57 protein-coding genes and 4 pseudogenes (1 of these 61 running past the window's edge) are annotated in these 57671 nt (G+C 44.0%); 32 read left to right on the top strand and 29 right to left on the bottom strand.

Annotated features, from left to right (window positions below):
* Positions 1–328 carry the 5' portion of a YajQ family cyclic di-GMP-binding protein gene (locus tag L5M38_RS13960; RefSeq protein WP_006080274.1) on the bottom strand. The gene continues 158 nt to the left of window position 1, outside the view, so only the first 328 of its 486 coding nucleotides appear in the window; the start codon lies at positions 326–328; its stop codon lies beyond the left edge, outside the window.
* A gap of 155 nt (positions 329–483) precedes the next feature.
* Between L5M38_RS13960 and L5M38_RS13955 the strand changes: the two genes are divergently transcribed.
* The 4 genes from L5M38_RS13955 (at position 484) to L5M38_RS13940 (ending at position 3853) form a co-directional block, all read left to right on the top strand.
* Complete coding sequence (locus tag L5M38_RS13955; protein ID WP_105250138.1) at positions 484–846, top strand: VanZ family protein; 363 nt, start codon at positions 484–486, stop codon at positions 844–846.
* Positions 847–896: 50 nt separating this feature from the next.
* A complete protein-coding gene (locus L5M38_RS13950) occupies positions 897–1853 on the top strand; it encodes a ketopantoate reductase family protein (protein WP_263179473.1) in 957 nt (318 codons plus the stop codon).
* A 351-nt stretch (positions 1854–2204) separates the two neighbouring features.
* Positions 2205–2543, top strand: a complete 339-nt coding sequence (locus tag L5M38_RS13945) for a P-II family nitrogen regulator (RefSeq protein ID WP_006080270.1) — start codon at positions 2205–2207, stop codon at positions 2541–2543.
* The gene (locus L5M38_RS13940) at positions 2540–3853 is read left to right on the top strand and encodes an ammonium transporter (protein ID WP_263179471.1); all 1314 of its coding nucleotides are present in this window, start codon (positions 2540–2542) and stop codon (positions 3851–3853) included. Before L5M38_RS13945 ends, L5M38_RS13940 begins: the two co-directional genes overlap by 4 nt.
* Positions 3854–3944: 91 nt before the next feature.
* Here L5M38_RS13940 and L5M38_RS13935 read toward each other — a convergent pair whose 3' ends face one another.
* The 6 genes from L5M38_RS13935 to L5M38_RS13910 all read right to left on the bottom strand — a co-directional run bounded on the left by L5M38_RS13935 (position 3945) and on the right by L5M38_RS13910 (position 10181).
* The gene (locus L5M38_RS13935; protein ID WP_263179469.1) at positions 3945–5465 is read right to left on the bottom strand and encodes an EAL domain-containing protein; all 1521 of its coding nucleotides are present in this window, start codon (positions 5463–5465) and stop codon (positions 3945–3947) included.
* Between the two features lie 160 nt (positions 5466–5625).
* Positions 5626–6498 (bottom strand): DMT family transporter, encoded by an 873-nt coding sequence (locus L5M38_RS13930; RefSeq protein WP_219250387.1) that lies wholly within the window; start codon positions 6496–6498, stop codon positions 5626–5628.
* Between the two features lie 188 nt (positions 6499–6686).
* A complete protein-coding gene (gene kdsA, locus L5M38_RS13925) occupies positions 6687–7535 on the bottom strand; it encodes a 3-deoxy-8-phosphooctulonate synthase (RefSeq protein ID WP_105250144.1) in 849 nt (282 codons plus the stop codon).
* Positions 7536–7593: 58 nt separating this feature from the next.
* A complete protein-coding gene (locus L5M38_RS13920; RefSeq protein WP_105250145.1) occupies positions 7594–8841 on the bottom strand; it encodes a DUF819 domain-containing protein in 1248 nt (415 codons plus the stop codon).
* Between the two features lie 156 nt (positions 8842–8997).
* On the bottom strand, positions 8998–9786 hold the full coding sequence (locus L5M38_RS13915; RefSeq protein WP_105250146.1) for a SirB1 family protein: 789 nt from the start codon (positions 9784–9786) through the stop codon (positions 8998–9000).
* Positions 9786–10181 carry a SirB2 family protein gene (locus tag L5M38_RS13910; RefSeq protein ID WP_006080263.1) on the bottom strand — a complete coding sequence of 132 codons (396 nt, stop codon included), beginning with the start codon at positions 10179–10181 and terminating at the stop codon, positions 9786–9788. Before L5M38_RS13910 ends, L5M38_RS13915 begins: the two co-directional genes overlap by 1 nt.
* 119 nt (positions 10182–10300) lie before the next feature.
* Between L5M38_RS13910 and L5M38_RS13905 the strand changes: the two genes are divergently transcribed.
* Positions 10301–10714 carry a GNAT family N-acetyltransferase gene (locus L5M38_RS13905; protein WP_263179467.1) on the top strand — a complete coding sequence of 138 codons (414 nt, stop codon included), beginning with the start codon at positions 10301–10303 and terminating at the stop codon, positions 10712–10714.
* 135 nt (positions 10715–10849) lie between these two features.
* Here the strand turns inward: L5M38_RS13905 and prmC are convergent, their stop codons facing one another.
* Genes prmC through hemA form a run of 3 tightly spaced genes read right to left on the bottom strand, consistent with a single transcriptional unit; the run spans position 10850 to position 14057 of the window.
* Complete coding sequence (gene prmC / locus L5M38_RS13900) at positions 10850–11698, bottom strand: peptide chain release factor N(5)-glutamine methyltransferase (protein WP_263179466.1); 849 nt, start codon at positions 11696–11698, stop codon at positions 10850–10852.
* A 2-nt stretch (positions 11699–11700) separates the two neighbouring features.
* Entirely contained in the window at positions 11701–12792 is a 1092-nt protein-coding gene (gene prfA, locus L5M38_RS13895; protein ID WP_113939045.1) for a peptide chain release factor 1, read from the bottom strand.
* 14 nt (positions 12793–12806) lie between these two features.
* Positions 12807–14057, bottom strand: a complete 1251-nt coding sequence (hemA, locus tag L5M38_RS13890) for a glutamyl-tRNA reductase (RefSeq protein WP_028761678.1) — start codon at positions 14055–14057, stop codon at positions 12807–12809.
* 253 nt (positions 14058–14310) lie between these two features.
* Here hemA and lolB point away from each other — a divergent pair, with 253 nt between their 5' ends.
* The 3 genes from lolB (at position 14311) to L5M38_RS13875 (ending at position 16871) form a co-directional block, all read left to right on the top strand.
* Complete coding sequence (gene lolB / locus L5M38_RS13885) at positions 14311–14955, top strand: lipoprotein insertase outer membrane protein LolB (RefSeq protein WP_263167589.1); 645 nt, start codon at positions 14311–14313, stop codon at positions 14953–14955.
* 1 nt (position 14956) lies between these two features.
* Positions 14957–15811, top strand: coding sequence for a 4-(cytidine 5'-diphospho)-2-C-methyl-D-erythritol kinase (ispE, locus tag L5M38_RS13880; protein WP_263167590.1), 855 nt, complete (start codon positions 14957–14959; stop codon positions 15809–15811).
* A gap of 112 nt (positions 15812–15923) precedes the next feature.
* Positions 15924–16871 carry a ribose-phosphate pyrophosphokinase gene (locus L5M38_RS13875; RefSeq protein WP_006080255.1) on the top strand — a complete coding sequence of 316 codons (948 nt, stop codon included), beginning with the start codon at positions 15924–15926 and terminating at the stop codon, positions 16869–16871.
* Between the two features lie 200 nt (positions 16872–17071).
* Here the strand turns inward: L5M38_RS13875 and L5M38_RS13870 are convergent, their stop codons facing one another.
* The gene (locus tag L5M38_RS13870; RefSeq protein ID WP_263179465.1) at positions 17072–18934 is read right to left on the bottom strand and encodes a methyl-accepting chemotaxis protein; all 1863 of its coding nucleotides are present in this window, start codon (positions 18932–18934) and stop codon (positions 17072–17074) included.
* 439 nt (positions 18935–19373) lie between these two features.
* Between L5M38_RS13870 and L5M38_RS13865 the strand changes: the two genes are divergently transcribed.
* The 3 genes from L5M38_RS13865 to L5M38_RS13855 are packed head-to-tail and all read left to right on the top strand — an operon-like array spanning position 19374 to position 21444.
* Entirely contained in the window at positions 19374–19907 is a 534-nt protein-coding gene (locus L5M38_RS13865; RefSeq protein WP_105250152.1) for an RNA polymerase sigma factor, read from the top strand.
* Positions 19907–20491, top strand: a complete 585-nt coding sequence (locus tag L5M38_RS13860; RefSeq protein ID WP_131523738.1) for an anti-sigma factor — start codon at positions 19907–19909, stop codon at positions 20489–20491. The genes L5M38_RS13865 and L5M38_RS13860 overlap by 1 nt, the downstream gene beginning before the upstream one ends.
* A complete protein-coding gene (locus L5M38_RS13855) occupies positions 20488–21444 on the top strand; it encodes a DUF4097 family beta strand repeat-containing protein (protein ID WP_263179464.1) in 957 nt (318 codons plus the stop codon). Before L5M38_RS13860 ends, L5M38_RS13855 begins: the two co-directional genes overlap by 4 nt.
* A 71-nt stretch (positions 21445–21515) precedes the next feature.
* On the opposite strand, the gene rsuA is transcribed toward L5M38_RS13855, so the two are convergent.
* Entirely contained in the window at positions 21516–22268 is a 753-nt protein-coding gene (rsuA, locus tag L5M38_RS13850) for a 16S rRNA pseudouridine(516) synthase RsuA (RefSeq protein WP_263179463.1), read from the bottom strand.
* A 78-nt stretch (positions 22269–22346) separates the two neighbouring features.
* Between rsuA and L5M38_RS13845 the strand changes: the two genes are divergently transcribed.
* The 3 genes from L5M38_RS13845 to L5M38_RS13835 all read left to right on the top strand — a co-directional run bounded on the left by L5M38_RS13845 (position 22347) and on the right by L5M38_RS13835 (position 26238).
* On the top strand, positions 22347–22901 hold the full coding sequence (locus tag L5M38_RS13845) for a sugar O-acetyltransferase (protein WP_263179462.1): 555 nt from the start codon (positions 22347–22349) through the stop codon (positions 22899–22901).
* 261 nt (positions 22902–23162) lie between these two features.
* Entirely contained in the window at positions 23163–25247 is a 2085-nt protein-coding gene (locus L5M38_RS13840) for a M13 family metallopeptidase (protein WP_263179460.1), read from the top strand.
* A gap of 205 nt (positions 25248–25452) precedes the next feature.
* On the top strand, positions 25453–26238 hold the full coding sequence (locus L5M38_RS13835) for a RelA/SpoT domain-containing protein (RefSeq protein WP_131523742.1): 786 nt from the start codon (positions 25453–25455) through the stop codon (positions 26236–26238).
* Between the two features lie 265 nt (positions 26239–26503).
* Here L5M38_RS13835 and L5M38_RS13830 read toward each other — a convergent pair whose 3' ends face one another.
* The gene (locus L5M38_RS13830; protein ID WP_263167597.1) at positions 26504–27394 is read right to left on the bottom strand and encodes an IS982 family transposase; all 891 of its coding nucleotides are present in this window, start codon (positions 27392–27394) and stop codon (positions 26504–26506) included.
* Positions 27395–27619: 225 nt separating this feature from the next.
* Entirely contained in the window at positions 27620–28399 is a 780-nt protein-coding gene (locus L5M38_RS13825; RefSeq protein ID WP_263167599.1) for a TOBE domain-containing protein, read from the bottom strand.
* Between the two features lie 205 nt (positions 28400–28604).
* On the opposite strand from L5M38_RS13825, the gene modA reads away from it, so the two are divergent.
* The 4 genes from modA (at position 28605) to L5M38_RS13805 (ending at position 32752) form a co-directional block, all read left to right on the top strand.
* Complete coding sequence (gene modA / locus L5M38_RS13820) at positions 28605–29396, top strand: molybdate ABC transporter substrate-binding protein (protein WP_263167601.1); 792 nt, start codon at positions 28605–28607, stop codon at positions 29394–29396.
* 16 nt (positions 29397–29412) lie between these two features.
* A complete protein-coding gene (gene modB / locus L5M38_RS13815) occupies positions 29413–30150 on the top strand; it encodes a molybdate ABC transporter permease subunit (protein WP_263167630.1) in 738 nt (245 codons plus the stop codon).
* Positions 30144–31229, top strand: a complete 1086-nt coding sequence (gene modC / locus L5M38_RS13810; protein ID WP_263179459.1) for a molybdenum ABC transporter ATP-binding protein ModC — start codon at positions 30144–30146, stop codon at positions 31227–31229. Before modB ends, modC begins: the two co-directional genes overlap by 7 nt.
* A gap of 239 nt (positions 31230–31468) precedes the next feature.
* Complete coding sequence (locus L5M38_RS13805) at positions 31469–32752, top strand: tyrosine-type recombinase/integrase (protein ID WP_014609872.1); 1284 nt, start codon at positions 31469–31471, stop codon at positions 32750–32752.
* A 14-nt stretch (positions 32753–32766) separates the two neighbouring features.
* On the opposite strand, the gene L5M38_RS13800 is transcribed toward L5M38_RS13805, so the two are convergent.
* Positions 32767–32994 (bottom strand): helix-turn-helix domain-containing protein, encoded by a 228-nt coding sequence (locus L5M38_RS13800; protein ID WP_115335460.1) that lies wholly within the window; start codon positions 32992–32994, stop codon positions 32767–32769.
* Positions 32995–33161: 167 nt separating this feature from the next.
* On the opposite strand from L5M38_RS13800, the gene L5M38_RS13795 reads away from it, so the two are divergent.
* Together L5M38_RS13795 and L5M38_RS13790 are read left to right on the top strand one after the other, a co-directional pair.
* Positions 33162–34466: a DUF2628 domain-containing protein gene (locus tag L5M38_RS13795; protein ID WP_263174495.1), complete on the top strand. Its 1305-nt coding sequence runs from the start codon at positions 33162–33164 to the stop codon at positions 34464–34466.
* A 52-nt stretch (positions 34467–34518) separates the two neighbouring features.
* Positions 34519–35601, top strand: a complete 1083-nt coding sequence (locus tag L5M38_RS13790; protein WP_263174496.1) for a DUF1566 domain-containing protein — start codon at positions 34519–34521, stop codon at positions 35599–35601.
* 193 nt (positions 35602–35794) lie between these two features.
* Here L5M38_RS13790 and L5M38_RS13785 read toward each other — a convergent pair whose 3' ends face one another.
* Positions 35795–36181, bottom strand: a complete 387-nt coding sequence (locus L5M38_RS13785) for a winged helix-turn-helix transcriptional regulator (RefSeq protein WP_014609875.1) — start codon at positions 36179–36181, stop codon at positions 35795–35797.
* A 148-nt stretch (positions 36182–36329) separates the two neighbouring features.
* On the opposite strand from L5M38_RS13785, the gene L5M38_RS13780 reads away from it, so the two are divergent.
* Both L5M38_RS13780 and L5M38_RS13775 read left to right on the top strand, forming a co-directional pair.
* Entirely contained in the window at positions 36330–36950 is a 621-nt protein-coding gene (locus L5M38_RS13780; protein ID WP_014609876.1) for a glutathione S-transferase family protein, read from the top strand.
* Positions 36951–36986: 36 nt separating this feature from the next.
* Positions 36987–37100: pseudogene (locus tag L5M38_RS13775) on the top strand (IS5/IS1182 family transposase); the annotation flags it as partial.
* Positions 37101–37189: 89 nt separating this feature from the next.
* Here the strand turns inward: L5M38_RS13775 and L5M38_RS13770 are convergent.
* Positions 37190–37522, bottom strand: a pseudogene (locus tag L5M38_RS13770) (IS110 family transposase); the annotation flags it as partial.
* Between the two features lie 168 nt (positions 37523–37690).
* On the opposite strand from L5M38_RS13770, the gene L5M38_RS13765 reads away from it, so the two are divergent.
* From L5M38_RS13765 to L5M38_RS13720, 10 genes are all read left to right on the top strand, one after another.
* Entirely contained in the window at positions 37691–38209 is a 519-nt protein-coding gene (locus tag L5M38_RS13765) for an RNA polymerase sigma factor (RefSeq protein ID WP_014609877.1), read from the top strand.
* Between the two features lie 26 nt (positions 38210–38235).
* Positions 38236–38595 (top strand): hypothetical protein, encoded by a 360-nt coding sequence (locus L5M38_RS13760; RefSeq protein WP_263174504.1) that lies wholly within the window; start codon positions 38236–38238, stop codon positions 38593–38595.
* A gap of 272 nt (positions 38596–38867) precedes the next feature.
* Entirely contained in the window at positions 38868–39224 is a 357-nt protein-coding gene (locus tag L5M38_RS13755; protein ID WP_263174506.1) for a hypothetical protein, read from the top strand.
* A gap of 319 nt (positions 39225–39543) precedes the next feature.
* Entirely contained in the window at positions 39544–39765 is a 222-nt protein-coding gene (locus L5M38_RS13750) for a hypothetical protein (RefSeq protein WP_014609880.1), read from the top strand.
* Between the two features lie 262 nt (positions 39766–40027).
* Complete coding sequence (locus L5M38_RS13745; protein ID WP_014609881.1) at positions 40028–40420, top strand: SirB2 family protein; 393 nt, start codon at positions 40028–40030, stop codon at positions 40418–40420.
* Positions 40421–40448: 28 nt separating this feature from the next.
* Positions 40449–41240 (top strand): inner membrane protein YpjD, encoded by a 792-nt coding sequence (locus L5M38_RS13740; protein ID WP_263174508.1) that lies wholly within the window; start codon positions 40449–40451, stop codon positions 41238–41240.
* Positions 41241–41358: 118 nt separating this feature from the next.
* Entirely contained in the window at positions 41359–42105 is a 747-nt protein-coding gene (locus L5M38_RS13735) for a heme ABC transporter permease (RefSeq protein ID WP_263174511.1), read from the top strand.
* Positions 42105–42341 (top strand): heme exporter protein CcmD, encoded by a 237-nt coding sequence (ccmD, locus tag L5M38_RS13730; protein WP_014609884.1) that lies wholly within the window; start codon positions 42105–42107, stop codon positions 42339–42341. The genes L5M38_RS13735 and ccmD overlap by 1 nt, the downstream gene beginning before the upstream one ends.
* Before the next feature lie 614 nt (positions 42342–42955).
* Positions 42956–44511 (top strand): IS3 family transposase gene (locus tag L5M38_RS13725; RefSeq protein ID WP_263174817.1). Its coding sequence is split into 2 segments (ribosomal slippage): positions 42956–43409 and positions 43409–44511, totalling 1557 coding nucleotides; the frame shifts between segments, so codons are not numbered across the junction.
* Between the two features lie 481 nt (positions 44512–44992).
* Positions 44993–45232 (top strand): helix-turn-helix domain-containing protein, encoded by a 240-nt coding sequence (locus tag L5M38_RS13720; protein WP_263174812.1) that lies wholly within the window; start codon positions 44993–44995, stop codon positions 45230–45232.
* 428 nt (positions 45233–45660) lie between these two features.
* Here the strand turns inward: L5M38_RS13720 and L5M38_RS13715 are convergent.
* The 12 genes and pseudogenes from L5M38_RS13715 to L5M38_RS13660 all read right to left on the bottom strand — a co-directional run.
* Positions 45661–46005, bottom strand: a pseudogene (locus tag L5M38_RS13715) (alpha-amylase family glycosyl hydrolase); the annotation flags it as partial.
* A gap of 456 nt (positions 46006–46461) precedes the next feature.
* Positions 46462–48441: a nuclease-related domain-containing DEAD/DEAH box helicase gene (locus L5M38_RS13710; protein WP_263179457.1), complete on the bottom strand. Its 1980-nt coding sequence runs from the start codon at positions 48439–48441 to the stop codon at positions 46462–46464.
* A gap of 9 nt (positions 48442–48450) precedes the next feature.
* Positions 48451–49032 (bottom strand): cytochrome P450, encoded by a 582-nt coding sequence (locus tag L5M38_RS13705; protein WP_263174432.1) that lies wholly within the window; start codon positions 49030–49032, stop codon positions 48451–48453.
* A complete protein-coding gene (locus L5M38_RS13700; protein ID WP_263179456.1) occupies positions 49029–50255 on the bottom strand; it encodes an ankyrin repeat domain-containing protein in 1227 nt (408 codons plus the stop codon). The genes L5M38_RS13705 and L5M38_RS13700 overlap by 4 nt, the downstream gene beginning before the upstream one ends.
* 403 nt (positions 50256–50658) lie before the next feature.
* A complete protein-coding gene (locus L5M38_RS13695) occupies positions 50659–51915 on the bottom strand; it encodes a Y-family DNA polymerase (protein ID WP_263174427.1) in 1257 nt (418 codons plus the stop codon).
* Positions 51916–52323 carry a LexA family protein gene (locus L5M38_RS13690; protein WP_263174425.1) on the bottom strand — a complete coding sequence of 136 codons (408 nt, stop codon included), beginning with the start codon at positions 52321–52323 and terminating at the stop codon, positions 51916–51918.
* 61 nt (positions 52324–52384) lie between these two features.
* On the bottom strand, positions 52385–52615 hold the full coding sequence (locus L5M38_RS13685) for a hypothetical protein (protein ID WP_219250572.1): 231 nt from the start codon (positions 52613–52615) through the stop codon (positions 52385–52387).
* A gap of 134 nt (positions 52616–52749) precedes the next feature.
* Positions 52750–55176, bottom strand: a complete 2427-nt coding sequence (locus tag L5M38_RS13680) for an AAA family ATPase (RefSeq protein ID WP_263174420.1) — start codon at positions 55174–55176, stop codon at positions 52750–52752.
* A 335-nt stretch (positions 55177–55511) separates the two neighbouring features.
* A complete protein-coding gene (locus L5M38_RS13675; protein ID WP_263174419.1) occupies positions 55512–55655 on the bottom strand; it encodes a hypothetical protein in 144 nt (47 codons plus the stop codon).
* Positions 55656–55691: 36 nt separating this feature from the next.
* Positions 55692–56168, bottom strand: a complete 477-nt coding sequence (locus L5M38_RS13670; protein WP_263174418.1) for a hypothetical protein — start codon at positions 56166–56168, stop codon at positions 55692–55694.
* 358 nt (positions 56169–56526) lie between these two features.
* Complete coding sequence (locus L5M38_RS13665) at positions 56527–57102, bottom strand: hypothetical protein (protein ID WP_263174416.1); 576 nt, start codon at positions 57100–57102, stop codon at positions 56527–56529.
* Positions 57103–57403: 301 nt separating this feature from the next.
* Positions 57404–57671 (bottom strand): annotated as a pseudogene (locus L5M38_RS13660) (IS4 family transposase); the annotation flags it as partial.

Raw genomic sequence — 57671 nt, 5'->3', positions numbered from 1 at the left:
TGACCAGTTTTTTAGCAATTAAGGTTTCTATACCTTCTTTAAACTTCACTTTTAGGGAGAAGGTTTTACCGCTGTGGATGGCTTTCTCATCGACTTCCATCGAAGACGGATCCACATTACGTTTGCTCAGTTGCATACGTAAAATGTCCACTAATTGTTGGCATTGGAAGTCATCTTCAGCGGTTAACGTGACCACATGGTCCTTATATTCCACGTCAGCCGTTTTACCGCGAAAATCGAAACGTGTCGCCAGCTCACGCTTAGTATTATCAACCGCATTACGCAGTTCAACTTCATTCACTTCTGACACAATATCCATTGAAGGCATAGTTTTTATGTCCCATATCAAATTAATATGCAGCTAGTTTACCCACACACAGGCCTAAGTTGAAGGTAAAGCCTAGAATAAAAGCGTAATCATGGGTGACTTTAGCCACACATTTTCCTATCATTGCCCCACTCTAAGCTAATACAAACATATTTGTGATAACTAAAAATACCCTATTTAAGCTGGCTTTAGCCGTAGCCTTTGTCGTGATCAGTTATCTGGTATTTTCCAGACCAACCTATTCGCAAAGTATTCCGAATATCGACAAGGTAGGCCATCTTGGGAGCTTTTTTTGCCTCTCCTATCTCACCTATCTTGCTTTCAAACCTAAGTGGTATTGGTTATCTCTCACACTGGCAAGCTACGCCATTTTAATTGAGTTAGTGCAATCACGTTTGCCCTACCGTAGCGCTTCTGTGGGTGATGTTATTGCCGACTTTTCGGGTATTGCACTGTTTTACTTTTGCAATTGGGCCTATGGCAAATACTTCCGCGCAGCGCAATTACGAGAAGATTAACTCAGGCGCTTCAAGCTGGTACTGATGACCGATACCTTAAGGCTACACATATGACTCATGCTGTGAACATAAATCGCGTGGTGGATATTGCGATTTTAGGTGCTGGTGCCGTTGGGCAGCTTATTTGCCACCAACTGACTACAGCGGGCATGGGTGTTGCTCTTATCGGCCGCGATTCAATTGTATCTATACAGCAGACACTTAGCGTCACTCCATTAGCGCCGGCCAATGATAATCAACAGAAAACACACGCACTCCAGTATTCTGTACCTATCTTAGCGGCCAATGCGCTCGATAATATCCGCCTCGTGATTGTCTGCGTCAAAGCCTATCAAGTGCTCGATGCACTTTTGCCCTTACTTAACCAACTGCCCAGACAATGCCACATTTTGTTGTTACACAATGGAATGGGACCTCATTTAGCCCTAGCGCCGCTAATTGACGCGCAAGCTGATGACAGAGGGCTAAGCTTAGGGACAACATCCCAAGGGGTGTTACGCCAAGCCGCTTGGCAGATTAAGCAAACCGGACAAGGGCTAACTCAGCTGGGGCATTTCACAGGCGCAGAGCTGACAGAGCATTATCGCAACGCTTTGCTGGCGGCCATTCCGAACAGTGAATGGGTCGATGCGATTGTGCCTTGCCTGTGGCAAAAACTTGCGGTCAATGCCGCCATTAATCCGCTTACGGCGTTATATCAATGCCCCAATGGCAAACTGGCTGAGCCAGATTTTAGTGGCATGATAAATAGTATTCTCGATGAGTTAGTCATGGTTGCCGCACATGATGGTGTGTCGCTTGATCAATCCTTTTTGCACGATAGGGTCTACCAAGTGATCCGTCTCACTGCGGGGAACTTCTCGTCGATGCACCAAGATATTGCGCATCAAAGGCGAACCGAGATTGACCAAATTAACGGCTATATCTGTGAGCGCGCACAAGCGCACGGTTTAAGTGCGCCAGTCAATGCCGAGCTTTGGGCGCGAGTCAAACAGTTAGCCGTTTAAGCGATGAAAACTTGCCTAGTCAACCTAAGCTTAATCTGCTGTTTAATAAAAGTAATCTGTAAATCACGCGTTAATTTCTCACATTCATACAGCGCATTAAAACGCTGACTCCCCTCGCTTTATATCCACTCGACACTATCTGCACTGATACTTGTCAGCAACACTTAGCTTGCACCAATAAAACGCACCAATTCAGGGCGATTAAACTCTGTCTTGCACCGTTTTGCATCAACCTTTCATGCAGTTTCGGTGCGACTGAATGTTAACACAATGATAATAAATGCTTTGTTTATATGGCCTGATTCCTGCTTTATTCCAATAAATTGAGCCTGAAGTTTGTTGGAGAGAAAATTGAAACTGGTCACTGCAATCATTAAACCGTTCAAATTAGACGATGTACGTGAAGCCTTAACTCAGCTGAACGTCCATGGCATGACTGTTACTGAAGTGCGCGGCTTTGGCCGCCAAAAGGGCCATACAGAATTGTATCGTGGCGCCGAATACGCAGTGGACTTTTTGCCTAAGATGAAGCTCGAAGTCGCCATTCACTCAGATCAAGAAGAAGCCGTCATCGAAGCCATTATTGCCGCTGCCCATACGGGCAAAGTCGGCGATGGCAAAATTTTTGTGACCGAACTCCAACAAGTCGTGCGCATTCGCACTTCGGAAGAAGGAGTGGACGCCCTATGATGCTAGCGAACTTCAGACTCAGTTTTAAATATCTATTGATATTATTCAGTATGTTGGCGACCAATGCTGTCGCCGATGAGGGTCAGTTCAGCGCCGCAAATACTGCGTGGATCTTAAGCTCATCCGCGCTGGTATTGTTGATGACCTTACCCGGATTAGCCTTGTTTTATGGCGGCTTAGTGCGCAGCAAGAACGTGCTCTCGATCTTGATGCAATGCTTCTCGATCGCCGCCCTTGCCTCCGTTTTATGGTTTTCTATAGGTTATTCACTCGCCTTCGATACAGGTAATGGATTTATCGGTGGCTTAGGTAAAGCATTACTGTCTGGCATTGGTCGCGATAGTCTTAGCGGAGATATTCCAGAGCCGCTGTTTATGCTATTTCAAATGACCTTTGCCATCATAACGCCAGCTTTAATCATCGGTGGTTTTGCCGAGCGAATGAAGTTTTCAGCTGTGCTTATCTTTTCAGGTGCTTGGTTATTACTGGTTTATGCGCCGATCACCCACTGGGTTTGGGGCGGTGGCTGGTTAGCACAGCTAGGACTGTATGATTTCGCGGGCGGAACCGTGGTGCATATCACCGCAGGGGTTGCTGCGCTCGTGGCCGCTAAAGTGCTAGGTCCACGTAAAGGATTTTTAAACTCGGCCATTATGCCGCACAACCTGACGATGACTGTCACAGGTGCGGGCATGCTGTGGGTGGGTTGGTTCGGTTTTAACGGTGGTAGTGCGCTCGGCGCTAATGGCACCGCAGCCATGGCGATTCTAGCCACTCATCTCGCCGCTTCTATGGGCGCGATGACATGGGCGGCAATTGAGTGGATTAAGTTTGGTAAACCCAGCGCCCTTGGCATAGTCACAGGTATGGTAGCCGGCTTAGGCACTATCACTCCCGCCTCAGGTTATGTTGGCCCAGCAGGCGCCTTAGTCATAGGTTTACTCGGTGGAATCGTGTGTTTTTACTCAACGGTTTATATCAAACAGAAACTTAAAATCGATGACTCCTTAGACGTTTTCCCCGTGCACGGTGTCGGCGGTATTCTTGGTACCCTTTTGGCAGGAGTATTTAGTTCGACCCAATTAGGCGTCTTTAGCGGCTACGGTTTTGCGACTATGAACAACACTATGATAGACCAACTTGGGGTACAGATTATCGGGGTTGCGGCGACATTCACTTATACTGCGGTGGTCACTTGGTTGCTGTTTATGATCATCCGTAAGCTACTTGGCGGCCTTCGCGTCAGCACAGAACAAGAAGTTAACGGCTTAGATTTATCGGAACACGAAGAAACGGGTTATAGCCTTTAATCAGAACCTCGAGCCAGAACCTTTAGTTTTAAGACAGTTGAATAGCCATAAGGGCACCAAGGCGCCCTGATGGCTGACTTACGTCATGATGCTACTTTTTGAAATGTTCGACTAACCATAACTTTAAATCCGCCAACTTCATCGGCTTAGCAAAGAGATAACCTTGTAAAAAATGGACTTGGCGACTGGTCAAATAGTCTGCCTGCTCCTGCGTTTCAACCCCTTCAGCCACCACCACATAATTCATCTTATGGGAGAGCTCAATAATGGTATCGAGCACGTGGGAAGTCACGGAATCCTGCCCTATGGTATCGATGAAGCATTTATCGATTTTCAAGTAATCTAATGGCATGGTTTGTAACAAAGATAAGGTTGTTTGCCCAGTACCAAAGTCATCGATAGCCACTAAAATCCCCAACTGGCGTAAGCTTTCAATGCGCTGGCAAATATCCGGCGTTAATAATTGCCGTTCGGTGATTTCGATTAAAGGCTTAACGCCAATACGATCCAAAGAATCCCGCAGATGAATAAATTTCGACTCGATATCATCTTGGGTAAAATGCTCTGGCGCCACGTTGAACGCGACTCTAAAGCCCGATTCAACCTTCATATTAGCAAAATCTTTTAATGCCTTTTCGAAGATATAATTGGTCAATGGAACAATCAACTTGCTCTCTTCGGCGATAGGAATAAACAAATCAGGCCGTACTAAGCCCATTTGTGGGTGCTGCCAACGCACTAATGCCTCGACTCCTTTGGCCTTGCCGTCCTCAGCACAGATCACAGGTTGATAAACCAAAAAGAACTCTTCGTTCTCTATCCCGCTACGAATATCATCAGCAAGGGAGTGACGAGATAACCGTGAATAGAGCACAAACAAGATAGAACCCGTAATCAAAATAATGCTAAAGGGTAATGAGATGGCAAAAAATATCCAAAAAAAATGCCTAAAAAAAGCAGGTGACATTTCTAGTAACACTGAAAAATTGTGCTCATCAGAATCTAAAGTCATTACCTCATTTTTGATAAATCCGAGTGACTCTGGAATCGTTTTTCCATTGATGGATAAAGCGACATTGATAACTGCGCTGGGAAACACATCGGGCTGTACAAAGGAATCTACTAAATATTTCCCTTCAATGATCACAGCGGCGCCGTGTTTAGATTTAGGGTCCCATTTAGATGACACTATCGCGGGCACCTCAGGCATAAAAGGCGTGCCCGCAGTAATAAACTGATTAGATATTTCAAGATTTTCGGTAACACTAACAATGCTCAAGGGAATATCAATATCACCGGTTTTAGATGAGCAATAAACGCGTTGTGAATCAAATATTAAAGCTGAACGAAAGTAAGGTTGGAACAACATATAGTTGTATAACTCTTGACACTCAGAATCCTTCAATGCCAATGCATAATGGCTGATTTCATCGGCATGAGAGATCAAAGTATCTATGTGATCTACATAAATAGCCCCCACACCTTTGACTTTATCTTCAACAAAATACTGTGCAGAGAGATAACTTGCAACAGCAGCAATTCCAATTGGAAACAATATGACTGCCAGCCATTGCCATAATGGCAGATTTAATTTTGCTAACTTTTTTCGCATATATCCTTAACTCACACAGCGCTCGGTTAAAAATAGTATCAAAATCTATGGAGTAAGACGTGTGTATATTTGTATCTCAGCGAATGTTTGCTTGATATAAATACACTGAATCGAGTTCTATTTTAGTCTAAAAAACCAGCATACCTTCTATTAATTTAGTCTATTCCCACATCACCAAAATAGCGGCGATAGCGATCAAGACTAACCCTAGCATATCTTTTATCTTTACTTTTTCCTTCAGCCAAAAGGTGGCAATCAAGATCATAAAGAAAACTTCAACTTGGCCTAAGGTTTTAACATAGGGCACAGCCTGCAACGACATAGCACTAAACCAACCGATAGAACCTAAACAACTGGCGGTACTGGTGAGTAAGGTTAGCTTAGGTCGCTGCCATAACGCGGCCAGTGTGGATTTATCCTTAAGTAACAGATAACTGACTAACACTAAGGTCTGTAGACTAATCACGAATAACAGCACCCAAGCAGCGCTATGGGGGAAACCCACATTCAAACATAAACTCGCTTCTCGTACCCAAAGCGATGTCAGCGCAAACGAAGTACCGCAAGCCAAACCAATCAATACTGTATTGAGCGACAGACTTCGCAGGCCTTGTTTGGCACTCATGAGAAAAATTGCCACACCACCCAACAACACTCCCGACCAACCTAAAAGGGATAAATGCGTCCCAAAAAACACTGTGCCTAACACAGCCGCGACCACGGCTTCACTCTTGGCTAGCCCAGCACCAACGGCAAAGTTCTGTTGCTTGAACAATTTCACCATCAAGCCCGTCGCGAGGATTTGCATCGCCGATGCTCCGAGAATAAAACCGATAAAACGATCGCTAAAATCGGGGATTCCGACATCCTGCCAAAGATATAAGCTCGCCAGATACACGGCGGCAATCGGCCCAGCCCAAATAAAACGCGCTAAGGTCACGCCCGCAACACTCACTTCTTTACTCAGCTGGCTTTGAAACGCATTACGCCAAGCCTGCATAAATGCCGCCAGCAAAGTGAGTAAGATCCACATAAAGGTATTCCGTAAAGAATCTGGTCGGCTATAAAAACAAGATTGTTAGGCAAAGCCCATCATAAAACATTAATGTTTCAGATAGCTACGGGGCTATACCAATCACATTCCTCAACTGAAAAACAAAAGCCCCGAACGAGTCGAGGCTTTGGGATTAAGTCACTAATTCATTAAGTCTTAGCTTGCGATTACTTACTGGTATCGATTGGCTCGAAGGATTTCACCAAATCGTCGATCGCTTTCATTTGCTTCAGATAATTTTCTAACTGATGTAAAGGCAGCGCACATGGGCCATCACACTTAGCGTTATCAGGATCGGGGTGCGCCTCAATAAATAGACCCGCTAAACCCAGCGCCATACCACTGCGCGCTAACTCGGTTGCCTGTGCGCGACGTCCACCCGCTGAATCTGCACGACCACCAGGGCGTTGCAGCGCATGGGTCGCATCGAAAATCACCGGATAGCCAGATTGCTTCATCTCGTCCATACCCAACATATCAACGACTAAGTTGTTATATCCAAAGCTTGAACCACGTTCACACAGGATGATCTCGTCATTACCCGCTTCGTTAAACTTAGTGATGATATGGCGCATTTCATGTGGTGCTAAAAACTGTGGCTTTTTCACATTGATGATAGCGCCAGTTTTTGCCATCGCGACAACCAAATCTGTCTGGCGGGCTAGAAATGCAGGTAACTGAATAATATCAACTACTTCTGCCACTGGCGCACACTGATGCACTTCATGCACGTCGGTGATCAAAGGTAAATTAAAGGTCTTTTTAATCTCTTCAAAAATCTTTAAACCTTCCTCCATACCTGGACCGCGGTAAGAGTTAATCGAAGAACGATTCGCCTTATCAAAAGACGCCTTAAATATATAAGGGATCCCCAGCTTTTGAGTCACTTCGGCGTAGGTTTCAGCAATCGACATAGCGAGATCGCGAGACTCAAGCACGTTCATGCCACCAAACAACACGAAAGGTTTATCGTTGGCAATCTCGATTGAACCTAGGTTTATGATTTTATTACTCATCGCAACTTCTCTCTAAAATGCTGGAACCTTTCCCAGCGGTGAATAGGAGCTAAGGCGGTTATACCGCAACTAACTGTAAAATTTGACCACAAATCCATGCCATATAGGTTCCTAACGCATAACCTAATACGGCTAACAGTACGCCCACGGGTGCTAAAGCGGGGTGAAATGCCGCCGCAACTACAGGGGCTGACGCAGCGCCACCCACATTCGCTTGGCTGCCTACGGCCATATAAAATAACGGGGCTTTAATCAGCTTAGCCACCAGTAACATAAAGCTTGCGTGAACGATCATCCACACAATACCAATTAAAAAGTACAATGGCGTATCGAGCACCTTACTCACATCCATATGTAGACCAATGGTCGCAACTAAGATGTAAAGGAAGGCTGAAGCCACTTTTGATGCCCCCGCCGCCTCTAAATGACGCACTGGGCTGAATGACATCGCCAAACCAATCGTTGTGACTATCACCACTAGCCAGAAGAATTTAGAGGTTAAACTGTAATCTGCGGTCCAAGGATAGTTCACTTCAAAAAATGGCCCCAGAAAATCAGCGGCGATATGAGCAATACCTGTGATACCAAAGCCTACAGCGACAATCAGCATAAGATCGCGCAGATTAGGAATGCGTGCATTTTCAGCGTGATACTTTTCAACTTTATCTTTTAACGCTTCAATAGCAGAAGTATCCGCACCGGTTTTAGCATCGATCTCTTTCGCTTTTGAGGCCAGAAACAGCAGCACTGCCATCCAAATATTGGCGACTATCACATCGACTGTCACCATCACAGAGAAAATATTACCGCCCACGTCATAAATCTCTTTCATTGCAGCTTGGTTTGCGCCGCCACCAATCCAGCTCCCCGCTAAGGTCGTCATACCACGCCATACCGCATCGGGGCCATCGACCCCAATTAAAGAAGGTTCAATAACCGACACCAGCAACAAGGCGATAGGGCCGCCGATAACGATACCGACAGTGCCAGTTAAAAACATGATCAAAGCTTTCGGCCCTAAACTTAAAATAGCTTTTAAATCAACGCTTAAAATCAATAAGACTAAACAAGCTGGCAGCAAATAACGGGATGCTACAAAATACAGTTGTGAGGTATTACCATCGATTACCCCAAAGGTATTCAATAACGATGGCAAGAAATAGCACAATAAAAGGGCGGGAATAAAACGATAAAACTTCTGCCAAAAAGGATGACTACTGCTACTGGTATAAAATACAAAACCTAGAATTGTCGCGAGTATTCCTAACGCCGTGGCATCGTTCGTCACTAAAGCCGTGCTTGTCATGCTAATTTCTCCCTGTTGATACAGTTATTATTTTTATTAGAGACTTAACTTTTAAGTCCCTGGGTCAAACTTCCATCTGCCCAGTGTTATTATTTTTGCGGATTGAATTCGTTAATAAAAGTTGAATAAATAAGAAGAGCCCCGAAAGGCTCTGCTTTAGTGATAAACCTCGGCGTGTTCGTTTAATTCTTTGAGCTGCATCTTCACTATCTCGATCACGGGATCGTGAGGACTATTATCAACAAAATGCTGCAGATCGGCGGCGGCCACATTAATACAACCCAACTGCTGTGCAATAAACGCCCGCTCACGATTCAAATGCACATCGTCAACATGCCATTGCAATAGCAGACTGCAACACTCCATCGCTGCCTCAAATTGATGCGACACTATGCAACCCGCCTTGAGCTCATGCAGCATACGCGTCAGCAGTTTTTTCACCGTTGCAGGCTTTAAGTAACTCGCCTTAAGCTCAGCAGCATTACCTAACTCGCCGCGCACTAACACGTGCAACTGGTGACGGGTGAGTTCCTTGCCCGTTAAAGGATCCAAATAACTCACTTCACCGCCAATCTTACAACGCAGCACCGTATTGCCAGGTAGCAATATGGGTTCGAGTTCAAGATCTAACTGCTTCGCCAGCAACATCAATACCGTCGCCAGCGTTGTACTATTACCTTGGCGACTAATTAAGCAAGTACCTAAATCTGCCGCCTCTGTACTGAAGTAGTTCTCACGAACACAAAAACCTAAATCCTCGTAAAACCAATGCAACAGCGCATTAAAACGCTGTTGTTGATCAACCAAGTAATGACTTAATACGGCTCCCGCCATTTCAAACCAAGCCCATTTAGCGGCTTCAAGTTTAGAAAATCCAAGGTGCGCACCTACATCCAATGCCGACTCGGGCAATGAAATGCCATCTTGCAGAGTGTAGTTACCCATTAACCCAATAATACCGCTTGTTTAAAATGAGCCAATTTAGCAGCATAAACCAACCAACCTATCGCGCCTAAGTAAGCAAACACTTTGAACAATTTGTTTCTATTCGCTTTTATGGCAATGGCGCCTAGGACAATGTAAGCAACTACAGCACCGATTTTTTCGGTCATCCAAGGATCCACAAAAGGAAATTGCTGGATCATAAAACACAAAGTTAAGCCCGACAGCAATAGGAAAGTGTCGATAACATGGGGCGCTATCTTGAGCAGCTTCTTCTCCATCAGAGCCGATTGGCGCAGATGCAGGACAAAGCGAACGGTAAGCAGTAACACGCTCAACGCGATAAAGGTAAAATGCAGATGTTTAACCGCAGGATATAGACTGTAAAAAGTTTCCATTACGATACTTATGGCCAGTGACAAAGGCGCTAGTTTACCCTAATCCTTGACGGCATACCAATGCCTATCAGCCTAGATATTCAGAGCTAACATCATAAAAAATCAAACGAGAAGTGACGATGAATTTAAGCTTAATTAACGATGAATCAACCGAGTTCGCCGACGCTGTAAAACAAAAAATTGTCGAGTTCAACCAAGTCCAATGGCAGGGGCTTAGCCGTAAAAATCTCGGACTCAAACTACAGGACTCCGAAGGTAAACTGTTAGCAGGGATCAGCGGTAAAACCTTCGGCAATTGGTTGTTAATCGATTATCTGTGGGTCGATGATTCTTTAAGACACCAAAGTATCGGCACGCACTTATTGTTAGCCGCAGAAAGCCAAGCAAAAGAACGCGGCTGCCAATTTGCCCTACTCGATACCTTAGATTTTCAAGCTAAGCCCTTTTATGAGCGCCACAACTATCGCGTGCAGTGGATACAACCAGCCTACCCAGAAACCGGCAGTAAATTCTTTATGGTAAAAGTCTTGTGATATTTAAGGTTTGGGATCTTCACCTTACACCAACTTAAGGTCGCCCTATAGAAGACAAAAACGCCATTGGCAATAACCAATGGCGTTCGATAAATCGGCATAACTAGGTAAATATCTTCACTTAAAGCAGAGTTATTACTCCGCCCATTTACCCATAGTGCATCTGTCATTACTGCCAAAGTCTCGCACTGTGGCGACATTCTCATAGCCCAGTTCAATAAGCTTAGCTCTGAGTTTCACAGCCTGCTCAAAACCATGTTCGAGCAGGATATAGCCGTTAGGCTTTAAGTAATCTCGGGCTGTGTTGGCAATATAATAAAGATCGGCAAAGCCATCCTCGGCGGCGGTTAACGCGCTTTGGGGCTCGAAACGCACGTCACCTTGGTGCAAGTGTTCGTCAGCTTCATCAATATAGGGCGGATTTGAGACGATTAAATCAAAATCCCGCGACTTTACGGCACTGAACCAGTCACTCTGGAGAATTTCGACCTGTGGCAGCTTTAAGTTCTCGCGGTTCGCGATAGCCAAAGCCACGGCATCATCGACTTTATCGACCGCGGTGATTTGCCATGACTCACGCTCAGAGGCCAATGCCAGCGCAATTGCCCCAGTGCCTGTGCCTAAATCGAGCACTTTGGCGTAGGTGGAAAGCGGCATGTTCAAGGCGGTTTCAACCAGAATTTCCGTATCAGGACGCGGGATCAAAGTGGTGTCGTTCACGATAAAAGGCAACGACCAAAATTCGCGCTCACCGACAATATGTGCCACAGGCACGCCCTTTTGGCGTTTCTGTACCATTTGCTGGAAGCGTTTCCACTGTTCAACCGTTAGGGATTTTTCAGGCCAAGTATACAAATAGCTGCGGCTTTTATTGAGGCAATATAACAACAAAACCTCTGCATCCAGATGAGCGGATTCAGAGGTTGATGCTAACTGCACATAAGCCCATTGCAGGGCTTCGGCTATGCTAGATTGATCTGACAAAATTACCCCTGCTCGTCAGCCAGTGCGGCTAACTGATCGGCTTGATGCTCTTGCATCAGAGGCAATAAAATAGCATCGAGATCGCCTTCCATTACTTCGTTCAAGCGATATAAGGTCAAGTTGATGCGGTGTTCGCTCACGCGGCCTTGCGGGAAGTTGTAAGTACGTACACGTTCGGAGCGATCGCCACTGGCAACCAGACTACGACGGGTCGATTCTTCGGCGCTGCGGCGTTTTTCGTCTTCAACAGCTTGAATACGTGCGGCCAGTACACTCATGGCTTGGGCACGGTTCTTGTGTTGCGAACGTTGATCTTGGCATTCCACCACGATCCCAGTAGGAATATGGGTGATTCGAATAGCTGAGTCAGTTTTGTTAACGTGCTGACCACCCGCGCCCGATGAACGATAAGTATCGACTTTCAGATCGGCTGGATTGATTGAAATCGCTTCCGCTTCAGGCACTTCGTGAAGTACCACAACAGTAACCGCTGAAGTATGCACACGTCCTTGGGATTCGGTTTCTGGCACACGCTGTACACGGTGGCCGCCGGATTCAAACTTAAGTTTGCCGTATACGCCTTCACCGCTGACCTTCATGATCACTTCTTTAAAGCCACCATGTTCGCCTTCGTTACAGCTCATGATTTCGATCTGCCAGCGATTTGCTTCAGCATAACGGCTGTACATGCGGAATAAGTCACCTGCAAAAATAGCCGCTTCATCGCCACCTGCACCAGCGCGGATCTCAACGAAGGCGTTTTTATCGTCGTCAGGATCTTTTGGCAATAATAGAATTTGCAATTCGTCTTCGAGTTGCTCGAGTTTGGCCTTAGCGGCTTTCATCTCTTCCTGCGCCATTTCACGCATTTCAGCATCGTCTTCTTCCAGCATTTCTTTGGCAGAATCGAGATCGGCCTGCGCTTGCTGATAGGCTTTAAAGCCAGCAACAACGTCTTCTAACTGGGCATATTCTTTCGATAACGCACGAAACCTGTCTTGATCAGAAATGACGCTAGCATCACCCAGCAAAGCCATGACTTCTTCATTGCGCTCGAGCAAGCCTTCCAGCTTGCGGATAACGGATTCCTTCATTTAACTCGCTAACCTTAGTTTTTATCTAATCCAAGCGCTGATCTTAACTGACCGAGAGTATTCAAATCGCCCTGACGACTCGCTGCCGTGAGGGCCTGTGTCGGTGCGTGGATAAGTTTATTGGTCAGGCGATTGGCTAGTTCAATCAATACCTGCTCAGTGTCTGAGCCCTGGGCTAATTTATTCAAGGCGCGTTCCACTAACTCATCTTTTACCGCCATGCTCTGGCTGCGATACTCGCGAATACTGTCGACCGACTCTAAAGAACGGATCCAATCCATAAATAGGAAAGATTGTTCTTCAGTAATTACTTCAGCTTGCTCGGCGGCTTCTTTTCGAGAAGCCATATTCTGTTCAATAATGCTATGCAGGTCGTCCACTGTATACAGAAACGCGTCATCCAAATCGGCGACTTCCGGCTCAATATCCCGGGGAACTGCTATATCAACCAATAACATAGGTTGATGGCGACGCTGCTTTAGCGCTTTTTCGACCATGCCTTTACCTAGGATAGGCAGAGGGCTGGCGGTAGAGGATATCACGATATCGGCTTTTGGGAGATAATCTGGTATCTGCGCCAGTGTAATTGCTGTTGCGCCAAACTCCTCGCACATGCCTTGGGCACGTTCTAACGTCCGATTTGCTACGACCATTGAAGCCACACCGTTATCTTTAAGATGCTTCGCAACCAATTCTATGGTTTCACCTGCGCCAATCAACAGTACTTTAGTGGTCGATATTGATGAGAAAATATGTTTCGCCATGCTTACCGCGGCAAATGCCACAGAAACTGCGGCGGCGCCAATTTCAGTGTCAGTGCGGACTTTCTTAGCGACTGAAAAAGTATTCTGAAAAAGTCTATCTATGGTTAGTGCAACCGTACCAGCCTCTTTAGCCTTAACGAACGCTTGCTTTACTTGACCGAGAATCTGCGGCTCACCAAGGATCAAAGAATCGAGCCCAGAGGCTACGCGCATCAAATGCCTGACGGCATCTTGACCGTGATAGTTATAGAGGCAAGGTGCTACATCCTCATGATCTAGGCCGTGATATTCTTCAAGCCACGCAATAATATCGGCCTCATCGCCGTTGTTGCAATACAACTCAGTGCGATTACAGGTCGAGACAATAACGGCTTCACCCGAGCGTGTACGACTGGCCAGACTCTTCATAGCGTCATGAATTTTGTCCGGAGAGAAGGCGACTTTCTCACGCAGGTCTACCGTGGCTGTTTTATGGTTAATACCGATTGCTACAAGGCTCATCTGACTCTTTCTAGATTCTTGGCGACTCTCTTAATAAGGGCATTCTACTGAATTGGCCCAACTAAAAACAGAATACGCTTAACAAAACCGAATAAAGGTCTAACTTCTTACCTAAATTTTCTATCAATAATAGGTAAGGCAAAATTTGTCCCAAGGGAGCAAATCTAAGTGACCGCCGATGGAAATTTTACGTTTGGCATTGGTATTCTTTCCAAGCCCTCGTATCATAAGGACTTTGGTATATCAGTCATAGATGAATAATTTGAAGCGCCTCACAAAAACCATTTTCTCTTGTTTTACCTTAAGCGCCCTACTCTTACTGGCGGGGTGTGAAACTTTGCCGCCGATGACTGACTTAAGCCCAATCACAGTCAATGATGCGCGCCAAGCCAAAGCTTGGGAATTACAGGGAAAACTAGCGATAAAAACTCCCGACGATAAACTCAGTGCCAATATCTACTGGCGCCACAGTGAAGATCGCGATGAACTCACACTCACGACTATGCTAGGTACAACGGTGTTGACGCTTAATTCAACCTCAAACTCTGCCCATTTACATATCGATGGCAAAGATTTTCGCGACGATAATGCCCAGCGTTTACTCGAGCGCGTCAGCGGTTGGTCCATCCCCTTGGCCGATTTACCTTTATGGATCACCGGCCAAGTTGGCCCGAATGACCAAGTACTGGAAAGCGATAGCCAAGGCAAACCCAAACAGCTCACGAACACTCAAACCCCACCGCCTTGGCAGGTCACATTTTTAAGTTGGCAATCCCAGAGCGGCGCCAACGTGCCCCATCAATTAAAGCTTGAGCGTGGTGACTTACAACTCAAACTACAACTGAATCAATGGCAAGCTCTTGGCAAGCCCGCGATCTTAGTCGGAGAACAACCTTAACATGCCCGCTGCAATTTCCCGCAATTGGCCTGCGCCTGCCAAGCTCAACTTGTTTTTACACATTAATGGCCGCCGCGCCGACGGTTACCACGAACTGCAAACCTTGTTTCAGTTTATCGATTGCTGCGACATGCTCGATTTTAAGGTCACTGAAACCGCAGAACTGATTTTGCACTCCAATATCTCTAATGTTGTCGCCGATAGCGATAACTTAATTCTGCGAGCCGCAAAATCATTACAACAAACCACAGGCTTTACTGGCGGCGCCGAAATCTGGTTGGATAAACGTCTACCCATGGGCGGAGGTTTAGGTGGCGGCTCGTCAGATGCTGCCACCACCTTAGTGGCACTGAACACATTATGGAACACCCAATTATCGACCGAAGAACTGGCTAAAATCGGCCTTAAACTTGGTGCCGATATTCCTGTTTTTATTCATGGTTTCGCCGCTTTTGCCGAAGGTGTAGGTGAACGCTTACAAGCGGTAAATCCGAGTGAGCTTTGGTACTTAATCATCGCACCCGATGCCCATGTATCCACCGCTGAAGTATTCCAAGATCCACTTTTACCACGTGATACCCCGAAACTGGCCATAGATACCTTAATGAACCAACCTTGGGCAAATGATTGTCAAAAACTAGTCGTTTCTAAATACCCTCAAGTTGCCAAGGCATTAGGCTGGCTGCTAGAATATGCGCCGTCGAGAATGACAGGAACAGGCGCATGCGTGTTCGGGGAATTCACACAAAAGCAACAAGCTCTCGCAGCCTTGGCGAAATTACCGTCTGAAATGCAAGGATTTGTTGCACAAGGGATGAATCTTTCGCCGCTCATCACGCGACTCAGTCACCCTTAAACTACTTTCTTCTAGAGTAACCACTTAACGATAACGCCTCGGGTTCCTCCCGTCCCTACATCGTCGTTACTCTAGCCACTAAAATATAAAGCAAACGCCTGAGGTTCATACAGTGCCCGACATCAAGCTCTTTGCTGGGAACGCCACCCCCAGTCTCGCTAAAAAGATAGCCGATCGTCTATTTTGCAAACTCGGAGACGCAGTGGTTGGTCGTTTCAGCGATGGTGAAATCAGTGTCCAAATTAACGAAAATGTACGTGGGGCCGATGTGTTCATCATCCAATCCACTTGTGCGCCGACAAACGACAACCTGATGGAACTCATCGTGATGGTTGACGCGCTACGCCGTGCATCTGCTGGCCGTATCACAGCTGTTATTCCTTACTTTGGTTATGCACGTCAAGACCGTCGCGTTCGTAGCGCCCGTGTACCTATTACTGCAAAAGTGGTTGCCGATTTCCTGTCTAGCGTGGGTGTTGACCGCGTTCTGACCTGTGACCTGCACGCTGAGCAAATCCAAGGTTTCTTCGACGTTCCCGTTGATAACGTATTCGGTAGCCCAGTGCTGCTAGAAGATATGTTAGCGAAGAACTTAGATAATCCAGTCGTTGTTTCTCCAGACATCGGTGGTGTTGTTCGCGCTCGCGCAGTAGCAAAACTGTTGGATGATTCTGATTTAGCGATCATTGATAAACGTCGCCCACAAGCGAACGTTGCGCAAGTTATGCACATCATTGGTGATGTTCAAGGTCGTGACTGCATTATCGTTGACGATATGATCGACACAGGCGGCACTCTGTGTAAAGCGGCTGAAGCCTTAAAAGAACATGGTGCGAACCGCGTATTTGCTTACGCAACTCACCCAGTGTTCTCTGGCAAAGCGGCTGAAAATATCGCTAACTCAGTGATTGATGAAGTGATTGTGACTGACACTGTTCCTTTAAGCCCAGAAATGTTGAAAGTGGCTAAAGTAACTCAGTTAACTATGTCTGCGGTACTGGCTGAGGCAATTCGTCGCGTAAGCAACGAAGAGTCTATTTCTGCCATGTTCCGTCACTAATAGTTCCGTCGCTAACAGTTCGGTCACTGAACGTTCTGACTAATCTGAGCGGTTCCAATGCACAGCTTGCTGTTTTAACGAATCACTAAGCTTGCAGAGCTAATTACTCAGACATAAAAACGCACTCATCGGAGTGCGTTTTTGTTAGTGTATTTTTTAAGCCAGCTTCTGATCATCAGATGTAAACTGGCTTCTACGCATTAGATTTTAAAATTACTCACCGCACGGAATAAGAACTCAGCCTGCGCCTTAAGCTCATCCGATGCGGACGCATTTGCATCTGCCGCATGGGATGACTCCTCAGCGATATCGCGGATCACCACCACGTTCTTGTTCACTTCGGCCGCCACCATACTTTGTTCTTCAATAGCCGCCGCAATTTGAGTACTCATGTCCATAATATTACGCACGTCGTTATTGATAAGCTTCAATAAAGCGCCAGCACTTGCCGCTTGTTCAGCGCTTTCAACGCCTTGTTTTTGGCTAGATTCCATCAATTGCACAATCGATCGGGTACGCGTCTGCAGGGTTTGAATGATGTTAGCAATCTCTTGGGTTGACGATTGCGTCCGCATCGCTAAGTTACGCACTTCATCGGCAACCACAGCAAAACCACGGCCCTGCTCACCCGCACGCGCCGCTTCAATCGCGGCATTCAAGGCTAAAAGGTTAGTCTGCTCAGCAATGCCGCGGATCACATCTAACACGCTACCGATAGTCTCGCTGTCACGTTCCAATTCGTTAACGACCGCTGCTGAGCTATTCAACTGCTCAGCAAGTGACTGGATTTTATGTATCGTTTGCTCAACCTCTAATTGACCACTTTGGGCATTATCGTGGGTCTGACCCGCTTTTGATGCCGCTAATTCGGTTGTTTTAGCAATTTCCTCAATCGTTGCGCCCATCTCAGTGATTGCTGTTGCGACCATGTCGGTCTCATTAAGTTGTTGGCCCACACCTTCGGAGGCGAGCATGGCATTTTCTGAAACACGTTTACAGGAAGTGTTAATCGTTGCGACCGACTCAATCACTTGCTCAATCAGCTGTTGGAAGCTACTCACCATGCTATTGAAATGCTGTGCAATTTCACCAAGTTCATCTTGGGTGGAGGCATCGCACCTCAATGTCAGATCTTTACTCACTTCGATGCGAGAAATGATCTGCGTGATACGCTCAACCGGCGCGATAATACTGCGGAGAATCAAGTAGGTAATGATTGATAGTAGTAACGCAATAAAGATAAACACAGTAATACCGACATTAACACTACTACTCTCAGCATCATCAATGGCCTTAAGTGCTAAGTTATGTAAGTCATTCGCACTACTTTCAGTTTGTAGGTTAGCAGCGATAAGACGCGCCATAGTGCCATCCTTCTCTGTCAAACCAAGTTGCTGCTCCTTATTAATTAAGCTTTTGAAATCTTTCTGATACTGAGTAATAAGCTCTTCAATTTTCCGTTGAGTATCAATATCGATACTCGAGGCATGAAGCTTGTCATTAAACTTACCAATATTGGTATCGAAGGTTTCAACATAACTTAACTCACGACGCAGCATAAAATCCTTTTCGTTACGCCTAAGTTGTAGCATAGCCACTTCGAGTGCGGGCTGATCAAATTCCTTGAGTAGCGTTTCAACATTATGTACCGCAGTGCGCAATGTGCCGTACAAACCTGTTTTAGGTGTTAAGCCAATTTCCTGCTGTAGTAACACCACTTCAGAGAAAGCGGCTTGATACTGATTTAAATTACTGTCGAAACTTTCAAGCGATGCCGTCGACATACCGTAGTCTTTAAACACTCTCTCTAACTCGGGGACAATACTGTCGATTGCCATGTGGCTTTGCTTATGCCGCTCGACATATTTTAAATCCTTACGAGCGAAGAAATCCTTTTCGTTTTTACGCAGCATCAAAACATCGCGCTCTAACTCAAGCACACTTTGAGCCGCGTTAGAAAGTTCCGATTTCACCGAATTTGAATAGAGTTGTAATCCAAACATGGCAATTAGTGCCGAAATAGACACTGCAGCACTGAGTAACAACTTTGAGCGGATTAACATAGAAAGTCCCCGAATATATAATCTATCTTAAAAAGATAGCTGGAAATTAAGCCTTTAACAGCGCAAACATAGCAATACATTAAAAGTTCACATCAAATACTTTGATAGCTTGTCGATTTAAGCTCCCATACTGTGAGTACCGCATTATTTTTAACTTAGTTCTTCAGGGTGATACCCTACCGTTACTACAAAGTATTTCGTTTTAATTACGTTAAATATACCGTCTCAAAGCAGATGTAAGTGTCATAATATCAATTGATATAAAATGAATTACTTCATTAGCTTAGCAGTACTTTTTCGGGAGAATTCTACTACAAATTACAAAAATGTTACGCTGGATAATTGATCTAAATAAAATATATTTTTTAAGGTTCCAAACCTTTTGTAGCGCCCACAGCGTCAAAACTACAACACTCAATCATTATGGCAGGAAATTACAGTGACAGCAGGGATCCTCCCACTCAATGGCTCAATGTCTGACTTTGAACTGGTCACCTTAGCGAGCCAAGGAGACAAAACTGCCTTCAAGTTGCTGTATCAAAGCCATTACCAACGTATTTACGCCCTATCACTGCGCCTTTGCGGCCATAGCGCTATGGCCGAAGAAATTACCCAAGAGTGTTTTATTTTAGTGTGGCAGAAGTTGCCACAATTTCGAGGTGAGAGTCAGTTTTCCACTTGGTTACACAGTATTTGTGTCAATCAAGCATTGAGCAGCATTCGTAAACAAAAGTCCTTTTGGTCACGATTTATTCCGCTGGAACATGAAACTGAGCCCTTAAGCTCTGATAGCAGCTATAGCGGATTAGATAAGTTAATTTTCAAACTGCCAGAACGCGCTCGCATGGTTTTCGTACTCTGTGCAATCGAAGGTTATCAACATGATGAAATCGCTGACTTACTTGGCATTGCCGTCGGCACTAGCAAGACCCAATACCATAGAGCTAAGCAACTACTACAGGAGATGCTGTAATGACGTTAACGCCGCTTTCCCGTGAACAACAGCTTGAGCAATTGATCAATAGCGCGCCCAAAGAGATGTCGCCTACACATGATCTGTGGCAAGGCATTGAAAAACGCATGGATAAAACGCTGATAGCCCAAACGTACAAACCCCAGAAGAGTCACGCTTGGGCGATAGCGGCTTCGTTTATTATTCTAGCGGCATTGGGATATACCCAATTGCCCTATTTCAACTCATTCATAATGCAGCAGACAGAGCTTGCCCAGAACCAAGCTATGCCAGAGCAACCAGGAGATGCGGCCTTACATTTATTACTCACCCAAATTGCAACATCGCACCAAACGCAAGTGGACAACCTAGAACAGGCGCCAAATGCGCTAATGTGGCAAACGAGCAGTTTCAGCGCACCCGTTGAGCAAGGTTTAACTGAGCTAAGGCTCGCGGCAACACAGATTTACCAAGCTTTACAAGCAAATCCAACCGATAAACAACTTTGGCAACTCTGGCTTTGGGTGCAGCAGCGTGAGCTCGACCTATTACAACAGGGCCAAAAATTACCCATTAGAAACTCGACACAAGGAAACACCCTATGAGCAACCGCAATCTCACTAAAGCTAGCCTATTGGTTTCGACACTCTGTTTAGGCTTAATGGGCAATGTGTTAGCAGCACAAAGCGTTGATAAACAGTTAAGTGTCAGCAGCGACACTCAACTGCAGATCAAAGTCCAACGCGGTGATGTGACCATTCAAACATGGGACAAGAGTGAAGTGAGTGTCACTGGTACATTAGATAAATTGAGCGAAGGCTTTGTGTTTGAGCAACAGGGAAATAGTCTCAATATCGAAGACAAAATGCCTCGCCACTATAATGGCAATAATGACAAAGGATCACAGCTCACCATTAAAGTCCCAAAAACGGTTAAACTCAGTGCAGATACCATCTCTGCCAATCTGCAAGTTGCCGAAACTCAAGGTGAACTGGATTTGAATACGGTAAGCGGCAATATCAACGCCAACAACTTAAGTGGTAAACCTGAGTTACATACAGTCTCTGGCGATATCACAACCAAAGCACTTGATGGAAAAATCAAATTAGAAACCGTATCCGGCACGATTCAGGACACTGACAGTAAAGGAGAAATGAATTATCGCCTCGTTAGCGGTGACTTAAAAAGCCACACTCAGGCAGAAAAAGTCACGATTGAACAAGTCTCAGGTGAAGTGAATGCTAACTTTAGTGTCACCAAGGAAATCGAGCTCAGAACCGTCAGCGGAGATTCACAAGTGTCACTCGCTAAAAACTTCAACAAAGCGAATTTAGAAAGTGTGAGTGGCGATATTACCGTGATCTTTAATGATGTTCCCGATGCAAGCTTCAACTTAGATGGTGGTCCTGGTGGAAAAATCAACAACGGTTTAACCCAAGATGTACCGCAAAAACAAAAATATGTACCAAGCACAGAGTTATCATTCCAAACAGGCTCTGGTGCAGCCAACGTGAAGATGAATACCATCAGCGGTCATCTGATTTTAAAGAAACAGTAATAAAAGCTATTTAGCACAAATAAAAATGCCGCCAAAGTAAAACTCGGGCGGCATTTTTTATATCAAACTCATCAGACTGAAGCTATCTCTTCAGCCGTCAAATATCGCCATTCACCCAGTGCTAAGGTGGGGTCTAATTCAATTTGCCCTACACTTTCACGATGCAACCCTTGTACATGATTGCCCACAGCGGCAAACATACGCTTCACTTGATGATACTTACCTTCGGTGATGGTTAATCGCACTAATTGTGGATCAATAATCTCCAGTAACGCTGGCTTAGTTAGACCATCTTCACTGCGCAATTCAACGCCAGCAGCAAATACCGCAATCAAACTAGCATCCACAGGCTCAGCGAGTTGCACTAAATAGCGTTTGCCACATTCTTTCTTCGGTGAGGTGATCTTATGCGACCATTGGCCATCACTGGTAATCAACACGAGCCCTGTAGTATCGGCATCTAAACGACCAGCAATGTGAAGAGTTTCTGGCTTAGGCACATCCATTAAGCTCAATACCGAAGGGTAGGTTTCATCTATCGTCGAGCAAATAGTGTCTACCGGTTTGTTAAGCATTAAATAACGCTCGCCCACTAAGACAATCGGCTCGCCTTCAAGGCAAACACACATACCTTCAGTCACTTTAAAACCCGAGTCTTTAACGACTAAACCATCACAAGTAATATCACCGCGATGCAGGGCTTTTTTCGCTAATGAGCGAGTCAGTGAGGTACTCTCACAGATAAATTTGTCTAAACGCACGTTAATACTCAACTTCAATAAAGAAAACTGCCGTATTATGAAGCCGACCAGTTCAAAGGGCAAAGAATTGCTGCTCAACGCGAGCTGTGTTTCTATATTAGCCCTTACGCATTGACAGCAATCACCATAGGGAAAGATGCTATGACTGAATTCCAAAAGATGATCACAGGCCAAGAATATGATTGTCTTGACAGCGAACTCTTAAGTTTAAGAACACAACAGCAGCGACTGAATCGACAATTAAATCAAACGATTGCTCAAAATAGCACTGAGTACACCCAACTCTGCCAACAACTTCTGCCCCTTAAATCGCCAGTCGCAACTATCTCCACGCCGATTTTTATCAGTTATGGCATCAATCTCACTCTTGCTGACAGAGTGTTCATCAATGTCAATGTCACCTTGCAGGATAATGCCCCCATTTTTATTGATGAACAGACTATGATTGGCCCCAATGTACAGTTTTATACCTCAAGTCACCCACTTGATGCCGAGCTACGTTGCTCAGGTTTAGAAACCGCTAAAGCGATTCACATCGGCAAACGGGTATGGATTGGCGGCGGCGCAATCATAATGCCAGGAATCACTATTGGTGATGATGCCGTCATCGGTGCTGGCGCCGTAGTAACTAAAAATGTCGCAGCCAAAACAGTGGTTGCAGGCAACCCTGCAAAACGAATTAGGCAACTGAATTAACCCTATTTTAAAATGAGAAATCGAAGTGCTCGCTTACCTGAAAAGGCCTGCATACGGTAACTTTGCAGCTACTGACTTAAATATGCTAACTGGTAACCTTTAGTTACATATCACTCAAGATAAATCCACGATAAACACTGTAATGACCTTGTTTCGATTCCTAGTAAGGCATTAACATAGTTCATTGCGCCTGAAGCAATCCCATTTTGCCAAAATAACAGCCCCAATAATGGGCACAATAATAAACTCGAAGGAAACAACATGAGAAAAGTACTCATTGGGGGACTGTGTGCCTCACTTATCGCAGGCCTGACTGCCTGTAATGACAAGGCTGCCGAAGTTAAAGCACCTGAAACTGCTAAAACAGCCACCGCAGCGGCAGTGACTCAAGCACTAGGTTCTGGAATTGAATTTGCTAATTTTGATAAAGCGATTCGTCCACAAGACGATTTCTATAAATACGTTAACGGCACTTGGCTAAAAAACACTGAGATCCCAGCCGATCGCACTAGCATTGGCGCTTTCTACGATTTACGTGAAAAATCACGTGACGACGTAAAAGCCATTATCGAAGAAGTGGCTGCAACACCCAACCTCGCAGTTGGTACAGATGAGCAAAAAGTGGCCGATTTATATCGTTCATTTATGGATACTGAGACACTCAATAAACTGGGAGTCGCACCAATCCAAGGCGAATTTGATGCTATTAATGCCTTAAAAGATAAGAATGAATTAGTGAAGTACTTCGCCCACAGCCAAATCGCTGGCGCGGGTACCCCAATAGCATTTTATATCGATATCGATGCGAAAAACTCTAGCCGTTACGCAACACATCTCTATCAATATGGCCTAAGCCTGCCAGAGAAAGACTACTACTTTAACGAATCAGAACGCTTCGTTAATATCCGTAAGGCATATGTCGCCCATATCGAAAAAATGTTTACCCTTGCGGGTCTCGCTAATCCTAAAGCCAGTGCTGAAGCTATTTTAGCCTTAGAAACGGCGATTGCTGCTAAGCATTGGGATGTGGTTGAAAACCGCGACAGCACTAAAACCTACAATCTATATCAAGTTAAAGATCTGCCAACACTGGCACCAGATATCGATTGGGCAGGCTACTTAGCCGCTCTTGGCGCTGACAAGCAAACCGATATCATAGTTAACCAACCTAGCTATATCCAAGGGTTAAACGAAGTTTTAAAAACGACTGAGTTAGCCACTTGGAAAACCTATATGCAATGGCAAGTGCTGACGCACGCGGCGAGCAATCTAAGTGAAGCGTTAGACAATGAAAACTTCGCTTTCTTCTCTAAAACCTTAAATGGTCAAGAAGAACAAGAACCTCGTTGGAAGCGTGGCGTTGCAGCCGTCAATGGCGTTCTTGGTGAAGTTGTGGGTAAAGTGTATGTCAAACGTCACTTCACTCCAGAAGCCAAAGACCGTATGCAAGCACTGGTTGAAAACCTGCGTGGTGCTTACGGCGACAGCATCAAAGAATTAACTTGGATGAGCGACAGCACTAAAGTGGCTGCGGCGGATAAATTAGCAAAATTCAACCCGAAAATCGGTTACCCGAACAAATGGGAAGATTACAGTAAGCTGACCATCAAGGCAGACGACTTAGTCGGTAACGCTATGCGTGCCAGCGAAGTTGAACATGCTAAATCACTAGCCAAACTGGGCGCGCCAATCGATAAAGACGAATGGCACATGACGCCACAAACGGTTAACGCTTACTACAACCCAACCATGAATGAAATCGTGTTCCCTGCTGCCATTCTGCAACCACCCTTCTTCAATTTGGCGGCTGACGATGCAGTCAACTACGGTGGTATTGGTGCGGTAATCGGCCATGAAATGGGCCACGGTTTTGACGACCAAGGCGCTAAATTCGATGGCGAAGGCAACATGCGTGATTGGTGGACAGAGCAAGACTTGAAAGAGTTCTCTGCTCGCGGCAAAGCGCTAATCGCACAGTACGATGGTTACGCAGTGTTTGATGATCTGCATGTCAATGGCAGCTTAACCTTAGGCGAGAACATTGGTGACTTGTCAGGTGTGACTATCGCTTATCGTGCTTATAAGAAATCGCTTAACGGTAAAGATGCACCCGTTATCGATGGCTTAACGGGCGATCAACGTTTCTTCATCGGCTTCACGCAAATTTGGCGCGCAAAAGCTAAAGAAGAAGCCATGCGTAACCGCGTAGCGACCGATCCACACTCACCAGCGGAATTCCGCGCACTGGGTGCACTATCTAACATGCCTGAGTTCTACACTACGTATGATGTAAAACCTGGCGATGCCATGTATATCGCACCAGAGAAACGCGTAAAAATTTGGTAAGCCAAATTTAAATCACTGTTCAGCGGTATAAGCTGGCCAACAATGGCGCTCACTGTTACAGGTGGCGCCATTTTTATTTCCTTAAACCACTGAGCCCCATGCGCAAGATGAACAAGTCTTCATGGTTGGTTCAGCTTTAATTAAGCAATAGAAGCCTATGGTGGATGCGTGACCTGAATAACTCACCCATAAGGAAGTAGGCCGCATGACTAAGTTATTTCGTACCTTTTTTATTTTTCTACTCTTATTATCGAGCCGCGCTGGTGTAGCAAATCCTCTCGACATCAGTGACAGTAAAGCAGAACGTGGTAATTACAGTGCAAGACAGGCATCAAGCCATGACCTACAAGGTCTATATGCACTCAGCAGTCAGACCTTCGATGCGCCTCATCAATCCTCGAATGACTTATCCGTGCTCCATCACCAAGCCTATGATGCACAAGCTGAGCTCGCCCAATTACTCACCAAAATTGCCCATTATTCACAGGCACAAGTGATTGTTCCGCCAGTAAAGAGTTACCAAAGAGCAGCCGATAAAGTGGCCACAAAATTTAACGGTGATGCCAGCCAAATTACCGACCTTGCAAGGGCAAGTATTGTGACCGACAGCATTCAAGATCTGATGCAGGCCTACCAAACTTTGAATGAGCACACCCAAGTTGTGAAACAAAAAAACCGCTTTGCCGAACCTAAAGCCTCCGGCTATCGCGATCTCAATCTACTGGTACGCTTACCCCAATCAGGCATGATTGCTGAAGTGCAATTACACCTACAGGATATCGCTGATATCAAAAATGGTCCTGAACATAAGGTATATGAAAAAGTACAGAGGATTGAGGCCAATGCTCGTAAACAACAACGTTCACTAAGTGAGTTTGAACTCGCGCAGATTGCCCAATTACGTCAAGAATCACATAAGTTGTACCACAAGGCATGGCTTAACTATAAACGGGTTGATGAAGCCAGTTTATTAAGAGCATCAGTCGCTTAACTAAAAAGCTTCCACTCTTGCGCTGGTTATCTGTAAAGGTACCAGCGCCTTTTTTTATATTTTACAGTGCCTGAAAAACCATATTAAAAATAAGCTTAAAAAAGCACTCTCTCACATCAAAGCGCCATTTAAGTCGATACGCAAAGAACCTAAAGATAATTAGTTTCAGTAAATAGCCACTATCGCCATGGACGTCCATATGGCTTGCTTCTGTGGTACAAGAATATTGCATTCCAACGCGATTGCTATATAACCTGAGAGCGGTTTAACGAGCCATAACTGCAATCGCATTAAACTCCCCGTTAGTGAGGTTCAGTTGTGGCTTATTGTCTTTCAATTGATAGGCAATGAGTCCCGCAATCATATTCAGCATAAAACCATGCGCGTTGCAGTGTCTTGAGTGCTCTACTTGAGAGATATTTTTTAACTGGTCGTTGATGGTTTCTATGATGAAACGTCTCGACAGCATCGCTCTATCCCACAACAACATTGCCTTCGCTTTCATATTCTTACGCACGTTCGTCACCAACTTCACGCCTTTATCCAGCAATTCACTGGACAGCGCTTTACTGATATACCCTTTATCTGCATAGAGTTTATTCATGTCACTGTGCACCATCTCATTCACCGGTTTTGTGTCATGTACATTTGCAGGCGTCACTTTGGCCGCCACGATTCCGCCTTGATGATTCACAATCAAATGCAGCTTAAAGCCATAAAACCACCCCATGGTGCCTTTACCTCTGCACGCCAGTCCCGCCAAGGTTTTATGGCGATGAATACGTAGGTTATGACACACTTTGATGCTGGTTGAATCTATAAATTCAATGCCAGTGGGGTCACTCTTGAGGCTGGCAAAGTAGCTGCAAAGCGGCACTAAAGTAGTGGGCATCACCTCAAGAAAGCGGGTATAGCTGAGTAAATTAGGAAAAGCAGATTTGTAGAAATGAGCCAGATAGCCGATGTAGAAGTTCTTGAAATCACGGTGGTGGGACATCTGAAAAAGTATGATGATGGTCATCACTTCGCTCATCGTCATACGGCCAGGGCGTTGACGCTTGCGTGTACCATCGGTTAACAGCGTTTTTTCCCATTCTGGAATGAAAACAGCGCAAAAATCATCGACATCGCAAAACACTTCCACTAATTTATGCATAGGCCCTCCGGTGTGATGGGGTTTCTCTTGGTCGAAAGATCCGATCACTTGGAGGGCTATTAGTTCAACATTTCTTATCCCGAGTTCAGGTTATTTATCCATAAGTCCAAGACTTACTTTATAAATAGAGAGCCCCACCAACTCACTTTGACAACAATAACGCCAAGTTACGGGCCATCCCCAGTGAATAACCCAATGATTAATCGAATTAATTATTCAATTCGACTAATTCATGCTGGCAAGAATCACCTGCGTGGCATCAAAACAGGCGAAACATGGCTCGCCGACAGCCAACGCCTGCATTTGAGTCAGTGGCATCACTGAATAGATGATGTCTTTGCCATCAATATCTATGGCTAATTCGGCCTTATCGCCAAGTTCAGTCACGCTCAGCAAACGACCGCTTAGGCAATTTTGCCCATCCACTTCACAGACATGAGTCGTCGCCAGTACAGCGGGGGCTTTAAACAGTAACAACACAGATTTATCCAGGGCTAACTGCAAGCGTTCGCAGCTCGAATGGGTCACTGAAATCTGAATCTGTTGTCCGCCCGCTAAAGTCACGCTGATGTTATCATTTAATCCAAATGAATCAATGCTATTGATACGCCCCGTTAACTGATTGCGGGCGCTGGTGTTGAGGGAGAAATGCGCCATCACATCCAATAAACTGTGCATATCGACGGACTCATCGAGCAAGGCAGCCAAAGCCATTTCTTGTACTTGGGAGGTGATGGAATACACCTTAAGCAACCGTTCGCCAAATTCGGTGAGTTTAGCGCCGCCACCGCCTTTGCCGCCCTTTTCGCTACACACTACGGGTTCGGGCATGGCGGTGTTCATCTCATTAATCGCGTCCCACGCCGCTTTATAACTGATCCCCGCAAGCTTGGCGCCTTGGCTGATCGAGCCTGTGTTGGCGACCTGCTCAAGCAGTCTTATCCGCCTAGGATTGGCGAAGGGCTTATCCCCGAGGTAAAGCGTAAGTAATGCATGTAAATCCATCGTTTATCCCGCACCCAAGTCTGACTTGAGTCCTATTGTCCTTCATCACCTTGAGGATACCAATAAGATTGCCGAGATATTTCAGCAGATCAATACCATTAATCAGCAAGAAACCGCACACAGATCACTAATTGATTGCTTAGGGCTTGAATAATCGATGTATATATTGGTATATAACGATCACTTTTTATCACGGAGGAACACAATGAAATCCATTCACCTTAAGCAATTACTGCGTTTTACCACGGCTTCGTTATTCACAATCGTACTGACATCTAGCCCTATTTTTGCGGCAGACAATGAGCAAGTGACTGTTTTTGCAGCGGCATCGCTCACCAATGCACTTAACGAAATCGGCCAGCAATATGAAAAAGAACACAATACTAAGGTGATATTCTCCTTCGCCTCTTCCTCAACACTGGCAAAACAAGTCGCCAATGGTGCGCCAGCCGATCTGTTTGTCTCGGCGAATCAAAAGTGGATGGATTATCTGGTCGATGCTAAAGCGGTCGATGTTAACAGCCGAAAAACCTTGTTAAAAAATACCTTAGTCTTGATTGCCGAGAAAAATAGTCCCATTACAGAAGTCGTGCTCAATGGCGATTGGGATATTAAAGCCGCATTAAAAGGCAGTCGTATGGCTGTTGGCGATCCAGATCATGTGCCTGCTGGACAATATGCCAAGCAAGCCCTCGAAAACCTCAAGCTATGGCAAGCCGCTGAGCCCTTACTCGCCCGTGCTAACAATGTCCGTGCCGCCCTCGCTTTGGTTGAACAGGGTGAAGCGCCGCTTGGCATAGTGTATTCAACCGATGCGAAAGTCGCTCAAAAGATCAAAATCGTTGGCACCTTCCCAGAAACGAGTTACAGCCCAATTGAATACCCTGTCGCCTTAGTCAAACAAGAATCGACCGCAAGCGCCAAAGCGTTCAATGAGTATCTGCAGGGCCCAAGCGCAAAAAATGTGTTTGAGAAATATGGCTTTGGAGTGAATTAGGGTGCTGAGTGGTTCTTTGTTAAGCGGCTCATTTTTAAGCGGCTCTCTGCTAAGTGGCTCTCTTTTGAGCGACTATGAAATTGCCGCACTGCTGCTCAGCTTAAAGGTGTCATCCGTTGCCGTTATCGCCAGTTTACCCTTGGGTATTTTGTGCGCTTGGTTACTGGCAAGGGTCGAGTTTCCTGGCAAGGCTATATTTGACAGTGTGCTCCATCTACCACTGGTGTTACCGCCCGTGGTAGTGGGTTACCTCTTGCTGATCAGCATGGGCCGCCAAGGTTTTATCGGCCAGTGGTTATTTAATTGGTTTGGTATCAGTTTTAGCTTTAGTTGGCGCGGTGCGGCCCTCGCGGCGGCGATAGTGTCATTCCCGCTGATGGTCAGATCCATACGCCAATCCTTTGAAACCGTTGATATTCGACTCGAGCAGGCCGCACGCACTTTAGGTAGCAGTCGATGGCGAGTATTTCTCACCATCACACTGCCACTCACCTCTCCAGGGATAGTGTCAGGCATGATTATCGCCTTTGCCCGCAGCCTAGGGGAATTTGGCTCGACTATTACCTTCGTTTCTAATATCCCAGGTGAAACCCGTACGATTCCGCTCGCCATGTACTCTTTTATTGAAACTCCGGGAGCCGAATATCAGGCCATGCGTCTGTGCATTATATCGATCGTTATCGCACTCGCGTCTTTACTTGCCTCCCAATGGCTGAGTAAAAAAGCCCTGCAGAGGACGGCAAGCGTATGTTAACAATCAATATTGAAAAACGACTCGGACAACTGCAACTGAAAGTCGATACCCAATTGCCATTGCAAGGCGTGACAGCCGTTTTTGGCCGTTCGGGTGCGGGTAAGACCTCACTAGTGAACCTACTCGGTGGGCTTTCAACCCCAGATAGCGGTGAAATCCGCCTCGGCGACAAACTGCTTTATCAACAAGGCAAAGTGAACCTTCCCCCAGAGAAGCGCCAAATTGGCTATGTATTTCAAGAAGCACGACTGTTCCCGCACTATAGCGTGAAGGGCAATCTCAACTATGGTATGCGTACAGCTAACCCAGTCTTGTTCGATAGAATTGTGCAACTACTAGGGATTGAAAAACTCCTCAGTCGTTATCCCAGCACGCTATCGGGCGGTGAAAAACAACGGGTTGCCATTGGCCGTGCCCTGCTGACATCGCCCGATATGCTGTTGATGGATGAGCCGCTGGCATCACTCGATTTACCCCGTAAACGCGAGTTACTGCCCTACTTGCAAACCTTATCGCAGGAACTAAAACTGCCGATAGTGTATGTGAGCCACAGCTTAGATGAGATCTTACAACTGGCGGATTATATGCTGGTGCTGCATCAGGGGAAATTGATCGCCCAAGGGGCCTTAAGTGAAGTGTGGAATAGCGAGCAAATGCGCCCTTGGGTGCCATTGCAGGAACTCAGCTCACTCCTCAGTGCTAAGGTCGCCGACAGACATCCCGACTACCCCATGACTCGACTCGTGATGGATGATGGAAACTATTTGTGGGTAAATGGCTACCTGGCTGAAACGGCAAAGAAACTCAAAGTGCGTATTCAGGCAAATCATGTCTCGGTTTGCACTGAGCTCCCCAAAGGCTCAAGTATCCGCAACCTGCTAAAGGGAGAAATTAAAGAGTTATACCCCAGTGATAACGGCGAGCAAATCCAATTAAAAATCGCCCTAGGCCGTGATGAACTTTGGGCCAACATCACCCCTTGGGCCTGCGACGAACTGCAACTCACTCATGGCAAAGCGATTTATGCACAAATCAAAGGCGTGACTATGACGCAAATGGATATCGCCGAATCCCACTAGCTCAACCTAGAGCACAGTTCGAAAACCAAATTTCAGGCACAAAAAAAACCGACTCTAGGTCGGTTTTAGTTCCTTCATCAGAAGGATTTGGTACCAGTGGCCAGACTCGAACTGGCACGCTTTTAAGGGCGGGGGATTTTGAAAAGATAGTGCTTAAAACCACTATTATTTTTCAGTAAGTTACGGCATCATTATCGTACTTTGCAAATTCTTTGCAAAACCCACATCAGACTCTGACCATGAGCAAACAACTCGAACGACACGATATCTCAGACGAATTATACGTCTACCTGCAAGACAATAGCGAACGTTGGTACGCGCGGATTAAAGTTGCTGGCAAGTGGATTGCCAAAGCGACTAAACAAAAGGAAAAAGAGAAAGCCATAGCCATGGCTCACCGCCTACAAATGGAATTCGAGTTCATGGCTGAACGTGGCCTTTTTGTTAGCTCCAAACGTTTTCGTGATGTGGCAGATAAAGCCATTAAGGCTATGCAACAGTCTATCGACAATGGTAAGGATATCGAGAAGTACACGACTTATATGCAGGTACTTCGCAAGTATCACATCCCCTTTTTCGAACGCATTTACATCACCTCTATCGACAGCGATAAGCTACGTGAATTTGATAAATGGCGAATAGAGCAATTCGGCCGTGAGCCAGCAAAGTCGACGCTACTGAACCACAATGCCGCTATGCAGCTAGTGTTCAAAGAAGCCGTTGACCAAAAATGGATGTTAGCGGCTCAAGTGCCATCATTGTCGACTAAAGGGGCGGGCTCACAACGGCGAGCGCATTTTTCACATGAAGAATATGAAAAGGCATTCGATGCCGTATTAGCACTTGAGCAAAATAGCCGTAAGGAGAAAACCCGCCAAATTCGTGAGCTGCTCATCGATTACATGGAGTTTGCGGTCTATACAGGTATTCGACCTGGGACTGAGATGGAACATCTTACGTGGGGTGATATTCAAATGGAGTCCAAGGAACACGATGTTGTTTTTTCTATTACGGTTACCAAAGGTAAAACGGTTAAGCACACAGGCACAAGGGAAGTGATATGTCGCGATGAAATCTTTTCCAGTGTTAATGCATTACGTGACCGATTCCCGAACAGAAAGCCTTCTGACAAGCTGTTTCGCTTAGCTGATGGTTCAACCACCAATGAACTGGGTAAAGCTTTTGAAAAAGCCATATCCGAAGCAGGTTTAAAGTCATCTCCGCATGGCGTTAGAACACTTTACTCATTACGCCATACCTACATTACGTGGCAACTGATGTCAGGCAACGTCAGCATGGAAGTGTTGGCTAAACAATGCGGCACCAGCATTGCCATGATTGAACAGCACTACAGCCATGTGACACCAAAGATGTACAGCAAAGAGCTGTCAGGTGTTGACCTTGGTAAGGTTGGCCCCGTAGCAAAAGAGAAAAGCATCACTCGGAAGAGAATAATTGACACCAAGCGTTCGGCACTCTTTAAAGAGTGGCACCTCAACTACAAACAGCGAGGCTGTATTTAAGCCTTAGACAATGCCTAACCTTTTAGTGATGTTCGACTCGGTAGCAACTCATGTGGCTCACAGTCGAGCACCTCTGCAATCTTGTACAACATATCGAGCGTGATGTTCGCCTCCGCTCGTTCTATACGGCCGATATAACTGCGGTCAATCTCTGCACGTAACGCCAATTCATCTTGAGATAAGCCTCTGAGCTTTCTCATTTTGCGCATCGCATGACCAAATTCAGTCGCTAATGTTTTCATAGTGTCTCCTTCGTCACAAGGCAACCACTATGGGAATTTGCTTACCAACTAACCACGGATTATAATCCGCATTTAGTGCATATAGTCCTCATTTAAGTCCTTGAGCAAACCTGAGTTCTGCATGTCTAGCAAAGCCGATTGCTCTTCACGTATCACAAGGAAAGGTAATGAACTCCTACAACGTCATTTTTAAAGGTGAGATAGCAGAAGGAAAAGACCGCCATAAGCTGAGTCAGGCACTGGCAAAGTTTTTGAAAGTCCCCGAGGAAAAAGCACATCTACTGTTCTCGGGTAATCCGATATGCATTAAGAAAGCTCTGAGCGAAAGTGAGGCTCACGCGCTAAAAGCCAAGTTGAACGCTGTGGGTATCATCACCCACATCAAGCCCGTAGCAACTCAAGCCGTAACGTCAGCCCCTGTAGCCACCGCACCAGTTACACCAAAACAAGTAGCGAAGCCATCGATTGAAGCTAAGCCTGTTACAGCAGCCACTAAACCGACAGTGAAATCCTATGATGATTTAAGTAAAGGCTGGCAAAAGGTGTTTGCTGAATTTGACCTAAGACAAGCTGACAAGTTGGGCTATTTTGCTTCAGCAAAAAGTCCTGCACATACCTCAAGGCCTAAAAAGGAACAATTAAAGGGGCAGAATGTGGTTAACATGAATGCACTCGCATTCGTGTTTGGCACGGGGTACTACTTCGCTAAGGGCATGTGGAAGAAAGGCATTTATTTGTTTCTCATGCTAATGCTGCTGAATCTGATAATCATAGCAGTTGCATCACTCATTACTGACAAGAACCTGAGCAAGCTTCCTTTTATCATCAATTCTCTTGTCTTCGGGCTTACGGCTAATTATGACTATTACCGCTATTACAAGCTCGGTGAAACTATATGGCCTTGGATGCCAAAGTGGATGACGGGTTGGTTAGGTATCATATCCTCTGCGGTTGTTACGTTTGTTGCGTTCCTTATCGTCTTAATCATTCTCGGCATTCGTTTCGGTGAACCATTAAATATTATCTATGTAAAAGAGGGGTACCTCGAAGACTACAAGCAAACCAACATAGGTCAGGCGTTTGATAAATGGACGCCTTGCGCCAGCACGGCTTGGGTAGAGCAAGAAGCCAGCAATGGCATTACCACTGTTGTATATACCTGCAATATGAAGCTGAAACACTTCAAGCAAGTGGGTCAAAAAGCCTCTGAAGCGGTAACTGGAAAAGTCGATGAAGCCTTTATCTCTCAGGTCACACACGCATCATTGACGATTCAGTTTCTCATCAATCTCGACGATACCTTTGAAGTGAATACAGCAAAGTGGCAACTGTCATTGGGAGAAGGTAAAGAGTACACCCCGTATATCACCGCCAACAATGCCCTAGATGACATCTACAGTAACTCACTCAACAAGGCTATCGGCGAAATATTCACACCAGAAAACATCCTCCTCAATCAAGTAACGAAGTAATCATCACAACCAACCGCCTGCTTTAATCAGGACCACATAACAGGGAACACCTATGAATAAGTGCATTCACGCAAGCATCAAACTCGCCATAACGTCGATAAAGACACCGCCATCAAAGGCAAATACACTGCTTTTGAGCATAGTCGCAGCAACATTACTCGCTGGCTGTGGCGGCTCGGAAGGTGACAGCAGCGATGACAACGGACAAGTCACCCCAACGGTCTACAGCATTCCAGCAACGGCAAGCCTTGGCGGAAAAATCAGCCCAGCAATAAACTTGGTTGAATCCGGTCATGCAACGACTTTCACTGTGACACCCGATACCGGCTATCAAATCGATGATATCAGTGGTTGCGGCGGCGCATTAACCCAAAACAGCTATAAAACAGCGATCATAAATGCCCAGTGTGCAGTCACCGTATCTTTCAAACTCAGCACGTACAAAATCACCACGCAAGCAACAACCGGAGGCAAAATCAGTCCCGAGAGTATTGATGTCAGTTACAACACCAATACCAGCTTTACTATCTCAACGAACATCGGCTATCAAATTGAATCCGTCACAGGCTGTAACGGTACGCTCAATAACAATGAGTACACCACAGGCACAGTGACATCAGATTGCCAAATCAATGCCACGTTTACCAAAATTGGCGATGGTACACTTGCAGAGCGGTATATTGATAACGGCAATGGCACCATCACCGACACGCAAACCAAGCTGATGTGGATGCGCTGTAGCGTAGGACAGACATGGCAAGACGGTAGCTGTAAAGGCAGTCCTACTACTTTTATCTGGCCATATGCCATGGGAATGTCTATCTCTGATGGTAACCACACCGACTGGCGCTTACCCACAAAAGAGGAATTAAGTTCACTGATTTATTGTTCATCAGGTAAACCAAGTTATTGGAAACCAAATGATAATGTGTGTGAAGGTAACTATAAAAGCCCGACATTAGCGCAAGCAGCATTTCCACAGACACCTGACTATGCTGGCTATTGGACATCTACTGCCAGCGATAATAGCCAGTTTGGCGGCAAGTGGCTTATCCAATTCTATGATGGTCATGGTCGCTGGAATGGACCAGTCCTTTATCTATACGTCAGGATGGTGAGAGGAAAACAAAAGTAACGGATCTCACCATGAGGTAGGCATTGCAGCTCTTTACCAGCAATGCCTAACGCTTCTCATCCAAAAATTACCTTTTGAAATTAATACTTTTCTGTAAATTAAAGACTGGCAATATCAATAAAACATAGTCCTGCCACACCTTCGCCATTGAATTTAGCCCATCAAGCCTTAAACATCACACCAGCCAAACAACTTACATTTTGGCAAAGGTACTGATCATTGTTGCTCTATCCATATTGAGCAACTGAGTGACATCATTCGGAATTGCTTTTGCATAGTAATCACTGCTAAAAACCACCAGTTCGATAAGGGTGGGGACTAATTTAAAGGCCAATTCTGTCGGTGTGTAAATAAATTGCTTGGCGTTAGATGGATCTTTCTGTTTTTTTAAAAAACCATTGTTTTCTAAGCTTTTCAAGCGATCAGCAAGAATGTTAGTAGAGATATTCTCTTTGGCGGCTTTAAAGTCCTTAAAATATTGAGCACCACAGAAAACCGCATCTCTAATAACTAACAGTGACCATTTATCCCCTAAGAGGTCTAGTGCCAAGCTAATAGGGCACAAAGAACGATGTTTCATAGCTGTGACTTCGTTGCGATAGACGATGCTGGAAATGCTACCTTCATCACTTTCTTAACGCAAGTAATCTGGATAATAACCAGTAAATCACTTGCATAATGCAAGTAAAGGTAAATATCTTATCATCGTGGATTAGCGAGGGAATTTTATGATAACGATTCATCATTTAGGCGTTTCACAATCAGACCGTATCGTGTGGTTGATGGAGGAACTCGGCCTGCCTTACAACATCAAGTTTTATCAGCGTAAAGTAGAAGACAACACCGCGCCAGATGAATACTTGGCGCTTCATCCTGCTGCCACATCGCCTATCATCGAAGATGGTGAACTGACGCTGTGTGAGTCGAATGCAATTGTCGAATATCTTTGCCACAAATATGGCAACGGCCGTTTGGTAATCCCTCATACCGATGAAAACTATGCTGATTACCTGTATTGGATGCAATTTAACAGTAATACCTTGACAGTATTTATGGCTGAGTTGGCTCTTAAGGAGTCGGCGACTCTCAATAGTGCTGTGCAAAAAATTTTGTTGAGGCGACGTGAAGGCTACTATCAACACATCAATAATCACTTGAGTAAAAACCAATATTTAGCTGGAAACAGCTTTAGTTGCGCCGATATTATGTCGGTATTTGCGCTGACAACGCTGCCATTGTTTGGTGGTAGAACGGTTGACGATTTGCCACATGTGAAACGCTATTTAGCCGATATTGGCGCTAGACCTGCTTATATCAAGGCGATGAAAATCGCATGGCCTAACATTTAGTAAGGTCGCCCAATCATTGGTGACGGTTAGGGAAAACTCGGTGGACGCTTGAGTATGAGAACTTACAATGCCCAACAAGTAGGTGAAACTTACGCCAAGATCAAAGCGTTGAACACGCTAACAGGGTTAAATATGCCTGAAACTCAATAAGTTGTTTGATATTTGTTCATGTTGGAGGGCTTTTTTGCCGCTCTGAATGAGGAAACAAAGCCCCAATATGGTTTCATTGGTGTTTACGTTAATGGAACCATGTGGATATTAGGTCTGAAAACCGCTTCGCATATAGCGAGGGCATCCTTGGCATCATTCTTTTGGTTTGCAACAAATGGCTTAACATGTTGAGCAGGGAGCAGTTGCACTTGATAACCAAGTGCTTGAAATTGTCTTCCCCAGTAATGCGCCGTCCCACAGGCCTCCATAGCAATAAGGCTACCTTCGGGGAATTGTCTAATTTTATCGAGCAGCTTGTTTCTGTTAACCTTTTGGTTACTCATGACTGAGTTATCCATAAGACAAACACAAACTTGAAAAACATTTTTGGCTAAATCGATACCAATAACTTTAATATCCATGATGGAAACCTCCTGAACTATTTGTCAGCTTCAAGCTTGGCATAATACTGCAAGCTTAAGTGCTGAGGCGTCCATCACTACACTACATATCTTCTTTTTAAAGACTGATGCAATAAATGTTGATTCACAACGTCAAACAAGTATGAGTTAAGTTGAAGGATATACTACATGGCGGATGAGTCTGGGCGGTTAGCGGAAATATTCAAAAGGGAAAAGTCTCGCTTTCTGCGCTTCGTTCAGCAGCAGTTTTTTGACCGTAATGACACGGAGGCTGAGGATATTATCTCTGAGGTTACTTACAACCTGTTGCGTAGAGCTGACATTATCGGAGAAATCGAAAATCTTACAGCATACTTCTATCGCTCGTTGGCCAATCGTGTCGTCGACCATCACAGGAGGCGGATCGAGACAGTCTGGCTCGACGACCAAGAAGATGCGGCACTTGCGTTAGAGATCCCCATCGAAAGGTTTGGCCCAGAAGAAATGCTGGAGCAGCAAGAATTACGAGCTCGCCTGTTCAATGCAATTGGTCAACTCTCTCACAAGGAGAGAGAGGTATGGCTGGCAACAGAGATCGATGAACACAGCTTTTACGATCTATCCATTGAGTGGGACGAACCCATTGGAACACTTTTATCACGCAAGAGCCGAGCAACAGCTAAATTGCGTCGTTTGCTTGCAGACTAAAGAAACCTAAATATTGAGGTGTAGAAATGAAATTTGATTATGAACATACGACTAATTCAAAGTACGGACGAATTTATATGATCTTGGTACATGTGTTATTCGCTGTAGTCATGGCCGCAGTGCTCGCGCTCGTATTCGGATACTTCGTCATGCTGCTGTGGAACGCCGTTATTCCAGACCTGACAGGTACCCATGCTATCAGCTACTGCCAAAGCATCTCGCTACTGGTACTTGCCCGCATTCTCGTAGGAGGTTTTAGCCACCACGGCAGTGGACATGGACACATGAAACATCGAAAGGCAAGGCGAGATTACGAGGAATGGTGGCAGGAAGTAGGTAAAAATTCTTTTGAGAATTTTAAAGATTACAAACATCCGAAAGAATGACCTCAGATAACAGTCTTCGGCATCCATTTGCAAGATTTCATTCTCAAGTAGTAAGCACTTCAAAGAATTTTGTTATTTGTTGTTCGATTTACGTGCAGAAAATATGTTAGCCATCATCTTTCGCTGGATAATCTTGGCTCTTGATTTTCTATATGCTCCTTCCTGTTTTTGCTCAACATGTGAGGCAGCTCGTAACCGATAAAATTTATTGCAATAAATTGGCAGATGCCACGTCATTACAGTTGAGTTAACTAACCTTTAGGAAGGAAATCATGGTAGACCAAAAGATCCTCAATGCTTTTCAATTAATGTGGGGGCCGTTTCCAGAACCGGTCATGCTAGTTCATAAAGATCGGACCATTTTAGCGGTCAACGATCTTTGCCGCAGTATTGGAACGCCAATTGGCATTAAATGTTTTTCACTCAATATGGAAGAGGGGAAGACGACTTGCAAGCGATGTAAGGCGAATATGGCACTTCGCCAAGAGCGTACCATATGCTCCGAGGAAATACAGAACGACAAACGAGTCTTAGGCTATTGGATGCCCCTCAAGGAAGAAAAAGACGTCTTCGTGCATTTCGGTATAGGTTGTGCCGCAGCTATGGAATTGCAGGTAAGTCAGCAATAGGTTGCTCTATTACCTGTAAGGCTATGACAACAGTTACCCAAGCTCGGAGGTTGGAAACCAATGGATTGGGTAACTAGGACTGAAGTATCTGTAGACAGTAGCATTTGACATGGAGCTACGAGACGCCAGATGTCAAAATCGGTTTGTTCTTCGTGTTGAGCGAGTATTCCTGTTTTGAGTGTTGCTCTGATCCAGTAAAGGTGCTTAGCAAAGTGTCAATTACTACTGAACCAGCTCATTGCCAAAGCTACCAACTAATTTGTCAAGTTATAGAAATTTTAACTGCCCGATCAGGTAAGAATAATTTAGCGAGGACGAGATGATTAAATTGGTAAAGATTGAAATTGATAAAGAACGACTCGGGATGCTAATCGCAAGCGGTCAACTTTGTGTAGCGGATATTCGCAGCCTTGACCAAGCCTCTAAAAAGATTTTATGGAAGTTATGTTTAAGGATCGGTAGCAAACGGCTTCGCTGTGAACAATATCTTTTCAATGAGCAAGCTGAATGGCAGTTCATTAAGAGGATCGCCATGGTCTAACAGTCTGTAAATTCGATGTTTTCATAAGGAATCTTATGTGCATACGGTACGAGAAAATTCTACATTTGCCGTCAGTTAATTTCTGGGATGATTACCAAGTGAGACACATTTCACATTATATTAAATTGTGAACAATATAATAGTGCATTATTAAATTATGACTTATTGCTGTATTCAGTCTGTCATTTATCTGAGGCTAAGCTGACAGCTATAACATGTCACCATTCACTAATGTATTGAAATCTAAACAAGTGAGAAGTAAATGGTTACCTATTACACCCTGATAAAAAATCTACACATTATGTTGGCGTTAGTCAGCGTAGCGCTGTTTACCTACCGTTGGATGCTTTCATTTTGTGCAAGTGCAGGAGTGCAATTTCGGTGTTTGAAAGTGTTACCCCACATTAACGATACTTTATTGCTTTTAACGGGTGTCGTACTGATAGCAATATTGCAAATGAATGTTGCTGATCAGGCGTGGTTAATGGCTAAATTAGTCGCGTTAGTGGTTTACATTGGCCTTGGCGTGTTGGCGATTAAGTGCCATCACCGAGGTCAAAAACTGCTTGCGGGGATCGCGGCATTATTGGTGTTCGGCTACATCGTCGGCGCGTCAATGTCGCATGCTGCATGGTTTTGCCCATTTTTAATTTAATAGAAGTTGGCTGATAGGATTGCACACTATGCTTGGTTGTTTCGTTTTGACAATGATGTTTTATGTTGTTGCACTGATAGTCGTATCAAGACGGCTATTTCACGTTGGTGGTCCTAATCGCTCCCTTTCTACTGCTGCGGGAGCTATAGCGGTGGTGTTACACGCTGTGGTGTTGGCACAGGCGATATTTACCCCTGAAGGACAAAATTTTAGTGTGAGTAATGTGTTTTCATTAGTGAATTGGTTAATTGCACTCACGTTTACTGTGCTAATTTTTCGATTGAAAGTGATGGTAGTGGTGCCTGTGGTATATGGCTGCGCTATCGTTTCTGTGGGCCTGATGTGGCTCATTCCTTCAACTTATGTTGGTCATTTTGACGCGCATCCTGTTGTGCTGGCACACGTAATTTTATCTTTGATGGCCTTTAGTACCTTAATGATTGCGGCGCTGTATGCGATACAATTATGGGTCATCTTTAATAAATTGAAGACCAAACAACTAATCAAAACACCATCTATGCCACCATTACTGACGTTAGAAAAGCAGCTCTATCAGTTAGTGATCATTGGCATGATCTTGCTGAGCCTGTCGATCGTCACCGGCTTTATTTCTCTCAATGACATCTTTGTCGGCGGCATGGGTCATAAAATGGTGTTGTCTATTTTAGCGTGGTGGGTGTATGTGGTGATGCTGTGGCAGCAGTATTCTAAAGGCTGCAAAATTCGTACAGCAGTTATTTATACCTTAAGCGGGGCAGTATTAATATTCCTCGCTTACTTTGCGGCGCGTATCGTTAATGAATTAATTCTTATTAGTTAATTGTTGACTGTTCCGGATTGATTTGAGTAGACACTTGTTGAGTTGCTAGCTTAAGCAGAACGTTTTATTTATCCAGCGCCAATGATACTTGGCGTATTTTTCACAGTGAGTAGTGATTATGTTGAAATGGCTTCATCCTTACGCCGAGCCTGAGCGTGCGTATCAAGTAGCTGTAAAGTTACAGTTTTGGTTTATCAGCCTTGCATTGGCGTTAGTCGCCGTAGGTACCACATGGGGATTGATATTTGCACCCACCGATTATCAACAAGGTGACAGTTACCGTATTATTTTTGTGCATGTCCCTTCAGCCTCAATGTCGATGGTGGCATATATGGGCATGGCTTGCGCAGCATTTATTGGCTTAGTATGGAAAGTTAAAGTGGCTGATTGGATAGCAGCGTCAATTGCGCCCGTCGGTGCGGTTTTAACCTTGATAGCCCTTGTAACAGGCGCAACCTGGGGCAAACCTATGTGGGGAACATGGTGGGTGTGGGATGCTCGCTTAACGTCAGAATTAGTCTTACTGTTTTTGTATCTTGGGGTGATTTCATTATATGCCTCATTTGAAGATAAGGTACTAGCCGCTCGTGCCGCGGGGATTTTGGCAATAGTGGGCGTAATAAACATTCCTATTATCAAATATTCTGTCGATTGGTGGAGTTCATTACATCAGTCTTCGACGATTAAAATCACCGAAAAATCAGCGATGCCTTCAGAGATGCTTATTCCGTTATTGATGAATATTTTTGGCTTTGGGGTGTTAATTATCGCTATTTCAACCATGAGATTTAAAGCGGAAGTGCTGGCGCGCAACAGTATGCGTCCGTGGGTACGTGAACTTGCGAAAGCGCAAGGAGTAAAATAATGCAATTTGAATCATTTAGTGAATTTTTGAATATGGGCGGTTACGGCTTTTATGTGTGGCTGGCATATGGCGTCACATTTTTTTGTCTCGGCACGTTAGTGATAGTGAGCGCTAAAGGTCAAGCTAACGTGCTGACCGAAATAGCCATTAAGATGGCACGTGAAGAACGCCTAAAAGAAACTCGAGAGCCTAAATCATTAATGCCAGAGGTAAAAAACGACTCACATTTGCGGTGATGGTCTTCGCAGGGGGCGCAGCTTGTATTTCATAGTTGCTCTATGCGTTTAACTCTAACTTGGAGCTGTTTTATACCCAGAATGAGATTATTTAGGGAAAAAATAGATACAGGCATGAAGGATGACTTACAATGCCAAAATGGAAACTGTATGTGAAGTGTTAATCAACCAGTATCGTCATAGATATTATTAATGTTGTAGATGCAATAAAATCATCTGCCAGTCGATAAATTGGAAGTAGAGTTCCTTTTGTAGGACGACACTTCACAGTTCAGGGACTTTAAGGGTTATATATGCATATCATTGTTATCATTTAGATAAAATCGATTTTTTACTGTGCCAACAATGCTATTTATCAACAGAGTTATTGAAATTATTTGAATAGATATTATTAATTTGTTAGTAATAGATAGTTTTATGGCATTTGAGGAGTCATTTTTATCTCATTTGCAGCAATGATATTGGGAAGTGTTAGGTCGTTACCTCGGCAAATTAACTATGCGTTTAGCCTTAGTTTCCGAACTAAGCCGAGAAGATACCCCCCTGTGTCAGGATAGTTGTCACCCCTAAATAATCATTATTTTTAAAGACAGGGCGCGGCAAATGAGAACGATATGGCTCGGTATTCACCAGAACGTAAAGAGGCGATCCTTAAAAAATTATTACCGCCTCACAATTTAACGGTCGCAGAGGTCGCTCGGGAAGAAGGCATCGCGGTGCAAACCTTGTATCATTGGCGAGATAAAGCCAGAAAAGAAGGTCGTCCCGTGCCAGGTAAAACTCTTACAACCGATGATTGGTCAGCTGAAACTAAGCTTGCTGTTATCATTGAAACAGCGCCATTGTCGGAAGCTGAAATAAGCCAGTACTGCCGAGAAAAAGGCTTGTTTCGCGAGCAAGTTCAGCAGTGGAAGCTCGACTGTTTGGCGGGTTTTCAAATCAGTGAAGTGCAGGCCAAAACCATTAAGCAACAGGCTAAAGCGGACAGGGCTGAAATCAAATCCTTGAAAAGAGAATTGAATTACAAGGAGAAAGCTTTAGCCGAAGCGGCCGCTTTACTGGTGCTCAGAAAAAAGCTCAATGCACTTTGGGAGGGCGACAGCGAGGAGAGCTAACGCCTCTGTCAGAACGCTTAACATTAGTCACCTTAATACAAGAGGCTTATACCAGTGGTGCTCGTCTTTATAAGGCGTGCATTGAAGCTGAGCTCAGTAAGCGTACCTATCGACGTTGGTATCGCGCGGGCAGTGTGCAGGCAGATTTAAGGCCCACAGCGATTCGGCCACAGCCTGCTAACAAACTCGAAGAGCATGAGCGGCAACAGATATTAGCCGTGTGTAATGAGCCAGAATATAGCAGTTTACCGCCGTCACAAATCGTGCCGACCTTGTTGGATAAGGGAATTTATATCGCTTCTGAATCAAGCTATTACCGGGTATTAAATGCCAATGACCAGCTTCATCATCGTGGCCGAACCCAGGTTGCTGTCAACCGTAGTAAACCGTTAAGTTACACGGCCGATGGGCCAAACCAAGTGTGGTCTTGGGACATCACTTATCTGGCCTCGGTAGTCAAAGGGCAGTTTTATTACCTGTATCTATTTGAAGATATTTACAGCCGAAAAATTGTCGGCTATGAAGTCCATGAACAGGAATGCGGCGAGCATGCCGCAGCACTCATCCAGCGCACGATGTTACGGGAACAATGCTTTAACCCCCCCCTGGTGCTGCACTCTGACAATGGGGCGCCGATGAAGTCATTGACGATGAAAGCCAAGCTTGAAGAGCTGGGAATTACCGCCTCTTTGAGCCGGCCCAGAGTGAGTAACGACAACCCGTTTTCAGAGTCATTATTTAAAACCTTAAAATACCGTCCACAGTGGCCAAAGGCAGGTTTTAGCAGTTTAGTTGCAGCAAGGGAATGGGTAGAGGCATTTATGAAGTGGTACAACGATAAACATAAGCACAGCCAGCTGAACTTTGTGTCACCAGGGCAACGTCATGCGGGGCAAGATGGTGATATCTTAGCCAAGCGAAAAGAAGTGCTCGAAGCGGCAAAGGCAAGAATGCCCGAGCGTTGGTCCAAGGAAGTCAGAAATTGTGATGCTGTGGGTCCAGTCACGTTAAACCCAGATAAGGCACCCGCAAACAATGTAATAAATGCAGCTTAATATTTAAGCAAAGAGTGACAACTACCTTGAAAAACACCGATACTTTGATTATAATATAATCATTTTGAGAAAAACTTATTTCTAACTATCTCTTGGCTCGAAAGATACTGTAGTTAGTGTATCTAGCAATGCTTATAGCTGAAAGCTCGGTCGTAAAGGTCCATTTTCTAACTGTTCAACTAATTGGATCAAGTGTTTAGGAGTTGAATAGCATAGCTGAAATTTAGTTCTAGTTTAGATTTTTCGTTGATTTATAAAGCAATATTGGATGTATCAAAGTAATCGGAGCAAGGCTCGTGATTTTTATAAAATAACTCATAGTTAAAGGTATCTAGGATAAGCCTGCTAATTAGTATTATTACGTATCAAAGGTGTTTAACTTAAATCTTCAACATTGCTGTTAAACGCTGAGAGCAAGAAATAATATGCAAAAAATTTTTAATTTATTAAGTGAAATTATAAGATTAGGGCGCTTGCAACTATGGGAGTTAATACAAATGTTTATATTGGTGATAAACTTAGAATTGCTAGACTACACAAAGGTCTTTCACTTGATGAATTTGCAAAAAAAATAGGTGTTAGTAAGGTTTTACTTTGGGAAATTGAAAATAGAAGTGTTGAAAACTTGGATACGCAAATCCTTTTTGTCATTTTTAAAGAATTAGATATAACCTACGATGATGTCTTGGGGAGCTGTATTCAAGATGCTGATTTTCTTTAATGATTACAGTTTGCTAGAACCTAAATTGGCTTTGATATAATTATGTAGTTCTATGTGCATAAGTGAAGTATATCGACTGAATCTAGCTTGTTTGTTTCGAAAACAGCTGAAATCTGCTCGAAAACACAAGAATTCTGCATGTTAATAACTATTAAAGTGCAGTTTTCGCGAGTTATAGCACTTAATCGACGTGTTTTGTGCATTATCGTGACAAACTTGTCTCAAACTCAGTTTATGCAGCACAATATGCATAAATAGTCACATATCTATCAGTCTTTAATGTTTCACTCTCAATTAGCAGAGAAAACGCGATAGCATGACTGAATAATAAGCAAATCGCTTTTGGACAGAAGCAAGGTGGTTTTTGCGCGAAATTATCTTCATTTCGGATAAACAAAAATAATCCTAAACGCTGAGTCGCGATGAACTTAAGGATGTAACGCTTGGCTTGAGGCTTTACCTTTACACCATTTGCCGCTGTTATGCTGTTTTTTAAACGCGCACATGCTATCCCATCGACCACTTATGCCACTGTATTGACGACGAAACTCTTTGGCTGACTTGAGCCACGCATCGGAAGCAATACCTAATTCATGGAGCAGCTTAGGTCGCTGATTATTGATATAGGCTTTTTTATCAAGGCGAATGGCGCGGCCAGTCCAATCAATCAGTTCGAGATAATCGGCAAAATGAAATGGAATACCCGTTTGCTCATTCAGGTGAGCTGCGCCATCGAATTGGACGAGAGACTTGTGGGGAATATGAGCTTCATTAGTTGAGAAGTTAGTTTGTTGCACAGTCCGAGATGCAGGTCAATCAGATGCATGTACTGGTCAATAAACATTCATGATCTTGCCCTGCTAGGTGAAGGTGCTGAAAAACACAAAAAGATATGTCCCCGCTATTTCGCTATTTTTGATTTAGATCCCGATTGGAGAATACCAACCTTCGTTACATTGTCAGACTCGCTACTTTATTCAGGCTCTTAGGTTCATCTGGTGATACAGATGGTTCACTCGTTGAGCGGTGAACAGCGCTTCAAACGACTTCACGTCGCACGCCCCACTCCTTCTTAGGGTATTTGCTCCAAGCAAAGAGCTGATTCCCAGTTCGCATTAGGAAATGTTATCCCAAATTGTAACTAAAATCCCGGAGAACACTTTCTTGTCCGTTGCAAAGTGTCTATGAAAACCATTAGCAAAGTAGAGCAAAATCCGAGCAAACTGTTTTCAAAATAGTCCACCTGTATTGCTGATCGCACCCGAAAAGAAATCAGAGTACGGGCTTGTATCGCTCTTATCTAAAATAACAAGATTTTCTGCGGCTCTTGTGATGGATGTATAAACTAACTCTGGAGTGTCTTTCTCATCCATTAAATAAAATACCGTCTTGGACTCCAGTCCTTTAAAACTGTGAATGGTGGACGCTTTAATCAAGCCACTATTCGCATAGAAATGATTTTTCTTCATACGACGAGCGCGTTCTAAATCTTGCTTTAGCTTTGGGTGCTTCTTGATAAATGTACTTAACTCAATCTCAGACATTGATTTAAGTTTCTCTGCATCACAATTGGAATCATACATTCGCGACAGTTGTGATAATTCATCATACGTTTCAAACATACAATGTGTTTTTTCAACACCATTAAACTTATCAGCTAATCGACGAACCAAATATACATTCGAAGCCAGTATAACAATATCATTAGGATGTAGGTTATGCTCTCTGACGTAGGCTTGAATCAATTCAAATGATCCATTCTCCCAATTCTGGTTTACCTGATGATATTTAAGAAGCTCAAAAGTCATTCCTAGTTGAGTCTGCGTAGTTTCAAGCAGTTCTGTATCAGAATATTTTTCAACAAGATAATTTTGCTGGAAATCCTTGAACACCTGATTCAGAGATGAATCCAAACTCGTTCTATATGAACGTTTCAATTTATTCCAACGTCCAAACCCCTGAGCGACAACCGCTGCTCTTTCGTTATCACGAGCATAGATGTTTTGAGACTCATCACCAAATAGAACCATTTCGCCATCATTCGCCAAGAAGTTATCCCGAATGATTTTTACCCATTCACTTTCAAAGTCTTGAACTTCATCTAGTAATATCGTTTGATATTTCTCTACAGAGTGCTCTTTGAACAAATCAGTAGAGTAAAGTTTCTCCAACCCATACTCTCCAATCAATCTTTCGATATCTTGCCCTGTGGCATTAAGTTGAGAGTTAAAAAACTGATGGTAATTTGTTACCGCATAATTTTCATTATCTCGATAACCTAATACATCACTAATTCTATCCTTGATAAGATTCTTTAGAGTGATGTTATACGTAATTATCAACACTTTTGAATCGTGCCTAGTATGAGCATTTACGGCTCGATTCGCGATGATTGTTGTTTTACCACAACCAGCAACACCTTTAATTTTTTCTTTGCATTCCGAACTTACGATCAACTTTTCCTGTTTTGCATCTAAGGGAATTTTCTTACCTTGTTTTAGTACGTGATCGCAAGGCTCTAATCGTCGTTTAAAGTCATCATACACACGCTCATCAAAAAGAACGTGGGTGCCATAGCTCTTAATCTTATGCACTAGATTTGACAACATATCAGAGCCATAAGACATCGCCTTGTCTCTGGTCAGTTTCCTCCTGCTTGAATCAATACCATCGGCTTTTCGATTGTATTGTTCAATCGCGATTTCATTGGCTTTTTTTTGTTCAAATAAAAGTCTGGCACTTTCTCTATTTTCATTTTCAGCTTTTTTATAAAACCCATCGATTTCAGATTTATTCGCTTTATGGAAATACACCAATGGCTGAACTAGATTGAAAAAATTCCGATTAGACAAATAACCCAAACCTAAGACGGGCAAATGTAGTTGATATAAGTTATTTTTATAGGTAAATGCTTGTGACTGTGGCGATGATATCGGGTTGCTACCTTGATGGCTTACTACCGACCATTTGTTAAAACTATCAACATTGTAGTTCTTCAACTCATAGTCTTTTACTTCAATCACAAAAATGGCAACATTTTTTTTTAAAATTATAATGTCAGGTCTATCACCGTCCAAAAAAGGGTTGAAAAAAACTTCATAGCTTTCATCTAAGTTTTCGTTTAAATAATTAACTATCCAAAGCTCTCCTTCGGTTGGTTTTACTTTTAAACGCGATATATTTTCTAATGACGGATAGATAGTCGACATCACTCATCCTTATAAAAAAGGTAATCCAAATAAGGCACCGATAATACCAATAGGGCTAATTGGCAAGGCTACATCGGCTACAAGTTCAGCGAGGCCCTCGCTTGCAACGTCACTTGCTACAGATTCACTGACATGGCTTACTATTTCCCCAGTTAAAACCTCTGATACAGCTTCATCCAGTGTAACGTTATCAATCCCTGAATCAATCACCATAGTGCTATCAAAGCTATTAGCGACTTCACTAGTGACAATAATTGGGATGTCTGGGTTTTCAGCCAATGTCTCGTTGATATAAGCAACGCTGTCGGTCGCTTTTAATTGCACTTCAGCCGCAATGTCACCATCACTCATTAATGTAATATCAGAAACGGGATGGTTAGTGGCTTCAAAGAGCATGGCATCGATGCCTTGCTCATTAAGTACAGTAACAATCTCTTGCTCAAAGACAATGCCTTTGATGTTGCTAATATGCCCCGACATTGCGTCGGGGTTAACATCTGCAAAGTAATCAAAGATCTCGTCGTTACTTGCAAGCTCAAGCTCGTTATAGCCCCGGCGGACTGCGTCAAATACTAAGCTTTGAGCAATCATTGCTGACGCGCTCCTGATAAATAGTCAACAATTTTCTTGAAGCTAGTATTAAGCATTGGATAAATATACCGTCCATTTACTTTACTCAAATCACCATGTGTCGGAGCATTTGATTTTGCGATATCTTGGGCTGTATTTCCCTCTTTGTTTTCAAACTCAGTGTTTGACCCAAGTTCAACCAGTTGAATTACAGATTCAAGGTAACCACTACTTGCTGCAACCATCAATGGCGACCAACCATCTTCATTTCTCAAATCAATATTGGCACCTTTGCTATGGAGAAATTCCAATGTTGATGCTTGATTAAAAGTCGCCGCCCAACTCGCTGCCGTTCTACCAGACTTACTCTGAAGATTGACATCCGCACCTTTGTCTATAAGCAGCGAAATGAGTTCATGTTTTCCATTTTGAGCCAATAAAGATAACGCTGGGTCAGAATCTTTATTTCTTGCATTTGGGTTCGCACCAGCAGTAACGAGCGCTTTGATCATGCCATCATCACCTTTAGTAATAGCGATAATCAGCATCGTTTCTTTATCTTCGTTTTCAACATCAGGATTCACACCATCAGCTAGCAGCTTCTTCGCGATGTTGATGTGCCCACTTTGATACGCTGACAGCATGGCCGCTTCTGAATACTTCGCACTGAACACCGCTCCTTTAGCGAGTAGCTTATCTACTATCTCTATGCGTTGTTTGAAGTAAGCGCCCGTTACCGCATTCCAACCATCGTTGTTACAAACATCAACGGCGGCACCGTGCTTAAGCAGAAACTCAACCGCTTTGATTCGACCTTTCATTGATGCCCAAATCAATGGTGTCCAGCCCTTATCGTTACGGATGTTAACTTCAGCGCCGTTTTCCACCATCAACTCTGCAAGTTCAAAATACTCATTGTCTAAACAAAGCAACAATGCGCTGCTCATATGTTGTGGTCGATAGTTAGGGTTCGCGCCTTTGTGTAACAGTGCTTTAGCAATATCCAAGAAACCCAGTTCAATCGCTAACCGAAGTGGATTATGGCCTGCATGATTGATATCAAAACCGTCACTGTTCATGATGTTCTCGGCGAGTGCCGAAAACCCATTTTTCAACGCAAGCTCAAATGGCGTTGCTTCTCGTTCTTCAAAGACGGTGTTAACTAACTCTGGCTGTTGTTCAAGTACGTAATTCAATAACGCCAAATCACCAGACTCAATGGCTATCAATAGTTGTTCAGTCATTCGTATTGACCTCAGCGACGTCTAACTCGATTTCGCCAGAAAGCAATGTAGAAGTAAGATGTTGTGTAGCTTCGCTATCTCAATTTTAGTTTTGTGACTTTATTCAATCATCGACTCTCCCCATCATGAGGGTTTTCTTTGACTAGAATAAGTGTAACAGTCTGTATGTCAACTAAGATTGGCCACGGTTTTAGAGCTTTCCCAATACAAGCGTTCAGATTCATTGGGCGTTAACACGCCTCTCACGATTCAGTTCCCGTCCAGCTTGATGCCAGAGCTTCGTTACATTGTCGGATTCGCTGCTTTATTCAGAATCCTAGGGTCATCTGGTGATACAGATGGTTCACTCTTGTCGTGGTGAACAACGCTTCATACGACCTCAGGTCGCACGGGCATAACCTAGTTAGCACTTGATACGCGGTACACTTCGCCACTTAGTCGTATATTGAGGCGTCAATAAGTCCCTCCGCATTGCCCATTTATGCTCTATGCCTTGAGCAGCGATAAACAGGGTATCATTACCATAGCGTTGGTTAATGTGATCGAGTGTAAGCATTAGCGCTGGCTTTGCTGTCGGTGGATTGAACAAGTCTAATTGGCTATGCCGTTCGCTCGCTAAGTCAATCAAACCTACGCCTATCTTGTAATAGCGTACACCTTCACGAAATAGCTTGGGGGCTGCTTCACATATAGCCTTAGTTAACTCTATTGTACAGTTAGTCGGACAAGGAAAATGCACCACAGTCTTATAGCTAACAGGACGCTCATCGTGGGGGGAGTTAGTAGCAAATAACAGCATAGTCTTGCAGACTGAGCCTTGCTTACGTGCTTTTGCTGCGGCGATACCAACATGCTTACTTAATGCTTGCAGTAATGACTCAAAATCAGTGATTCGCTCACCCATGCTTCTTGTCGAGAATATCTGCTTCTTATCAGCCCTTGCTTCATCCCACACCTTGCATACTTGGCCGTTAAGCTCGCGTACTGTACGCTCGACTTCAATGCTGAACTGTTTACGGGCTAATCCTGCTGGCATGTTAGCGAGGTCAAACGCAGTACGGATATTCAGCAGTTCGAGCTTAGCGCTAAGCCTACGTCCTATCCCCCAAACATCACCCACTGCAAGCTGCTTTAAAATAGCGATTCGGTCTTGGTCATTGTCGATAACACAGACACCTTTATAGCCCTCTATCTTCTTAGCAGCATGGTTAGCTAGTTTCGCCAGCGTCAGGGTTTCCGCAATCCCCACACAAACAGGTAAACGGGCTTCTTTCCATACAGCTCGCCTTATCAATTGTCCTTGGGTATGCAGGCACTTTATGGCAGGGTAGCAGTTCTTAAACGATAGGAAGGTTTCATCGATACTGTAGACATGCTGCTCAGGCGCAAAGCGGCCAATGATATCCATCATCTTGCTCGACAAGTCAGCATACAGTTCATAGTTAGACGAACAGACAATAACACCACGCTTAGCGCAGAGTGCTTTGACTTGAAAGTAAGGCACAAACTTCTGAATACCCGCTTCTTTAGCCTGTCTATTAGCAGCAACAATCATCCCATCGTTATTACTGAGTACAACAACAGGCTTACCACGCCAATCAGGCCGGAACACCTGTTCCGCGCTACAGTAGAAGCTGTTGGCATCGACTAGCGCAAACATCTACTTTTCACTCAATAAGGGACTTTTACGGTGGCAACGGATAGAACGAGTAATAACCCCTTCAATACTAAATTCATCGTATTCGTGAATGATGACAGGCTGGTGTTGTGGATTGGAGGAAAGCAGTAAACGGCGGGGTATATCAATGATTTTGCAAATAAACTCCCTATTTAAACTGGCAACAATCACATCGCCATTACGCGCTGTTTCATGGCGGTCAATAATGAGTATATCGCCATCAAAGATGCCGATATCTTGCATCGAATCCCCTTCTGCAAAGGCGAGAAAAGTCGAGCTTGGATGGTCAATCAATAACTCATCCAAGCTCAGACCTAGCTGCGTGTATTCAGCAGCAGGTGACTCAAAACCAGTAATACCTGCACGGGCAGGAATAGGGATAACACGCATAGCAATAAACCACTGTGATTACATACAGTAATTATAGTCGTAGAATAGCAGCTAGCAAGAATTATTCAGCGACCTCAATGTAACACCATTGGTTCTTCTCTTTATCGAAGGTCACGTTAATGTTCATTGGGTCGGTATAGCCTTGTTCAGCTCGGAGGGATGCAATCTCGCTTATCTCTGCTAAGTCATCAATACATTGCGGCTGCATTAATGTGTATAAAAACATGGCTATAAAACCGAACAAGGTTAACAGGATTGAAGTGACTAGAACCCGTATAGGTCGGAAAATCATGAATTAGCCATCCTTAGCCAGAGAATTGAAATATCTTTATTAATATGACGATAGCAAAGATTTCTATCAGTACAAGTTGGGCTGGTGCATCATAATACTTATAGCTAACAGACCCAAATCAATATCCACTTCACTCAGGATGCACGCTCTGGCTCTCCGATACTTTTCAGAAGAGCATTGTACTGCTCTGGGTCAGCAGTGTAAATTTTGTCCAAAACATAGTTGGCAACCTTAGATATCTCAGGGATTTCTATCGGTTTGAATCCTCTATCTGGGACTGCTTCAAGGTGAGAGAACTCGTTGTTTAGACGATTCACTAACGCAATTGCTGTATCTTCCTCTTCTCCAAAAAACTTCTTGATTCTTTCAAAAGCATCGTTTCTGTCATCATGATAGGGATATTTGAAGAAAAGAAATGCCTCAAGAAACTTCCGCAAGTTGTTACCAAATCCAAAGAACGGCTCATGATTGACATTTGCCGCATCTTGATGTTTGCACTTATAAATTTGATGGAAGAGGTAATGAAACTCAGTAATGTAGTCTTTGAGATAGGATGGCATAAGTACGATATCGCTTGATGAACCATTTCGCTCAATCATAAAGTGTTCGCTGTCATCAACGCTTTTGGTCTTCCCCCCCTCTCCAGCTAGAATTTTCTTCTTGGGGATAGATAGACGCTTCAAGTACTTGAGGAAATCTAGATTATGCGTAGAAATGAAAAGTTGTTTGTAGCGATAGGCGTTTGAACCATCGAGATTTTTAATTGGTTTGGCTATCAAGCTTTCAATCAAGCTAAACATGAAGAAGATGTGATTACCATCCAAACTGGAAATAGGATCGTCTATATAAATAATTAGTTCTTTATCCTTGCTATCTGGATCGTCAAGTTTGGCGATAAAATAGCAGAATGCAATGAGGCTGCACTCACCTTCGCTAAGGTTGTAAGCGGATTTACCATTTCTAGTGATTTCAAACTTGACAGCTTCTTGGTCTAATCCGTCTTTAGCCTCAAGCTTTATTCCACCATGACCGAAAAAGTGATTTAGCAGAGAATTAACTCGTTCGGCCCCCTTTCGTTCATCCTTCTGTTGAGCTCGTAGGGTAGAGGCGCTTGATTCTGACTGACTAATTTCTTTTTCAATTCTACCGTACTTGGTGTCCGCAGAATCAAATTCCATCTTTAGATTAGCAATTTTGACAAGCTCATCATCATAGTTGATCGTTTGGGAAAACGTATGAACATCAGTCAATCGAAGCGAAGTTCTGGCTAAAACCTTATCTTTTTCAAGCGTTTTTGTTTTGCTATTGCTTGTGGCAATCAATGTATTAATTGCATCCACATGCTTTTGAATTTCTTCTGCATCATGAACAGGTTCTTTCAAGGAGATGACCTGAAAAAGGTTGCCTTTGCGGTTCTCTAAAGCTTTTTTAAGTGCTTCCAAATCATGCTTGTAGACTGCCAATGCATTAGAAAGATTCTTACTACTATTGTCAAAAGCAGGACGTTCTCCTGTATAGAACTGCTCACTTTTAAATCTGTTTAAGCCTGCAATTACATTTATCTCATTATCGACGAGTAAGAGCGCATCATCTAGAGCGGTTTCCAGATCACCAGACTCTTTACTGAAGTGAGAGTCCAACACTTGCCAAATATTTTGCGGCAAACTCTGGTGGCAAAATGCGCAGGTTTCGCGTTTGTCGCGATGGTGGCCGATACCCTGCTTGACCCAGAGTTGCAGAATACTGTCGTTAAGCAATTCTTGAATCGGCTTTGTTGGCGTAATTTCCTTTAACAGAAGTGGCTCTGCCATACTGCGTAATGAATTCAGCTTTAGTTGGACCCTCAGCGTGTCAATTATGTCAGGTAGGGCTTCTTGCTTTAATAGATCAAGCTTTCCAACTTGCTCTTCAACAGTCAATGGAGCGAAGTCAGGCTTCTTAGTGGCTGCTATGTCACTTTTAATGCTGCCAATGTTGTAGACGGCGGTTCCATATTCCCGATTCTTCTTGATCTTGTTATTTGCGTGGGAGCGCAATTTATCTTCCAAAGAGTTAGCTGTAACGTTGTAAGTGCGCTCGGCGCGATCACGTTCTTTCTTCTTCGCTTCTAGTTCAAACCGAAGCCCTGATTTATCTTCAACACTGCCAAGCTTTGTTTCTATGACTGCGATAGCATCATCAATCTCTTTGTTTTGTTCACCGACGATGGCGAAGGTTTTTATTTCCCCACCAACCTGATTAACTAAGAAGCTCAGATTGTCAGTTACAAAGTCACGATTGTAGACCCGAATGTCATAGTGATGGTTAGATAAGGTTGAATTTGTGACATCTCCCTTATCCCCGTAGATTGTGAAGGAAGGGTTAAGATAGCTGTAAGGAATCTCACGGGACTCCAGAGCTCGAAACACGCGAGAGAGGGTCGTCTTCCCAGAATAATTGCGTCCATAAAGGATGTTCAGGCGTTTGAATGTCTGAACGTTAAGACCCCTATCACGAACGGTCTTATTCCACTCCAAACCACTGAAGCTACCAAAGTTTGCTATATCTATCTTACTTATCACTAACCAATCCTCCAATGATGCGTTTGTAATTGCCGAAACAGAAATCTCAAACAGTTGACTACGTAAACTTCAGTTTGCTTATTTGTTTGTTTAATCCCCTGCACTTGCTCCAACTCTTCAATCCCAATGCCGTCCTAAAAATCGCGCAAAAAGCCCTGCAAAGCTCCTCTCATTACGTTGGGCTGTTGGCAATACAAAATAATTGCGAACAGTGAAAAGCAACCCTGCCACGCCACATGCAATACCCACATAATGAAATACGCGTATCCAACGGTGATTAATGACTTCTAGGCCTTGGTTAATACTAGTTCCCACCTGAGTGGCATGCACAGAGCTTAACCAATAGGGAACGGCATAGTAGAAGAGTAGGAGATGAAACCAAACAACAGTGCACCATACCAAGGTAATCGACTGCCGATAACGATCGCGTCTGATATTATTTGGTTGGCGTGGCTTCTGCGTCTGTAGCGTCTTCCCATGACATAAATTCCTTTAGTTAAGCTTCTCTAGCACCTTCACGATAATGAGCACATTGCCACTCTAGCTCTGGGATACAATGGTAAAATTGGCTCATCAAACTTATCGTACAATGATTCAGACATAGTATGCACATAGGGTCTTGGGCCACCTATTTCTGAACCTTCGTTATATATATCCAACAAATATAAAATCACATCGTTAACACTTTTGAGTTTATGTACTTCCTTCAATGTCTGAAGCGCCACCTGAGTCTCATGTTTAAGGCGGATTTTCTTCCTACGTTTTTCGTACATTGTCCTTTTAAAGCTTTTGAGGGTTTCAGGGCTTAAATAATCAAACCAATCATTTATAGACATGAATGAACTGTCTTCTAGTTCAAGCTTGCCCGTCTTTTTAACAAAATCCTTCAAGTCATCCAACATCCGTGGATGTTCATTTTTCTCAACCAAAACAAATAGTTTATCAAGAGAATCATTGATGACGGCAAACTTCCATTCTAGCAATTTACTCATTTACTTTCCCTCTGCTACAAGCCCACAATTCCATTGATAGTAATTAAAGTACGATTCTTTAAACTTGGTATAAAGCACGTTTTCCACACAAACGTCAATATGTTAGAAAAAGATACCAGACAGCAGCACTCCATAAAAAGCAACAAAGACCGCGGCTGATATTATCAAGCATGCGGGCTTCAGCGCGTTAGTACTCGAGTGCGATACACCACATATAGGATAAATATATGGTAGTACGAGTCCTCTTTAGTGCTCAACTAAAGCAGGCCGTTTTCTGACTAACAAGTCAAACTAATACGACATATAAATGCTAGATAAGTAGTAATCCCTCTAGCACTTAAGGACACTTAAAAGAGTTTTAATCATTCGAGTCATACGGTAAATCGTCCTTAAGCTGCTTTTGCAGTCTGTATGACTCAAGTTCTTCAAGATTAATGGATGTGTATTCGTTCAATCTTTTGTATAGAAAATTAATATCTCTAGCTTGGGCAACTTCCATACGCGGGTGCTTTTTACACCTTTCTATAAATTTAAACCGACGCAACTCATTTTTTTCATTTTTTCGTTGGCTTTTTAATTCATCATTCTCTTTTTTTAATTTATTGTTATTTATAGATATTTCATTTTTTTCTTCTTGTTCTTTTTGAGCTTGCGTCTTGATTTTTTTCTGTGATTTAGCTCTTAATTTCTTTGCTTGCTCCTTCAATAAAATCTCGCTAGCATCTATTTCTGCCCAAAATATTCCTCTTAAGTACATAGTAAGTGGTGTAATAGTGCGAGGGTTTCCCCAAAAATATCGCCATATCGTACCGGCCTCACCTGATGGCGGTTTATCGGCTACATAGATCTCATCCAAACTATCTTGTATTTTTTCTAAATACTCGGTGGCCTCAGAAGAAGTCATTTCGGTATTTAATAGATCAAACTTGCTCATAAAAACCTATAAAACAATAAATTAAAGTGAGTATCGCAGAATTGCACAATCTGAAATGATAGTAAAATTAAACTATCAATCACAGCTATTTGCGATAAGCCATGCCTAGCATAAAAAAGTGAGACTTGTTCAACTACAGCTTCTAAGATGAGTCCTTAAAATAACTCTAAGAGTATTCAGCTTTTAAATCATACATTTAATAAGAATCTTTATTGTATCCAACCGTGCAGCTTTCGATTATTTGTCACGCCTTAGCTCATTTTGCAAGCAACTCGTGCACCTAAAACGCTGAAGGATCCCCTCATAAATCAGCCATAGCATAGCCATATTTGAGCAACTGATTGGCGAATAATACCCAGGCCGCCAGCAATTCTTTCTCCGTGATTTGATAATCAGGCCGCCTGAGTACCTCCAATCCCAAGCGAATCGTTGAGAGTACCGTTCGATGCCCAATGGTATTGGCCTGAAAATGCTTATCCCAGCCCTGTTGCTGTGCGTGTAAACCAACTAGCCACAACAGGCATTGAACCATCAACCCAACTAGCCACAACAGGCATTGAACCATCAAC

Origin of the sequence: Shewanella sp. SM101 (genome assembly GCF_025654465.1) — a bacterium.
Classification (GTDB): Bacteria; Pseudomonadota; Gammaproteobacteria; order Enterobacterales; family Shewanellaceae; genus Shewanella; species Shewanella oncorhynchi.
Note: the sequence above shows the minus strand (reverse complement) of the source record. Positions and strands in the feature narration are given on the sequence as shown.

Bases quoted from the DNA above. Each gene is read 5' to 3' on its own strand.
- L5M38_RS13845 (WP_263179462.1), top strand. From the start codon at position 22,347: ATGACTGAATTCCAAAAGATGATCACAGGCCAAGAATATGATTGTCTT.
- L5M38_RS13930 (WP_219250387.1), bottom strand. From the start codon at position 6,498: ATGTGGATCTTACTCACTTTGCTGGCGGCATTTATGCAGGCTTGGCGT.
- L5M38_RS13740 (WP_263174508.1), top strand. From the start codon at position 40,449: ATGCTTGGTTGTTTCGTTTTGACAATGATGTTTTATGTTGTTGCACTG.
- L5M38_RS13905 (WP_263179467.1), top strand. From the start codon at position 10,301: ATGAATTTAAGCTTAATTAACGATGAATCAACCGAGTTCGCCGACGCT.
- kdsA (WP_105250144.1), bottom strand. From the start codon at position 7,535: ATGAGTAATAAAATCATAAACCTAGGTTCAATCGAGATTGCCAACGAT.
- L5M38_RS13755 (WP_263174506.1), top strand. From the start codon at position 38,868: ATGGTAGACCAAAAGATCCTCAATGCTTTTCAATTAATGTGGGGGCCG.
- L5M38_RS13720 (WP_263174812.1), top strand. From the start codon at position 44,993: ATGGGAGTTAATACAAATGTTTATATTGGTGATAAACTTAGAATTGCT.
- L5M38_RS13690 (WP_263174425.1), bottom strand. From the start codon at position 52,323: ATGCGTGTTATCCCTATTCCTGCCCGTGCAGGTATTACTGGTTTTGAG.
- L5M38_RS13700 (WP_263179456.1), bottom strand. From the start codon at position 50,255: ATGACTGAACAACTATTGATAGCCATTGAGTCTGGTGATTTGGCGTTA.
- ccmD (WP_014609884.1), top strand. From the start codon at position 42,105: ATGCAATTTGAATCATTTAGTGAATTTTTGAATATGGGCGGTTACGGC.
- L5M38_RS13765 (WP_014609877.1), top strand. From the start codon at position 37,691: ATGGCGGATGAGTCTGGGCGGTTAGCGGAAATATTCAAAAGGGAAAAG.
- L5M38_RS13705 (WP_263174432.1), bottom strand. From the start codon at position 49,032: ATGATTGCTCAAAGCTTAGTATTTGACGCAGTCCGCCGGGGCTATAAC.
- L5M38_RS13695 (WP_263174427.1), bottom strand. From the start codon at position 51,915: ATGTTTGCGCTAGTCGATGCCAACAGCTTCTACTGTAGCGCGGAACAG.
- L5M38_RS13915 (WP_105250146.1), bottom strand. From the start codon at position 9,786: ATGGGTAACTACACTCTGCAAGATGGCATTTCATTGCCCGAGTCGGCA.
- L5M38_RS13835 (WP_131523742.1), top strand. From the start codon at position 25,453: ATGACTAAGTTATTTCGTACCTTTTTTATTTTTCTACTCTTATTATCG.
- lolB (WP_263167589.1), top strand. From the start codon at position 14,311: ATGAATAATTTGAAGCGCCTCACAAAAACCATTTTCTCTTGTTTTACC.
- hemA (WP_028761678.1), bottom strand. From the start codon at position 14,057: ATGAGCCTTGTAGCAATCGGTATTAACCATAAAACAGCCACGGTAGAC.
- modC (WP_263179459.1), top strand. From the start codon at position 30,144: ATGTTAACAATCAATATTGAAAAACGACTCGGACAACTGCAACTGAAA.
- L5M38_RS13750 (WP_014609880.1), top strand. From the start codon at position 39,544: ATGATTAAATTGGTAAAGATTGAAATTGATAAAGAACGACTCGGGATG.
- L5M38_RS13855 (WP_263179464.1), top strand. From the start codon at position 20,488: ATGAGCAACCGCAATCTCACTAAAGCTAGCCTATTGGTTTCGACACTC.
- L5M38_RS13910 (WP_006080263.1), bottom strand. From the start codon at position 10,181: ATGGAAACTTTTTACAGTCTATATCCTGCGGTTAAACATCTGCATTTT.
- L5M38_RS13805 (WP_014609872.1), top strand. From the start codon at position 31,469: ATGAGCAAACAACTCGAACGACACGATATCTCAGACGAATTATACGTC.
- L5M38_RS13920 (WP_105250145.1), bottom strand. From the start codon at position 8,841: ATGACAAGCACGGCTTTAGTGACGAACGATGCCACGGCGTTAGGAATA.
- modA (WP_263167601.1), top strand. From the start codon at position 28,605: ATGAAATCCATTCACCTTAAGCAATTACTGCGTTTTACCACGGCTTCG.
- L5M38_RS13935 (WP_263179469.1), bottom strand. From the start codon at position 5,465: ATGCGAAAAAAGTTAGCAAAATTAAATCTGCCATTATGGCAATGGCTG.
- ispE (WP_263167590.1), top strand. From the start codon at position 14,957: ATGCCCGCTGCAATTTCCCGCAATTGGCCTGCGCCTGCCAAGCTCAAC.
- L5M38_RS13830 (WP_263167597.1), bottom strand. From the start codon at position 27,394: ATGCATAAATTAGTGGAAGTGTTTTGCGATGTCGATGATTTTTGCGCT.
- L5M38_RS13685 (WP_219250572.1), bottom strand. From the start codon at position 52,615: ATGATTTTCCGACCTATACGGGTTCTAGTCACTTCAATCCTGTTAACC.
- L5M38_RS13940 (WP_263179471.1), top strand. From the start codon at position 2,540: ATGATGCTAGCGAACTTCAGACTCAGTTTTAAATATCTATTGATATTA.
- L5M38_RS13860 (WP_131523738.1), top strand. From the start codon at position 19,907: ATGACGTTAACGCCGCTTTCCCGTGAACAACAGCTTGAGCAATTGATC.
- L5M38_RS13790 (WP_263174496.1), top strand. From the start codon at position 34,519: ATGAATAAGTGCATTCACGCAAGCATCAAACTCGCCATAACGTCGATA.
- L5M38_RS13670 (WP_263174418.1), bottom strand. From the start codon at position 56,168: ATGAGTAAATTGCTAGAATGGAAGTTTGCCGTCATCAATGATTCTCTT.
- L5M38_RS13675 (WP_263174419.1), bottom strand. From the start codon at position 55,655: ATGGGAAGACGCTACAGACGCAGAAGCCACGCCAACCAAATAATATCA.
- L5M38_RS13780 (WP_014609876.1), top strand. From the start codon at position 36,330: ATGATAACGATTCATCATTTAGGCGTTTCACAATCAGACCGTATCGTG.
- L5M38_RS13665 (WP_263174416.1), bottom strand. From the start codon at position 57,102: ATGAGCAAGTTTGATCTATTAAATACCGAAATGACTTCTTCTGAGGCC.
- L5M38_RS13950 (WP_263179473.1), top strand. From the start codon at position 897: ATGACTCATGCTGTGAACATAAATCGCGTGGTGGATATTGCGATTTTA.
- L5M38_RS13745 (WP_014609881.1), top strand. From the start codon at position 40,028: ATGGTTACCTATTACACCCTGATAAAAAATCTACACATTATGTTGGCG.
- L5M38_RS13760 (WP_263174504.1), top strand. From the start codon at position 38,236: ATGAAATTTGATTATGAACATACGACTAATTCAAAGTACGGACGAATT.
- L5M38_RS13710 (WP_263179457.1), bottom strand. From the start codon at position 48,441: ATGTCGACTATCTATCCGTCATTAGAAAATATATCGCGTTTAAAAGTA.
- L5M38_RS13795 (WP_263174495.1), top strand. From the start codon at position 33,162: ATGAACTCCTACAACGTCATTTTTAAAGGTGAGATAGCAGAAGGAAAA.
- L5M38_RS13825 (WP_263167599.1), bottom strand. From the start codon at position 28,399: ATGGATTTACATGCATTACTTACGCTTTACCTCGGGGATAAGCCCTTC.
- L5M38_RS13840 (WP_263179460.1), top strand. From the start codon at position 23,163: ATGAGAAAAGTACTCATTGGGGGACTGTGTGCCTCACTTATCGCAGGC.
- L5M38_RS13800 (WP_115335460.1), bottom strand. From the start codon at position 32,994: ATGAAAACATTAGCGACTGAATTTGGTCATGCGATGCGCAAAATGAGA.
- prfA (WP_113939045.1), bottom strand. From the start codon at position 12,792: ATGAAGGAATCCGTTATCCGCAAGCTGGAAGGCTTGCTCGAGCGCAAT.
- L5M38_RS13785 (WP_014609875.1), bottom strand. From the start codon at position 36,181: ATGAAACATCGTTCTTTGTGCCCTATTAGCTTGGCACTAGACCTCTTA.
- L5M38_RS13735 (WP_263174511.1), top strand. From the start codon at position 41,359: ATGTTGAAATGGCTTCATCCTTACGCCGAGCCTGAGCGTGCGTATCAA.
- L5M38_RS13870 (WP_263179465.1), bottom strand. From the start codon at position 18,934: ATGTTAATCCGCTCAAAGTTGTTACTCAGTGCTGCAGTGTCTATTTCG.